The organism is Bradyrhizobium sp. IC4060 (genome assembly GCF_020193715.1).
Taxonomy (GTDB): domain Bacteria; phylum Pseudomonadota; class Alphaproteobacteria; order Rhizobiales; family Xanthobacteraceae; genus Bradyrhizobium; species Bradyrhizobium yuanmingense.
This window is the reverse complement of record NZ_JADYVJ010000005.1, coordinates 56,707-114,377: the sequence shown is the minus strand read 5'-3', so window position 1 is coordinate 114,377 and position 57,671 is coordinate 56,707. Positions and strand designations below refer to the sequence as shown.

Genomic DNA, 57,671 nt, shown 5'->3' with positions numbered 1-57,671 from the left:
GCCGAGATCGTCATCACCTTGATGGATTTTGTCGAGGAGGATCTGAGCCGCAAGCTGCCGCCGAGCGAGCGCATCAATCACACGCTGCTTGCGATCAATTACGGCGCCATTCTGGTGCTGTTGATACCCGTGCTAATCGCCTGGGCGATGCAGCCCGTCAGCGTGATCGTCGTCTATCAGGGCCTGCTCAGCATCGCCGCGACCGCCTGCGCATTTGGCGCGGCACTGTGCGGCCTCAGGGATTTCGCGGCGGTGCGGCGGCTCGGTCGCATGAAGAGCGTGCCCGCAGCCGGGCTTGTCGAGAAGCTACCCGGCCGCAAGACCGTGCTAGTCACTGGCGCCACCGGCTTCATCGGCAGCCGGCTTGCGGCAGGCCTTAGCGGGGCAGGGCATCACGTCATCGCGCTGATCCGCAATCCCGCGAAAGCCGAGATGCTGCCGCCGCCGGTGACGCTGATCACCAGCCTCGACCAGCTCGCCGCGGACACGCCAATCGACGCCATCGTCAATCTCGCGGGTGAGCCGATCGGCAACGGCCTCTGGACCGAAGCGAAGCGTGCGAAGATCATCGGCTCACGCATCGACACGACCACCGAGGCCGTCAAGCTGATCGCGCGGCTCGCGCGCAAGCCAGAGGTGCTGATCAGCGGCTCGGCGATCGGCTGGTACGGCCTTTGGGCCGACCAGGTGCTGACGGAATCGGCAAAGTCGCATGCCTGCTTCAGCCACGAGCTGTGCGCGGCCTGGGAGACAGCGGCGCGGCCGGCGGAGGAGCTCGGCGTGCGCGTGGTGTATTTGCGCATCGGCCTCGTGCTCGGTACGGAAGGCGGCTTCGTCACGCGCATGCTGACGCCATTCGAGTTCGGCCTCGGCGGCCCGCTCGGCACCGGGCGGCAGTGGATGTCCTGGATCGAGCGCGACGATTTGATCCGCCTGATCGCCTATGTGATGGCGACGCCGGATCTGTCGGGTCCCGTCAACGCCACGGCGCCGATCCCCGTCACCAACGCGAAATTCACCGAAGAGCTCGGCCGCCGCCTGCACCGGCCCGTCGTGTTCCGCATTCCCGGCCGCCTGCTGCGCCGGATCGGCGGCGGCTTTGCCGACGAGCTTCTGCTCGGCGGCCAGCGCGTGCTGCCGAACAAGGCGCTGAGCCGCGGCTTCGTGTTCCGCCACGAGACGCTGCGCAGCGCGTTCGAGGCGATCCTGTGAGGTGATGATATGTCTTGCGAGAGCTGCTCTCGGGTGAGACGAGGCTGGTTCGGCGGATGCCTGACGGCAACGGCTGTTATTGAATTGTTTTTTCTCTTCGTGGTGGCATTGGTCGGCGTCAGGCGCTTCGCCGCCCTGTCCGTGTGGGACTTCGTCCTTGCGATCTTGATTGGCGTGCCAGCGATCCTGTTCTTCGTTTGCGTGCTCAGTGGCATACCTTCAGCCGCCATAATCTGGTTGAGCGAGCGTTTCTGCATCCGATCATTGCTATTCTTTGGTCTTGCCGGCGGGCTGGTCGGCGCCGTGAGCCAAACCGTACTGTTCCGCGGGTTCGACGGATCGAGCTGGCTCTTTGTCGTAGCCGGATGCTTCGCTGGAGTGGCTTACTGGCAAATCGCGGGACGATACGCAGGCGAGGAGCGCCTGCGGTCTCCGCACTAGGCCGCCGTCACACTTCGAAACGTCGCCGTCAGCGTGCGCAACGCTGCCAGCTTGGCGGGATCGCTGACCTTCGAATGCAGCATTACCTTCGAGCTGCCGAGCTTCGGCAGCTTGTGCGCAGGACCGATGTCCATCAGCCCGGGCGGCGCGATACGCCGCGCCAGCGGCGCGATCGCAAGCCCCGCTAGCGCGGCCGCGACCACCGCGGTGACGCCGCCGCCGACGAAGCGCTCGCGCCAGGAGATGCCGGCCTTGTCGAGCGCGCGCACGGCGACGGCGCGGACGCCACAGGGCGGGGCGAGCGTTGCGAGCGGCAACGGCTCCCCTTTCGGCAGGGTGAAGCGGCGTGCGGCGAACCAGCCGAACTCGTCCTCGGCCAATTTTTCGCCGCCGCGGCGGCTGCCTTCCTGGCGCACGATCACCGCATCGAGCTCGCCCGCATCGTAGGCATCCTGCATCTCGCGCGAGAAGCCGATGGTGACGGCGAGGGTGAGGTTGGACGACATGGCGTGCAGGCGCTCAAGTAGCGGCACCAATTCGGGGCCAGCGGCGTGATCGGAGATGCCGAGCGAGAGCGACTGCGCGGCCGGCGCGTCGCCCGACAGCGCGAGATCGTGTGCCGTCATCAACGCGCGGGCGCGATCGAGGAACGCGGCGCCATCGGCGGTAAGGCGGACTGCGCGCGGCGAGCGCTCGACGAGGCGCTTGTCCAGCAATGTCTCCAGCCGCTGCAGCTTGAGACTGACGGCGGCCTGCGTCGTGCCGAGCGCTTCGGCGGCGCGGGTGAAGCTCTGAAGGTCGGCGACCAGAAGGAAGGCCTGGACGGTGGCGATGTCGAGTGTGGGGTTCATTATAAATCATTATCACTGATATCAGGATAGATAAGATACCAAAATGACAGCGACAGGTCTAGTTTCTCCTCCAACGCCGCGCAACTTGCGCAGCTTATCGAGGAGAACGACAATGCCCCTGATCACCGTATCTTACACCACGTCCCGCCAGTCCCCCTCGCTGAAGGCCGATATCGCGAGCGCGGTATCCGAGCTCACAGCAAGTATCCTGCACAAGGATCCCAAGGTGACCGCGATCATCGTGAAGTCGGTCGAGGCAGGCGACTGGTTCGCTGGCGGCAAGTCGCTCGCCGAGCAGAAGCTCGCGAGCTACTGGATCGACATCCACGTCACCGAGGGCACTAACACCAAGGACGAGAAGGCAACCTATCTCGCCGCCATGTTCAAGCGCATGGCCGAGATCCTGGGCCCGCTGCATCCCGAGACCTACCTGCATGTCGACGAGGTCAAGGGCGACGCCTACGGCTTCGGCGGCCTGACCCAGGAGCGACGCTACATCGCAGGCAAGCTCGAGGTTTCGCTGCAGGCGGCGTGATGCGAGAGGCCGCGGGTGAGCCATCTCACCCGCGGCCTGCAGCCATCAGCTCGCCGCGCGGAATTGCACTTCGGCTTTGTTGATGAAGCATGTTTTGTCGAACAGCGTCAGGCCCAGCGGGTTGGGCAGGCGGACATCGCTGAGATCGGGGCAGGGCTTCGCTGCGGGATCATAGGATCGATCGATCTGCGAGATGAAGACGACGATCAGCCCCGTGTCGCGCGCGAACGACCTCAGCGCCCGCACCTGCACCGTCAGGTCGGGGTTTTCCCGCCTCTGATCGAGCAGTTGCAGATAGTCGATCACGACGAAGGTGCCGCGCGGCGCCGCTTCCATCTGCTTGACGATGTAATCGGCGCTGATTGCGTCCGAGCAATCCACCTCGAACAGCTTGTCGAACTGTGTGGGCTCCACGCCGATCGCACGGAGGCGGTCCAACACATCTCGCTCGGTGTACTCCAGTGAGAAGAATGCGGCGCGATGGCCGGACTTCATGGCTTCGACGGCAAGTTCGAGGCTCATCAACGTCTTGCCCTGGCCGGGACGGGCCCCGACCAGCACCAAATCGCCCGGCCGGAACTGCGCGAACAGTTTGCTCGCCGGCGTCAGTGCGGCTGCTTTCGCCGCGAGCATGCTCCAGGCGGAAAAGCCCTCCGTCGCAGCGATGCGGTCAAGCGCGTCGTGGAGCGGAATGCCGGCCTCGCGGGACAGGCGCCTGGCCTTGCGCTTCAGATGGTAGATGGGCGCAGACAGTTTCATCGTCAAAACCTCCCATTGCGAGCATGGATCGCAACCCCTCCTTATGCCTGGCGCTCGAACAGGCGGCCGATGATCAACTCGCCCGGCATGAGGTCTGCTTTCCCGGCGGAGGGAGGAGGCGTGGGCGGCACCGAAATGAAGCGTAGCTGATTCCGCGACGGGCGGAGAGCGGCGCGGTCGGCTCAACAAAAAAAGTATTAGACTGCCGCTTCCGGCAGCAGCGCGCGGGTCGGTCCGAACAGCTCTTCGAACGCCTGCCTGAGCGCGATGTCGACGTCGGCCATGGTCACGAGCTGGCCGAGATCGACCAGCGAGGTGACGCCGTAACGGGGGTCGACGACGCCGCAGGGCACGATGCCGGCGAAATGCGACAGCTCCGGCTCGACATTAATGGCGATGCCGTGAAACGAGACCCAGCGCTTCAGGCGGACGCCGATCGCCGCGATCTTGTCTTCGTGTCCAGGTCCCTTGTCGGGCCGCCTGACCCAGACGCCGACCCGGTCCTCGCGCCGTTCGCCGCGGACGTTGAAGGCGGCGAGCGTCTTCAGGATCAGCTCTTCCAGGCTCGCGACATAGGCCCGCACGTCCGGCCGGCGGCGCTTGAGGTCGAGCATGACGTAGGCCACGCGCTGGCCGGGTCCGTGATAGGTGAGCTGCCCGCCGCGCCCCGTCGCGAAGGTCGGGAATCGGGAATCGAGCAGATCGCTTTCCTTGCCCGAGGTGCCGGAGGTGTAGAGCGGGGGATGTTCCAGCAGCCAGACCAGTTCAGGGGCCTCGCCCGCGGCGATCGCCGCGACACGCGCCTCCATGGCGGCCACGGCCTCCAGATAGGGCACCGGGGCATCCGAAATCCGCCATTCGACGACTTCGCCGCCTGCGGCGGAAAACGACGTCAAATCGAGGTCTTGGCGGTGGCTTTCAGGGGAATTAACCATTGGCTAACCATAACGTGGTGATCATCTCTGGAGCAAATGAAGAGTCCCAAGTCCCAAGTCTCAAGTTGCGGCGGTCCTGACAGTGCCCACTCTCGACAAAGTCACCGTGGATCTCATGGTCGTCCTCGGGACGACCACGATGCCGATCCATCAAGTATTACGTCTTTCCCGCGGCGCCATCATCGAGCTGGACGCAACTGAGGCCGACGAAGTCAAGGTGCTCGCCAATAATCTGCCGGTCGCCTCCGGCGTTGTGCTGGTCGACCGCAACAGAATCGCGGTCGAGGTCAAGCAGATGCTGCCGCGCTCGCCGGGGACGCGGTAGGCCCCCGGTCACACGGGACCGGGCAAGCGGTAGCGGCCTGGGTATCCTATAAGGCCGATCTCCTGGGGAAGGGCGGCGTTTTTCCTGCCAAGCTTGTGGAATTCAGGGCTTTTGCAGGCTTGTATCCCCCTGATGGATTTGTTAGATCGGCGCCGCTGATCCGGCCGCCCGAACGACCTCAGGCCGGCATCTCCTAGCGCTCGTGGCGGAACTGGTAGACGCGCTGCCTTGAGGTGGCAGTGGGTAACACCGTGGGGGTTCGAGTCCCTCCGAGCGCACCACAATTTGCAAATCGCTGGCGGGTTGCCCACCGTGGCGGTGAATACGAGTGTGCAAGAGCCGTCGAAAGTGAACGCAAGCTCACTGTGTGGCTTGCTCGTTGCCCTCAAGATTTCACCCCCCATCCTAAGTAATGATGAGTTTCAGCGGAGAGCCGGCCGCAATGATCCCACGCCTGTCGGGCACGTTGCGGACGATTGGGGGCGGGGTAATCCGGGAAAATGCCTGGCATGCTCAGTTGCCGACGCTGCTGTTGAGCTCGCCAAACAAGCGGCGGATCGCGTCCACGTTCTTCGTCATCGAGTAGAGGTTGCACACGTTCAGGTCTCGGGAGGTGTCTGGCGAGGACGGTTGTCAGTTGCGGGTTTGGCATGCGCCAGCTCGCGGGTCGGTCAGACATACCCAGCCAGAACATAATGGGAACGAAAGAGGCGATACGGTCGCTCGTTATCGTTCTCCTCGCCCGTTGGGCATCGATGAAGCGGTCCTACACTAACGGGGATCCAGAAGAGCGCTTGCAATTCCATGCTGGCCTTCAACTCCAGGGAGCATAGTCGTCACAATTGCCCCTGAACTGCGGATGCCTTGCGTGCGATGTCTCATGCTCGGCGGCCTCGGGCGCGCGATGCCGACGATGATCGTCGTCTCTGTCCCGAGCGCCGTGCTTCCGCCCTTCTTACTCTCTCGCGGAGCCGCCTCAATTGGGCCAGCAGGCTGACGAGCTCGATTCTTGTGTCACGCAGAACAGCCAGGCTGGAAATCCCACTACTCACTACAACACCCCCAAACAGGCCTTTGCCGAATTCGTGACGGAAGCTCGGATTTGTGGCGACGTGCCAACAACGTCTAAGCGATGGCCACCGGGGGCGTCGGTTCGTTTTACGACAATGCGCGAAAATATTCTAAATGGTTGCAATGCATTGCAACAGCAACGCGCTATCGGAAGGGGAATATCAACACACTCTCCGAAGCGCGCGCGTCATTTGCATCAGCACGTTGGCGCTGTACGAGCTACCTCTACTGTTCTGACGATCGGCTCCTCGACCCAGGCCTCGCGGGCAAACCAGTTGTGATTGGCCCGACAGTCCGGACAAAGAGTATTGCCGAAAAACACGATGCTTCGCAGGAAAGTCTCACGATCGGATTTGATGCCGGTCGGAATCGCGCGGCCGGATTGCGGACACTTGACCATGATCATGCCCATACGAGCCTCCCTGAAACACGTATTTGTCGAGAAAAAGGGCCGGCCGGCTGGAGTGCGCTCTCGTCGGTGCGGGTGACTTGGGGGGCATCGCACCTGGGGTCGTTGTTCGAGCAAAAGGGCAGCTTGCTCGTGACGACGCTTCTCCAACCGACCGGATTCCTGCTTGGCGAATTCTTGGGATAGCTGCGGGCTTTCGCCGCAACTCTGAATAATGTCCGACCTCAACCGAACGCTTCTGGGAGGCGCCTAATAACCGTCATGTCGAAATACCCGCGACTTCGTGTCGAACGTTCCCCCTGCGACAAAACCATCAATTTCCTCTCGACGGACAGATCAGCCAACCGCATCACTGGTGTCACTCCCCTCGGTGCAGTCAATTAACTATTCTCTTTTTTATTATTTGTGCAATTAAAACTCGCCTTGTCGGTCTGATTTACGACTCTCGGCTGATTTATTTTTTTGCGCGGCGCGATGCATTACCGAAAAACGTCAGTCCCTTTTCTCGTAGGCTTCTGCAGGCCACCATTCTCAAGTCGGTTCGGCACGTGGTTGCGCTTTGTCACGGTATTGAATGCTCGCCCGAGGTTCAAATATGAAACAAATTTTGATTATAAGCAAAATCTGCAAATCTCGTTGGTTAATTGCTGCCGATCACGTAAGGTACACTCGTCCAGGTTTCTTCGGCTGGAGGAGACAATGTGGGAATTAATTCTTAACGAGTGCAACCTCACCTCGGAGACGCTGCAGCTGGCTCAGATGCGCGCAGAATTGGTCAGCATTGGCGAGAAGGAACGCATTCTAAGAGAACGGAGTGCCGATCGCGAAGCTTATCGGTACCTATTGGATGCTCATCGGTCGATCGCCAGGCCGAGCCTCATGGGAGAGCAGGGGTTGAACATTTCTCCTCAAGACGGGGGCAAGGACGGTCAGCTCGCGGCATGACCAGCCGGATTGACATGTCCAAACGAGCCGGACCGGTGGCGTGTGTTCGGGTGAACGAAATCGCAGGCGCCGCAGACCGGGCTAGATTGAGTCTCGCAGGTGGCGGCGGGTCCGCTTGTCCGGTGCCGCGACAACATCGCATCCCGGAGGCTGTCGCCGCCTCGCCGGTACAGGCGAGGCAGAATGGTTCACATTGGTGGAAGCCGTGCTGGAAAGATCGTCGGCAGAGATAGTATTGAGACCGGCTCCGGATGCAGTATTCGCGCTGGTGGATGGTCGACCAATGATCTTCAGCGAAGCGGGGCAGAAGATTTTTGAACTCGACCGAGTAGGGGCATTCATCTGGTGCAAGTTAGGGGAAGGCTCCTCGCTTGGAGACATTTATCGGGGGCTTGCGGCGCAAGGCATTGACGAGCACACGGCACGCCAGTTCACGCGACGGGTCGTAGATGTCTGGGTCGATCGAGCGTTGCTCGAAGTCGATTGGCGAATGCCGACCGATTGCGCCTTCTCAGCTCATCTGGGTCGCCACAGAATAGACATCCGGGCTGCAAATCCGGACCTCTTGAGGCGGCTGCTGTCGCCATTCAGTGTGTCGGACCAGAGTGCCGGCGCCGACGGCGACATCGCGATCGAGGCAATGATGCTGGATGAACAAGTGTTCTTGCGCGCAGAAGATTCCAGCATTTCCAGATGCGAAGTCGATGCACTAGCCCCTACGATCAAAGCTCACGTCACCGAGCGGCTTATTCGAAACATTCGCTGGGTGTTCTCCCTTCATGCCGCTTCTCTCGTGAACGACGGCATGGGCCTGTTGTTATGCGGCCATCCGGGAGCAGGAAAGTCTACCCTCACATTGCAGCTGGTGGACGCCGGATTTCGGTACGCTGGCGATGACGTCGCGCTGGTTGGCGGTGACGGAACGATCTGCGGAGTCCCGTTTGCGCTCACCCTCAAGGAAGGATCGTGGGACTTGCTCTCGCGACTACATGGCGACCGCTACGATGCGACGCATTGCCGCTCCGACGGCGTTCGGGTGCGGTACGTACCCATTCCTGATGCGCAGAACGAAAGCTTCTCCGCAGGCTGGATCATCTTCTTGAACCGGGTCGCGAGCGGTCCGACCGAACTAACCGAAATAGATCGTTTGGATTCAATGAGGCGGCTCATCGAGCACGCATTCGCCAGCGATGGTAGACTGTCGCAGACTGGCTTTCTTGCTTTAAGGCGGATTGTCGCGGGTGCGCAATCGCTTCAACTCACCTACTGCGAGGCCGGAGAGGCTCGGCGCCTGCTTGTGGATCTGTGCAATGGCAAGGCATAGCAGCGCGGTCAGGAGCCTCTGCGATTGCTTGCGAGGCGTGCCGCCCGTCGACGTAGAGTGGACGTCCGTAATCGGGCTCGCAAATCAGACCCTGACGACGCCGGCGCTCATCGACTTTGTCGACAAATTCGCGTCGGTGCTGCCGGAGGACGTCTGCGCCTATATTCGCCATATCCACCGCCGAAACGGGCTGCGCAATAACCGCCTCGTCGCTCAACTCGAAGAGGCCGTCGTTGCGCTGAACGGTCATGGCATTACGCCGGTCCTACTCAAGGGGGCTTCGACACTGGCGACCACGCCCGAGGCGCGAAGAGGTGTTCGGATAATGTCCGATCTGGATATCATGGTCATGCCGGACGAGGCCAGAACGGCTGTCGCCGCGCTATCTGGAATTGGTTACGATATCCATTACCAGACCCCTCCCGAAAGCCATAGATGGTATGCCGATCTGAATCGCCCCCAGGATGTCGGGTCCATCGACCTGCAGCAGGCAGCTCCAGGTCCTGCGTACCTCTACCAGAACTTCGGGCATGCGCTGAACCATTGTATTCCTGCGCCGCTCGGACGGGCACGCGTATATATCCCCACGCCAACCTTCCAAGCGCTGATGTTGATCATCCATGACCAGTTTCAAGACTATGGTTATTGGCTCGGCGACCTCGACCTGCGGCACCTTGTTGAATTGCGCGACCTAAGCCATTCAGCCGAGCCTGTCGATTGGGAGAAGCTTGCCTCTCGTGTCTCGGGCGACTTGATGAAGAACGCGGTTGAAACCCAGCTGATCGCCGTTGCCGAGCTACTTGGCGTCGATATTCCACACGCGTTGCGCTCCCGACTGATTCCTCGCCTGCAGTTCATGCGTCAGTTGATGCAAGCACGCTTTCCGGCTACGCGCGTGCCTCTCCTGGCGATGAGCCTTCTGGACTTCAGAAACTACCGCAGAGAGGCAACTATCGTCTCGACAAAAACAGGGGCGAACCGAGGGGGATTGTGGACTGTGCCAAGAGCTAGCACCTTACGACTTCTTTTGAACGCGACGACCGCAGCTCGTGCGGGCAAGGTCTAAGGCCAGCGAACGTCATCGCTTTCGCGATTGAGGCGTCGGTTGGCCAAGCGGGTTTTCGATCCGCCGCCTGTTCGAGGTGGAATTCGCCGCTCGGGACGCACGGTGGAAATTCCCAGCTCAATGCGGTGTGTCCGACTTTCGCGCATCTAGGAATGCTCTCGACCACCAGCATTCCGTTCGGACGATTCACCGTTCTCGGGGATCTTGAACTCCTCGAGCGTGTGGCCCGATTGCAGGGCGGCAACGAGCCAGCGGGGCTGCTTACCACGTCCGGACCAAGTCTCTGTTGGCTGAAGCGGATTGAAGTATTTCGGCACGACCTTCGGGTATTTGCGACGAGGCGGCTGGCCTGTTCCCGCCTCAGTCGCCCCGCTTTCAGCTCCGCCGAGTTGATCCGGCTGGTTGAGCTGCGCAAGACGCTTTTCTAGCTCTCGCTTTTCGGCGGTGATCTTTTCGGCGAGAATCTTTGTCAGCTCCTCGTGAAGGAGCCAAAGTTCCTCAAAATCCATGGCTTCGAGATCTTGCCTTCGCATTAGCATTTCTCGACACCGTTCGACTGACCCGTCGTCATCCAGCCATTCTTCGTCCGAGTGACAAATGAATGTTTGACCAAATCAGTGCTCAAATTGACCATGCAATAAATCTATTATATATTATTTAATAATTAATGCGACGATTATTTTATTAATTGATCTTGGTGGCAAAGAATCTTGCGAAGATGCGTAGAGGAGGCATGGTTTGATCGAGTATCCTCTTGAACGTCTTCAGGATTCAGTCGGCCGGTTTGCGGCTCCGTCGACCGTGTTGTCCGATATCCGGGCCCTGAGCTTCCAAATCGAGCTCAGACGGCGCGCGCTGAAGGATATTGGGATTATTAGCTGCCGTTTGCGTCTCTGGGGAGGCCGCAAGGCGGTAGGCCAGCCGAGGCTTAACAAAAGCAGTCCGGCGCGTCAGCATCTAATGCTGCGGCGTGGCAGGTCCCTGACGGGATCGGCTCATATGCCATCTCTGATGGGGCTTGAGCAGTTCCCGCGCGGTGATTAAGCAAATAGATGTGCGCATCTCCTGTCCGCGGTTAAATTGTGCGGATCGCTCATTTTCCCGGCTTGATTATTAACGTGGACCCAGTTATCTGGAGCGCCAGTTCCAGTTCGGTTCCAAACATTCTTCTGGGATAATCGGGCTCTCTGTCTTGATTAATATATCGACAGAGGCAATATTGGGTTGGGCGCAACTACACGGTGAGATCATGGCGGCTAAGAAACTTGAGTTAGAAGCGATGTCCCTTGACGATCTCTGGTCGCTTCATGAGGAAATCAGCGGGATCCTGTCTGACCGGATCAAGGCGGAAAAGAACGAGCTGGAAAAGCGCTTAGCGGCACTTGGGGGCGGGATGGCTGTTTTGGCGGATTCGAGCCCGGCAGGCGCGTCTTCGACCGGCAAGCCGAGACGCAAATATCCTCGGGTGCTGCCGAAATATCGGAATCCGCAGACGGCCGAGACCTGGTCGGGACGTGGTAAGCGGCCGCGCTGGTTGGTTGCCGCAATGAAGTCTGGCCGGAGAATTGAAGAGTTTCGCATTGGCGAAGCAAGTCCGAAGCTTCGCCAGCGCGCGTGACTAATCGGTAATTGGCAGGAGTGTAAGGGCCAATAAGAGGCGCTACTCGCATGATCTGTGCTCTAGTAGGCATTGCGCCCTCGCAAGACCTCTACCGGAGTTCGCAGGAGGATTGCGAGATCCAACCCAAGACTCCAGTTGTCGATGTACCAGAGATCATATTGGACACGTGTTTCGACCATGACTGCTGTGGGAGTGGCGCCCCGGCAGCCATGGACTTGAGCCCAGCCAGTCAATCCCGGCCTGACCCGGTGCCGAAGCGCGTAGTTTCGCACAAGCTTGTCAAATTCACTGTCGTGAGCCACGGCGTGAGGACGCGGGCCCACGAGCGACATGCTGCCATCGAGAACGTTTAGCAGTTGCGGCAATTCATCGAAGCTCATTCGGCGCAGCCATTTGCCGACGCGGGTAACGCGTCGATCGGCGCGGTTGGCCTGAAGGATTACGGGCCCGTCCTCGAGCACACGCATGGTCCGGAATTTACGGATCAAGAAGATTCGGCCGTTAAAGCCACAGCGTTGCTGCCGAAAGAATACAGGACCCGGGGAATCTAACTTGATCGCCACCGCGGTGAGCGCAAGCAGCGGGGCGAGCATCACCAATGCGAGGCCCGCACCGATAACGTCAATCGTCCGCTTGATCGCGCACTCCAGCGGTGTGAGGGGGCCACGCTGGAGCTCTACACAAACGGCGCTTCCAAGACTCCGCTTGGGGTGTCGAAGCAATTCGGATGTCGTGCCAACGGGCACGAATATAATCGGGAAGGGCAAAACGCGCAGATCGGCAACAAAGGCTCGCAGTTCGGGCCATCGCTCCGGTTCAGCTTCCACCACCACCTGATCAAGATGGCAAGTGCGGATGTAGTCGATGACGCGCGTCGTGAGCCGCCTTCGGCAGGCAGGACCGAAGCCTAACGGAGGCAAGCTGAACCGTTTCTTGACGAGATACCCGTGCATCGACAAGGTCTCGGACAATCCCACGTTCTTCGCCAATGGTTGATCGCTGATCAGAACAATGTTTGTAGTGGCGAACCTCCTGCCGCTCAGGGCCCTTCCGAGAAGCACCTTGACTCCCCACCGTTCGCCCAAAAGTAAGCTCAGGCCCAAGACGGCGAAGAGCAGGCCTGGGTGCTGAGAGGTCTCCGGGGGAATTGCGAAGCCGTACACCGCCAAGATGAAAAGTACTGAAGACATCCAAGCTAAACAGACCGCGCGCATCTGGTTTCGGAGGACGAGGAGCTCAACCGGCTGATAAAGGCCGTAGGTCTTCAGCAGGCAAACGAGACAAGCTGCGCTAACCAGCGCCAAGCCAAGGGCGTTGGCTAAGTTGGCCGCGGCTTGCCCATACTGAGCGTGGTAAAGCAATGTAGAGACGAGACTGGCAAACAGAATAGTCGCAACATCAGCACCGAGCACCACGTGCTCGACCGCGTCATAACGGAGGGGCCATTTGGGCTCGCGGAATACCGTCGGTTCGGGACTGAGGCGATCCGTAACCTCCCGATTGGGGAAATGTCGGTTCACGAAATTCATGTGCCGGGGGCTCTGCGATTTAATATTTAATTATTTATTAATTAATCGCGCTTATCAAGCAAAAACCCAGGTTCCGCAAATTTAATGGCGTGCGCCCCTTTGTCGCCGATCTGCGATCGTGGCGTGGGCTGAGGCGCGGCTCTTGAGGTCATCGAGAACCCCTTTGCGAACTCTGCGCGTGCACCTGGTCGAGGAACGTCGGATCGAGTTCCGAAATCAGGCCTTCGAAATAGATCTTACCATCAGCCGAGGCTGACCGGTACGCGGTCACAAGGGCTGGCTTGAGGGCAGGGCGATGCCTAACGACGAGGCTGACGTCCCGTTTGATCAATTCCCGCAGGTCGGGCTCCCGCACCATGACATCTGCGGCGAGTGCGACCGATACGCGCAACGGAAGCAGGTCCAAATCATTCGGCGCAGTATAGTATGACATTCTGAGCATCGCCGCCGTGTTGGGCTGGGGCGAACTGTGCTTCGACGTCGCCGCGAGCAAGAGCCAAATGTCGCCGCGGAGTGGCGAAGAGCGCAATGCACGGGCAAACTCGTCCGAAGTCATGGGAGGAGCTGTCCTTTGTTCGTCGGCCGCCAGAGCTGAATCCCGGTTGGATGTTGATTCCCCTCGGATCAACAAATCTTTGCGCGCTGCCGCAAGGGAAATCGTCTTCGACATCGCGCTCGGCCCTGCTGCTGCAGTCGACAGAACTGCCGGCAAAGACGATCTTGCACCGAGATACCGCTCAGGAAGGGCCATCCACGCTGCCTCCACGATCAGCACAATACCAAGTACCATCAGGCTAACGCGGGGCCAAATGGCGACTACCGTTGGGGTCAACGTTCGGCGAGGCGCAGGTGCTTGAACTGCAATTTGGTCAGACGTCGCTTTCGGCTCACAAGATATGGCGTCACGTCCTGCGTCGGAGAGGCTTTGACCGAACGCCAGCCCAAAAAGCGCAGCGACCAGAAGCGATGCTCCTAAACCCAGAATACCATGATCGGAAAACGCGAGTATCGTCACTGCAATCAATGCACCGGCGCCCAGCGCTGGGAAGACGTAATCGTAAGCACGCGACAGAGCACGTCTGATCAGCACAGAAGCGCAGAGCAAGGCAGCAACCACGACCGCGCAGAGAAAAGCCCACCCCATGTCTATAACGATCGTGGCGGCGGCGGTTGGTCTTTCCGGCGAGTCGCCAACTCCGGCGTCCTGATAAATCGGCAAAAGTACCGTCGAAGCACCCGCACCGGATCCTGCCGGCGCGACGTCCTGCAGCATCCGTTCTGTCGCGGCCTGACTGCTCATTGACAAGACGATCGTCAGATCGGTGTTCGTTCTGAAGGGAATGACCGTAGCCGTGGCAATGAAGACAATCGTGGCAGTCGCAAGGACGCCAGCGGTACCCCACAATCCCGGGAACCACCTGCGAACCGCGAACACCGAGAGCAAGATTTCTGAGCCGAGGAGGGCCGAGACGAGTGCAGTTGAGTTGCCCCGAATGAGCAGCGCCGCCATACAGACAATCAATGCGATGGTCGCGACGGACAACGCAGGGAGAGGGCCTAGCGCAATTGTTCCTGGCCGACTGCGTCGGAGTATTTGATCGACCGCACGAATTGCCGTTGCGCAGGAGAGCAACACACCGAGCACCGCGACGGTTGAGCCATCGGGCCCAGCCACACCGGTTATTTCCCTGCCGAACCACAAGGCGGTAACGATTGTGGCTATCGACAGCAGAATATGTAGCAGTCGCGCTGCGCGATGTCGGTCAAGCGCGATGACTGCTGCAGTGAGACCTGCAGCAAGCACGGCGCAATACTGCACGAGCGAGAACATGGTCGCCGTGGTGTCGACTGTGATTTTTTCGGCGAGGGGCTCGTTTAAGGTCGCCGATGCAGTAGCCCAAATGGGATTGCCGAGTTTGCCAATCGGCATCGGCACCGCCTGCAAAGCCATCCAGAGCGCCGGAGCCGCGAGTACAACGACGAGACTAGGACGGAGCAGTTTAGCAAGCCCGAGGGAGGAGGGAGGTAGAAAGATCGCGACCGTTAGCGCCGCTGTTGCGAGTACCACCGATATCAATACCCAGGCCTGCAGGCTTTCTGGCATTGCAAGCGCCGCGGCAATCGCCACCAACTCGGCCAATATGACAAGCCGGACCATCATGTGAACACCCGTGGTGTTGTGCGGTCACTCCGCTGGTCCCTCAGGCCAGCTAAAGGGGCAGGCCGCTATGAGCGAGCCTCAAGAGCCAGAAAGACCATAACGGATGTAATGGCTATCATGGTAATAGTAGCTCCGATGACCGTCATATCGAGCCATCGCCTTGGTATCGGTCTTGCTGAGAACTGCCCCAATCAGAGATTCGTGAACGTTTGGTGCCGTGTGCAGTGCGTGTTGCACGACATCAATCTTGGTCCGGCCCCATTCAACAACGAGAATGTAGCAGTCAATCAGGGATGAAGTGGCTCGAACATCCACCAACGGCGTCAAGGGCGGAAGGTCGACGATGATGTAGTCATACTCGGCTCGTAAACGGTCGAAGAGTTTGCTTATCGAGTCCGCGCAAAGAATTTCGCTGGTGTGGAGCAAAGGTCCGCGACGCACGGCGGGCAGAAATGCAAGATTGGTCGTCGGGTCCCTCCAGACAGCTTCGGCGAGCGACCGGCTACCGTTTGCTACTTCGATGATCCCGCAGGCCGCCTTGGGCGCGAAGATGCCGGTTAGTGACGGATTCCTGAGGTCGCAATCGACGATGATAGCTCTTTTGCCGGTGTGCCCGATCAACTGTGCGAGCGAGGCTGCAATCGTGGTCTTCCCCTCATTCGGTAACGCAGAGGTAATGCCGACGACCTGGGAAGAGATTTTCGCCGGGTTGTGGTCGATCGCTAGCTTGATGGAACGAATGGCCTCCGTATATCGAGATAGTGGCATCCCGACCACGGTCTGATGAATTGCGGTTGGAGACGAGGCTATCCGTCGCTGAACATCATCATCGGTCTTCTGAAGGCGGATTGGTGGTTTGGGAGATTTGCGGGCCGGCAACAACGGGACCAAAGATAGACAAGGCAACTCCAGTACGGTTTCCACCTGTGAAGAGGTCCGAAAGACGCGGTCCATGAGGTCTCTGAGGAGCGCCAAGCCGATGCCCAGCGCGAGACCGCCGAGAATGCCAAACGCCAGGATCAACCTTGCTTTCGGCTTGCTCTTGCTCGCCGGCGGCGAAGCCGGAAAAAGTACCCGCGTATCCGAGGTGGGAAACGTCTCCTGCTGTGTAGAGCCCATGTAGCGCTGAAGGAAGGTCTCGTACAAGCTATGCAGGCCCTTTGCCTTGCTTTCCAAGTCCTTGATGGTCAGCTCAGCAGAATTGACCGAACGGGATTGCGAAACGGCTTTGGATAATTGCTTTTCGATCTCTTCCTGGCGCTGTTTGGCCAGTTCGAATTCGCTTCGGCTGACCTCGGCAAGTCTCTTGACCTCGTCAAAAATGGAGACGCGGAACTCTCGCGCGCGGTTCCGGATATTGACGACTGCCAAGTGGTCACGACCGACCCTCGCGGCCAACTCGGCCTCCCGTCTCGTGAGCTCCAGATATTGCTGGCGTAGCCCGGTAATAATCTGGCTGTTAAGCGCATCCGTTCCAATAGCATCCAGATTGTCTATCGAGGACGGCTTTTTCGGGTCGACGGCAAGGAGAGTTTCATAACGAGCCAACTTGGCGGTGGCTTCAGATGTCTGAGCACGTGCGGCGGCCAATCGATTGTTGATCTCCGTGATCTGCTGCTCGTCGATGGGCTTTCCACCCAGAGAAACAATGTTGTTCTGAGCCTTGTAGACGTCGACGGCACGTTGCGCGGCGAGGGCTTGGTCCCCCAGATCACGTAGCCTCTCCTGCAGCCAACTGGTTGCCTTGCGATTGGCGTCGAATTTTGCATTGAGCTGGTCTGCAACATAAGTGTCGGCTATCGCATTCACGATCTCCGCGGCCCGAGCTGCGTTGCTCGAGCTGTAGCTGATCTCAATGACCCGGCTGTACCCGACACGTCCAGCGGAAAGCCGACTGAGAAATGCGTCTACGAGAGTGTCCGATGGTTCGCCATTCGTCTCGGGTGGCGCATCCTTCTTCGATCTAGTCGAGGGCCATGGCCAAATTCGTTGCCAGAGCGCCTGCAAAGAGAGGCCGGATGCACTAAAGTCCGGATCCTCGGCCAGTTTCAACTTGTCAATTACTGCAACCGCATTGGCCTTTGATCTCAGGAGCTGAAGCTGTGTCTCGATTTGACTGAGATCGAAGGCCGGCTCGGCGAGGAGTGATTGCTGCTGGACAAATTGAGGCCTGGGATTGGCCAAAAGGATCTGAACCTGCGCCGTATAGGTTGGGGAAGCCACACGGAGATAGAGCAAGCTGGCCGCAGTGGCGAGTACGGCGCTAACAAGGATTACGAGATACTGACGCCGTAGAAGCCCGATGCCGAAATTGATGACGTCGGTGATCCCTCCACCGTCCGCCTGGGCGGGTTGCGCCGGTCCGTTCACCGGCAGCCGCATTCTATCCGCATGTTGAAGATTGTTCTGAAGCATCACGTACCTGTCCGACGATTGGTCACATTGCGCCCGCCCGCCCGCAGGCGGCATTTAAAGCGATCTGCGAGATGGTATGAAATTATATACCTTATAAAAACCTGCTTGCCAAATTAAATAGACAATATATTAATCGAAGCGGAGATGAAAAATGCAGGTGTGGCGGCTTTGCTCAAAGGGGCGTTTGCTAATGCCCTGAGATTTCCGTGACTTGCAGGCTGATCTAACGGCTTTCGCCGAAATCGTGCGACGGTTTCGTGGTTGATTGTGAGCGTGAAGATTAATCTCGACGGGGATTATGGTCCGCCTCAACGAATTGAGAGCGGACAGAAGGGTACCCAATGTTGGAGCTGCGATCCTTGGCGATCCCTGATGTCAAAGTCATTCGCACAGATCGGTTTTCCGACGCCCGCGGTTACTTCTCTGAGACCTTCCAGCGATCAGCGTTTGCAGAGAAGGGAATTCTCCATGACTTTGTTCAAGACAATCAGTCCAGCTCGGATCAGATCGGCACGGTGCGCGGCCTGCACTTCCAGCGGCCGCCGTTCGCCCAGGCGAAGTTGATACGGGTGTTGAGCGGGGCGATTCTCGATATTGCAGTTGACCTCCGGCGTTCATCGCCCAGCTTCGGCAAGCACATCGCGATACAGCTGGATAGTGAAACCGGCGAGCAGGTGTTCATCCCGAAGGGGTTTGCGCACGGCTTCTGTACGCTGCAGCCCAAGACCGTCGTCTTATACAAAGTCGACCAGGTCTATGCCCCAAGTCATGACGGTGGCGTTTATTGGGCTGATCCAAGGTTAGCGATCGAGTGGCCCGTGACGTCCTCAGAAGCCCACGTGTCGCCAAAGGATCAGACTCTTCCTACGCTCAGCCAGCTCGGTTGCGTTTTCGACTAGTGGAGACGAGTAGAATGCGTATCTTGGTGACCGGCGGAGCGGGCTTTATCGGTTCTGCGGTCTGTCGCCGTTTGGTGCTACAGACCGGTGCCGCAGTGATCAACATAGACAAGTTGACGTATGCAGCCAATCTGGCTTCGCTCGCGAGCATCGAGAAGCTGGAGACTTATGCGTTCCTGCAATCCGACATCTGCCATCGCGCGGCCATGGATCTTGCGTTCGCTGACTATGAGCCTGACGCGATCATACATCTGGCCGCCGAAAGCCACGTCGACCGCTCCATCAACGGACCCGACGCCTTCGTCAATACCAATGTGGTTGGCACCTACACGCTCTTGGAGACGGCCAGAGCCTACTACGAACGTCTACCGGCTTCGAGGCGGAGGCACTTCCGATTCATCCATGTGTCGACAGACGAAGTCTACGGCTCGTTGGGACCAGATGATCTATTTCGCGAGGATACGCCCTACAGGCCGAGCTCGCCCTATTCGGCGAGCAAGGCCGCCGCGGACCACCTCGCACTCGCGTGGTTTCGGACCTACGGCCTGCCGGTGATGGTGTCGAACTGCTCGAACAATTACGGGCCGTATCAGTTTCCGGAAAAGCTCATCCCGCTGACGATTCTCAATGCGATCGACCGGAAGCCTCTGCCGGTCTATGGCGACGGAAGGAATATCCGCGACTGGCTTCACGTCGATGATCATGCCGCGGGCTTGATACGACTTTTGCACGAAGGAAGGCCCGGCGAGAAGTACAACTTCGGCGGAGATGCCCAGCGATCCAACCTGGAGGTCGTCACCCGGATCTGTGACGTTGTGGATCGCTTATCTCCGGGCGCGGGGTGCAGACGTTCTCTCATTACGTTCGTGCCGGATCGTCCCGGGCATGATGCCCGCTATGCAATAGACGCATCGAAAGCACATCGCGAGCTCGGCTGGAAACCGATCAGAACCTTCGAACACGGCCTGTTCGAAACCGTCGGATGGTATCTCAAGAACCGCGCCTGGTGGGAGCGTGCTCGTAGTGGGGTCTATGACGGCTCGCGTCTGGGTCTCCTGGCCGCCCAAAACTGAGGTGGAGATGACAGATCGACCAATCCTCTTTGCCGGACGGAATGGTCAGCTGGCAATGTGCCTTCGTGATCTTGCCACAACGCGCGGTTTGCCTGCGGTGGCTCTCGGGCGCCCAGAACTCGATCTAGAGAATCGGGAAGGTATCGACAAGCTCATTGCGTCGATCGGGCCGTCTGCGATCATCAACACGGCCGCCTATACGGCGGTAGATCAGGCCGAATCTGAAGCGGCGAGGGCCTTCAGCATCAATCGCGATGGCGCGGCCACGCTGGCGGATGTCGCGTGGCAAATGAACATTCCGCTCATCCATCTCTCGACCGACTATGTATTCGACGGTGCGAAACCCGAGGCGTACGACGAAAGCGACATTCCGGCGCCGTTGAACGTCTACGGCGCATCCAAGCTTGCCGGGGAGGCTGCTGTATTGGCAGCGCACCCGCTCGCGACCGTGATCAGATGCTCCTGGCTTTACAGTCCCTATGGCAGCAACTTCGTCCGAACGATGCTGCGGCTATGCGAGACGCAGCAGGTCGTGAGGGTTGTCAGCGACCAACATGGTAACCCGACTTACGCGTTCGACCTCGCGGAAGCCGTCCTTCGGATCGCTCAGCAATCACTAACCGACGATCGCAGGGCCACGGCCGGCATCTTTCATCTCGGTGGCCAAGGCGAGGCAAGCTGGTACGATTTTGCGCAGGCAATCTTTCACGAGTGTTCCCGTCGTGGAGCGCGGATTCGGGCGCTCGAGGCGATCACGACTGAGGAGTTTCCGACCGCTGCGCGTCGGCCTCGGAACTCGCGCCTGGACTCATCCAAGGCCGAACGCGTGTTCGGGATTCGCCTGGCGCCTTGGCGCCATTCACTCCAAGCTTGTCTGGACCAGCTGGTCGGAGGAGAAACCGATGCTGAAGGGAATCGTGCTGGCTGGCGGCAGCGGAACGCGCCTCTATCCGATCACACGAGTGGTCAGCAAGCAGTTGCTCCCGATCTATGACAAGCCCATGGTCTACTATCCCCTGTCGACGCTGATGTTGGCAGGGATCCGCGAAATTCTGATCATCACCACGCCTTCGGATCGGTCTCAGTTCGAGGGATTGCTAGGGGACGGCAGCCAATGGGGGATCAAGCTTAGCTATGCCGAACAAACCCGACCCGCTGGTCTGGCAGACGCGTTCATTGTCGGGGCCGATTTCATCGGAAGCGATCGCGTGGCGATGGTGCTTGGGGATAATATTTTCTTCGGCGATGGCCTGAGCGAGTTGCTTGCCAGGGCGGCAGGTCGCGCGGAAGGCGCAACCGTCTTTGCCTATCACGTGCGAGACCCAGAACGGTACGGCGTGGTCGCGTTTGATGAAGCGGACCGCCCCGTGTCGATCGAAGAGAAACCCAAACGGCCGGCTTCGAACTGGGCAATCACGGGGCTGTATTTTTTCGACAACCGCGTCGTCCGCTACGCTCGCCGTGTCGAGCCATCGGCGCGCGGCGAGCTCGAGATTACCGATCTTCAGATGCGTTACCTTTCGGCCAATGCGCTCCACGTTGAACGCATGGGGCGGGGATTTGCGTGGTTGGATACCGGCACGGTCGAATCTCTCATCGACGCAGGGACGTTCGTGCAGACCCTGGAGAAGCGGCAGGGAATGAAGATTGCGTGCCTCGAGGAGGTCGCGTTCAGACTTGGCTTTATTGATCGCGATCAACTTCTAGCGTTGGCTCAACCGTTGGAGAAGAGCGGCTACGGCAAATATCTGAGCGAAATCACGCGACTGCCGCAGTTTGCCTCGCGTTAGCACCACTCGGCCGATATCGAAGCCGGCTTAAATTATATGTATTGAATTGACCATGGTTTAAAATGTAATTAAAATATTAGGAGGCGATTATTCATTTAATCGGTATGCTCATGCTGATTCAAAAGGCGACCGCCTTCGGCCGGGGAACTCGGCACGTTTTTTGGGAGCAGGATATTCCAGCCCTTTGGCAGGAATCGCCGGTCGCGAGCGCTTTCACGGGTTTCGACGCACTTGGCCTCTGGGCTCCGCGGGTTGTTGATCGATCAGTAAGCGGATCATTCGCTCCAGTGAGAGACGCCGCGTTCTTCAAACAGGCGCATCGGGCCGACTCGGCGGGCTTGCGCGGCGTTTTGCCCGCTCTCTTCGCTGCACCTTCCCGGTCGCGATTGCCTGCGCTGCTATCTTCGACGTCTTTGACGAGCGGTCATAATGGCCTGACGCCAACGCTCTCATTTGTGGCGAGCGAAGCGGCGCGGAAATCACAATCGACTTCCACCCCAGGCGCCACTCACTGGGTGCATCCGATTGACGGAGCCTGGAATGTCGCAGCGAACTGGAGCGCCGGGCTCCCAGGCACCATCGACGCTGCGTTCCTCGATGCAGCCGGAACGTATGTCGTCACGAGCTCGGGCGGTGTTGATATTGGGAGTCTAATCCTCGATGCAGGTGCGACGCTTTCGTTGGATGCCGGCTCGCCATTTATCGTCGAACGCGATGTGCTGAACAATGGGACAGTCGAGGTTGGAGCGTTCCTCGGCAATCGCATTCCGACCGGGGAGTTCAGGGGTGACGTCAGCGGTACTGGATCTTTCGAGATTGCAGACAAGGCGATCTTGGAGATCGGAGGTTCGGTTTCCGGCCAGTTCTTGAATGGATCGTTCTCCGGCATAACGGTGTCGTTCGAAACGGGAACTGGCACGCTTGTCCTCGATCAGTCGGCCAACTTCCACGGCTTGATCGCGGGCTCGTCGCCGGGAGCGCCGCTTGCGCCAGGCAACCTCATCGACTTGAAGGATCTCCCCTTTACATCGTCGATGTCGGCGACCGTCCAATACGACAATAGCTCGAATATCAGCACGGTCGATTTCAGCAACGGTGCGGCCAATGTCTCCTTGCTGTTCTCGGGGATGGACTTGAATTGGAATTTTGAAAGCGATGGGCAGGGAGGCACCATTGTTTCCGATCCGCCCACGAATCCCATTGTACTGGAAAACCAGAAGCCAGGTACGCCGAAGAGTGTCTGGCAGATTCAGCCGGGCGAGAATTCAACTCTGACAGAAGGATTTGCGACAGCAATCAGCACCAATGTCGGAGGGACGGTCCAATTCAAGATCAACAACCTGACCGGCAACCCGAACTATCGCGTCGATGTCTACCGGCTCGGCTATTACGGCGGCGATGGTGCCAGGCTGGTTACGAGCCTGCAGCATCAGGCCGCAACGGCGGTCGTCCAACCCGATCCATTGCGCGATCCGTCGACCGGGCTCGTCGATGCCGGCAATTGGAGCGTGACCGATTCCTGGAGCGTACCGGCCGATGCGGTCTCGGGCGTCTACATAGCCAGCGTCGTCAACGGCACCGAGATTTTCCAGATCCCATTCATCATAAGGAACGACGCTTCGCACAGCGACATCGTCCTCCAGACAAGTGATCAGGACTGGCAAGCCTACAATGGCTGGGGAGGGGCCAACCTATATTTCGGGAATGGTCCGGGCGTCCGTGGATCAGCCTACGCGGTCAGTTACAATCGCCCCCTCATAACGCGTGACGGCGAGGGAACTTTTTCCGAGGGGGGAGACTCCCCGTTCACGGCTGAGTTTGCGGCCATTCAGTGGCTCGAGCAAAACGGGTACGACGTTTCTTACATTTCGGGAATCGATGCTGCGACAAACGGCTCGTTGTTGCTCAATCACAAAATCTTCATGGACGCGGGGCACGACGAGTATTGGACCGAAGCTCAGCGTGCCAACGTACAGGCCGCAGCGCATGCTGGCGTGAACCTTGCATTTCTCACAGGCAACGAGATCTATTGGAAAACAAGGTTGGCACCCAGCATCGATGGCAGCGGATCAGCCAATCGCACACTCATTAGCTACAAGGATACGCACGCAAATGCGTTGATTGATCCAACAGGACAGGCGACCGGCAATTTCTCTGACCCGCGGTTCGGTCCGCCTCTCCCCTCGAACGAGTTGACCGGTACATTGTTCGCGGTCAACGCATTCCGGTACGATACGATCACGATACCGTATCCAATGACCCAGTTGCGCTTCTGGCGCAATACGGCTGTCGCGCAAACGTCACCCGGGCAGACCGCCTCGCTCGTACCTGGCCTGTTAGGCGTTGAATGGGACACGGCGCCGGACAACGGATTTCGCCCAGCGGGGTTGATGAGTGTCTCATCTACCACATTGCAGGTGAATGGACAGCTTCTCCTCGATTATGGCAACACGTTCGCAAACGGCACGGCAACCCACAATCTCGTGCTGCATCGGGATCCCGTCAGTGGCGCACTGATATTCTCGGCCGGTTCGATCAACTGGCCGTGGGCGCTTGCAAGCGACCACGACGGACCTGCGACTCCGGTAGACCCTAATGTCCAGCAGGCGATGGTCAACCTTTTCGCTGATATGGGCGTTCAGCCGGCGACGCTGCAAGCAAACCTGACGGCCGCGATTCGGTCGACCGACACCACGGCGCCGACGTCTAGTATCGGCAATCTCTCGGCTGCCAGCGTTGTCGAGGGGCAATCGATCACGGTGACGGGGACGGCCAATGACGCGGGCGGAAAGATTGCCGGCGTCGAAATTTCCACAGATGGTGGAAACACCTGGCACCCAACCAACAGCAATGTCGGCGCGGCGACCGTGACCTGGTCATACACGTTCGTCACAGGGGCCAAAGGGACCTATAATCTCAAAACCAGGGCGGTCGACGACAGCCTGAACCTGGAAACATCCGGTGCGGGCGCAACCTACACGGTCACACCATCTTCCAACCTGACACTCTTCAGTAGTACCGATACGCCTGCGTTGCTCTCAGACAGCGACTCCGCCTCGGTTGAGCTCGGCGTCAGATTCGTCCCGGCCGTGTCGGGGAAGATCACCGGCATTCGCTTCTACAAAGGGCCTCAGAATACTGGCACCCACATCGGAGATCTCTGGACCGCAAACGGCACGCTGCTTGCGAGCGCCACCTTCACCAACGAAACCGCGAGCGGCTGGCAGCAGGTCAATTTCGCCACGCCTGTGAGCGTGAACGCTGGCACGACGTATGTTGCTTCCTACCACGCGAACACCGGTCACTATTCGTCGACCGACTTCTACTTCATCGGTTATGGAGGCGTTACGAAAGGTGCGCTCACCGCGCCGGGTAGCAGTCTCAACGGTGTCTATGCCTATGGCAGCGGCCCGACCTTCCCCGGCACCGTTTCCTCGACGAAAGCTCCGAATTATTGGGTAGACGTCGTTTTCGATGATTCAGGCGTGGCGTCGCCACAAGCTAATGGCGACAGTGGCTTCACGGTTACCCAGAATGGCTTGCTGAATATCGCGGCATCGACGTTGCTTGCGAACGACACCAACCCCTCCGGGCTGGCTTTCTCGCTTACCAGCGTCGGTAACCCGGTCAACGGAAGCGTAAGCTACAACTCGCAGAACCAGACGGTGACCTTTGCTCCTACCGATGGCTATGCCGGCGCGGCGAGTTTCACGTACACGATCACAGACACGAGCGGCCAAAGTGGTTCCGGCCAAGTGTCCCTCAAGGTCAACTATCCGGTCTCCTCGCAGAGCCTGTTCGGCACCAATGATGCGCCAAGCGTCCCCAATTCCGGGGATACCAGCCCCGTCGAAGTCGGAGTCAAGTTCACCGCATCGGTGAACGGGACGATAACCGGCCTGCGCTTCTACAAGGGATCGTTGAATACGGGTCCCCATATTGCGGATCTCTGGAGCTCGACCGGAACTCTGCTCGCAACTGCGACGTTCACGAACGAGACAGCCAGCGGCTGGCAGCAGGTCAACTTCTCCACGCCTGTGACGATTACGGCAGGCACCATTTATGTCGCATCCTACCACACCAACGGCAACTATTCTGGAACCCAGAACTATTTCACGACATCGCTTGCCAACGGGCAGCTAACGGCTCCGGCTGTCGGCAACGGAGTCTATGCCTACGGATCCGGAAGCACGTTCCCGACGAATACCTTCAAATCCTCGAACTACTGGGTCGACGTCGTCTTCAACGGCTCCTCCAGTCCCAACAATACGGCGCCAACTGCGGTCGCCGACACCGCTGAAGCCACCGAAAAGGGCGGCGTGAGCAACAGCGTCGGTGGCACGGCGGCGACTGGCAACGTGCTGACCAACGATACCGATCCCGACGCGGGCGATACCAAGACGGTCACCGCCGTCAGCTTCGGCTCGACCGGCGGCACACTCGGTTCAGCGCTGTCTGGAGCGCACGGCAGCCTTGTGCTCAATGCCTCCGGCGGCTTCACATATACGGTCAACGAGACCGATGCGGCCGTGCAGGCCTTGCGGCAGTCGACCGACACGCTCAGCGATATCTTCAATTACACGATGCGCGACGCCGCCGGCGCCACGGCATCGTCCACACTCACCGTCACAATCCATGGCGCCAACGACGCGCCGGTGCTGGCCGCCCAGACCGGCAATCAGACCGCAACGGTCGGTACGCCATTCTCGTTGACGCTGCCTGCGGGTACCTTCACCGACGTCGATTCCGGGGATTCGCTCGCCTACACGGCGACAGCCGCCGACGGCACGGCACTTCCCGCATGGCTGACCTTCAACGCCTCGACGCGGACCTTCAGCGGTACACCAACGTCCAGCAATGTTGGCACCCTCAGCATCAAGGCCTCGGCCACCGATCTCGGCGGCCTGTCAGCCAGCGAGACGTTTAATCTCACGGTGACGACAACGCCCTCAACCGTGAGCCTGTTCTCGAGCTCGGACACGCCGGCCATCCTGTCGGATTCCGATGCGTCGCAAGTCAATCTTGGCGTGAAATTTACGTCCTCCGTGGCCGGCACGATCACTGGCGTCAAGTACTACAAGAGTGCAAACGACCCCGGGACTCATACGGGCTCGTTGTGGAGCAGTACCGGCACGCTGCTGGCGAGTGCGACGTTCACCAACGAGGGCAGCAGTGGCTGGCAGACCGTCACATTCAGCAATCCCGTGTCCATCTCGGCTGGCACGACCTACGTGGCGAGCTTTCACAGCAATGGCCATTATGCGTCCACCACCAACTACTTTACCACCGCGCGCACCAGCGGTCCGCTCACGGCTCCTGCGAGCATCAACGGCGTCTACACCTACGGCACCGCTAACCTGTTTCCGACCAGCACGTACAACGCCAGCAACTACTGGGTCGACGTCGTCTTCAACGGCTCCTCCAGTCCCAACAATACGGCACCAACTGCGGTCGCCGACACCGGTGATGCCACCGAAAAGGGCGGCGTGAGCAACAGCGTCGGTGGCACGGCGGCGACTGGCAACGTGCTGACCAACGATGCCGATCCCGATGCGGGCGACACCAAGACGGTCACCGCCGTCAGCTTCGGCTCGACCGGCGGCACACTCGGTTCAGCGCTGTCTGGAGCGCACGGCAGCCTTGTGCTCAATGCCTCCGGCGGCTTCACATATACGGTCAACGAGACCGATGCGGCCGTGCAGGCCTTGCGGCAGTCGACCGACACGCTCAGCGATATCTTCAATTACACGATGCGCGACGCCGCCGGCGCCACGGCATCGTCCACACTCACCGTCACAATCCATGGCGCCAACGACGCGCCGGTGCTGGCCGCCCAGACCGGCAATCAGACCGCAACGGTCGGTACGCCATTCTCGTTGACGCTGCCTGCGGGTACCTTCACCGACGTCGATTCCGGGGATTCGCTCGCCTACACGGCGACAGCCGCCGACGGCACGGCACTTCCCGCATGGCTGACCTTCAACGCCTCGACGCGGACCTTCAGCGGTACACCAACGTCCAGCAATGTTGGCACCCTCAGCATCAAGGCCTCGGCCACCGATCTCGGCGGCCTGTCAGCCAGCGAGACGTTTAATCTCACGGTGACGACAACGCCCTCAACCGTGAGCCTGTTCTCGAGCTCGGACACGCCGGCCATCCTGTCGGATTCCGATGCGTCGCAAGTCAATCTTGGCGTGAAATTTACGTCCTCCGTGGCCGGCACGATCACTGGCGTCAAGTACTACAAGAGTGCAAACGACCCCGGGACTCATACGGGCTCGTTGTGGAGCAGTACCGGCACGCTGCTGGCGAGTGCGACGTTCACCAACGAGGGCAGCAGTGGCTGGCAGACCGTCACATTCAGCAATCCCGTGTCCATCTCGGCTGGCACGACCTATGTGGCGAGCTTTCACAGCAATGGTCATTATGCGTCCACCACCAACTACTTCACCACCGCGCGCACCAGCGGTCCACTCACGGCTCCTGCGAGCATCAACGGCGTCTACACCTACGGCGCCGGCAATCTGTTCCCGACCAGCACGTACAACGCCAGCAATTACTGGGTCGACGTCGTCTTCAACGGAACCAGCGGCAGCAACCAGCAACCGGTGGCTACGACTGACAGCGGCTTCCACGCCACTCAAGGCGTCCCTCTCACTATCGACGGGGCGGCACTGCTTGCCAACGATACCGATCCGAACGGAGACGCTCTGACGATCACTGGCGTGAGCGCTGCCGCTAATGGGACCGCCAGCTTCAACGCCCAGAACAATTCGGTGACGTTTACGTCAGCGAGCGGCTTTACCGGACCGACTTCTTTCGACTACTCCATCTCAGATGGCCGTGGCGGCACTGCAAGCGCCTCCGTCAACGTGACGGTGCATGCCCCATCGTCCAACGTCGTTAGCCTGTTCAGCTCCAATCCCACGCCGAGTGTTGTATCGGCCAACGATGGGCAGGCGATCGAGGTTGGTATGAAATTCCAGGCCTCCGCCCCAGGTGATATCATCGGGCTACGCTTCTACAAGGGACCGTCCAACACGGGTACGCACGTTGCCGATCTGTGGAGCAGTACCGGCGCGCTTCTGGCGACGGCCACGTTCACCAACGAAACGGCGAGTGGCTGGCAGCAGGTCAGCTTCAGCACTCCGGTGACGATCGCGGCGGGGACCACGTATATTGCGTCTTACCACAGTGCGGGGGGCTATTCTGCGGATCCAAACCTCTTCGCCAGCTCCCTCACGAGTGGACCGCTAACGGCTCCGTCGTCGTCGTCGAGCGGCGGCAACGGCGTTTACGCGTATGGGACCGATAGTTTGTTCCCGACGAGCAGTTTCAACGCGACGAGTTACGCCGTAGACGTCCTGTTCAGACCTCAGCTAGCAGCATAGGAGACGTAAGATGCACGCCGAACTTTATACCGATGGAATCGAAGAAATTACCGTCAGTGGAACCATCGTCCGCGTCGATCTGGTCAGTCTTTCACCGACAGAGCGTGACGCCAACAACGCTCCGAAGCGCGTATTTTCTCAGCGGCTGATCTTTTCGGTCGAATCTTTCGCTAACTCGGTCGACGTAATGCAGAAGGCGCTCCAGGGCCTGGTCGATGCGGGCGTCGTCCGGCGGAACCAGCCAGCTCAATCGCACAACGGTGCGTCGGGAGTACGTGATGCGCTGGCGCACAACACACGGTCTCTGAATGTCTCTTCGAACTTCCGCTGACATCGATGCCGCTGGCGGCGCGAAGGACCGGGTTGCGGACGCGCCCGCGCCCGGATTGTCGACCCAGACGGCATTGGAATGCCTGTCCAAGGTTTCCAGTCACCATGGCATAGATCTGCCGGTCGAACGCTTGAAGCATGCGTATGCGGTAGCCGGCCCGCTCTCGTTGAATCTCCTGCTGCGCATGGCGAAGGATGCAGGCCTGCGCGCGAGGAGCACGAAGCTGGATTGGGGCGCGCTGATTCATCTTGGAGAGGCCTATCCGGCGCTGGCGAGGCTCGCCAATGGCAACTGGATCGCCGTTCTTGGTGCGGGACGGCGAACTGATGGCACCGAGGTCGTCAGCATCTTCGACCCGCTCGCCGACCGCAAGCACGAGGTCTTGGTTGTCGAGCGCGATCGATTCTGTGCGCAGTGGGCCGGTGACACGATCCTGATCAAGCGCGAGCAGTTGACACAGGATGGCCGAGGGAGTTTCGGCCTCCGGTGGTTTGTGCCGGAACTGCTTCTTCAATGGCGGCTGTTCAGGGACGTCGCCATTGCCGCCATCCTGCTCTATGCGTTGGGCCTCGTCATCCCGATATTTTTCCAGCTCGTCATCGACAAGGTTTTGGTTCACGAAAGCTTCACCACTCTGTACGTACTCGCGGTAGGAGCGGCCGTAGCGCTCGTCTTTGACGCGATATTCGGCTTTCTGCGGCGCTACTTGTTGCTATATGCGACCAACAGGGTCGACATTCGCGTCGCTACGAAGACGTTCGGTCATCTCCTCGGGCTACCGGTTACGTTTTTCGAGCACATGGCCGCCGGAGTCCTGGTCAAGCACATGCAGCAGGCGGCGAGGATCCGTGAGTTTCTGACCGGGCGCTTGTTTCTGACGACCCTCGATGCGCTTTCGCTGTTCGTCTTCCTGCCGGTCCTTGCGCTTTATAGCGTCAAATTGACTTTGATGGTCCTGGCCTTCACCGCCGCGAGCGGCGCCGTCGTCGGCCTGCTCATGGGTCCATTTCGACGACGACTGTACGATCTATATCAAGCGGAAGGTGCGCGGCAGGCTCTCCTCGTCGAAACAGTTCACGGCATGCGCACCGTGAAATCGCTGGGGATGGAGCCAGTGCAGAGCAGGGTGTGGGATAGCCGCTGCGCGCAGTCCGTGACCATGCGATTCGGTGTCGAGAAGATCTCCGCAGGCGCCCAGGCGCTTACCGGATTTCTGGAGAAGATCATGACGCTCGGAATCATTTCCGTCGGGGCACTCGATGTCTTTGCCGGCGAAATGACAATCGGCGCGTTGGTCGCCTTCAATATGCTGGCCGGCAGGGTCTCCGGACCGCTGGTCCAGCTCGTGACCATGGTGCACGAATACCAGGAAGTGGCTCTTGCCGTGAAAATGCTCGGCGAGGTGATGAATCAGAGGCCTGAGCGCGACGGTCGGAAAGATGGGCTGCGGCCCGACCTTGCCGGCAAAATCGAGTTCGAAAGTGTCTCTTTTCGCTACGGATCCGAGGGATCGCCGGCGCTTGATGATGTCTCCTTTACCGTCGAGCCAGGATCGATCTTCGGGATCGTGGGACGGAGCGGCTCAGGCAAGACGACTCTCACCAGGCTGATTTCGGGCATGTATCCGGTGCAGCAGGGGCTGCTGCGCATCGACGGATATGACTCGAGGGAGCTCGACCTCGCGCATCTGCGCCGAAACCTTGGGATCGTCCTGCAAGACAATTTCCTGTTTCGCGGGACGATTCGCGACAATATCGCCTGCGTGAAACGTGATGCCACCTTTGCCGAGGTCGTCGCTGCAGCTCAGCTCGCAGGCGCCGACGAGTTCATCGAACGGTTGCCGCGTGGCTTCGACACCATGCTTGAGGAGGATGCATCGAACCTGTCCGGCGGGCAGAAGCAGCGGCTCGCGATTGCGAGAGCTCTGATCGTCAATCCAAGGATCTTGATTTTCGATGAAGCGACGAGTGCCCTCGATGCCGAAAGCGAAATGATCATCAGGCGCAATCTCCGCCGTTTGGCGGCAGGACGTACCGTTATCGTCGTCTCGCATCGGTTGTCGATGCTGACCGAAGCAAGCCAGATCCTGGTGATGGACCGCGGCCGAATCGTCGATATGGATCGCCACGACCACCTCCTGTCGAAATGCACTATCTACAGGCATTTGTGGAATCAACAGATGAAGCAGATTGCATGAGGGAGACTGGTCCATCACGCGCGGATGTGAATCCGAACGGTCTCGTTCCGGCCAGATCGGTCGAGCGCCGCCGCAAGCTATTCAGGCCAGTACCGAGGCGAGCGCCAGTCATCGCCGAGTTCCAGTCCGATGCGACCGAACTCGAGCAGCAAGCGCCACCGCGGCTCGCGCGCTTCATCCTTTACGGCGTACTTGCACTAATTGCTTTCGTGGTCATCTGGGCTTCCGTTTCGCAGGTGGAGATGATCGTCACGGCGCAGGGAAAACTTACCACGACGCGTCCCAACCTGGTCGTGCAGCCGTTGGAAACGTCGGTCATACGCGAGATCCACGTCAAGGCCGGTGATCGCGTCAACCGCGGCGACGTTCTGGCGACGCTCGATCCGACGTTTTCGCAGGCGGATTTCGACCAACTGCGCGGCAGAGTGGCTGGATTCGATGCGTCGATCGATCGTCTGAGCGCTGAATTGAACGGAATCGAGTATGCCGTCAAAGAGCTGACGAACGCGGATCAGATCCTGCAAGGCAAGCTGTTCTTGCAGAGGAGAGCCGCCTACGAGGCGCAGATTCAGAACTACGACGCACAGATCGCATCCGCGCAAGCCAATCTCAAGACGGCACAGAATGAAGAGGCGGTTCTCCTTCAACGGCTCGACACGATGCGTTCGATTGAAGCGATGCGGACCACGCTGATGGATAAGGAGGTCGGTTCGAGGCTGAACTTCCTGCTGTCTCGCGATGCTCGGCTCGAGGTCGAAAGCAATCTGGCGCGTGTTCGCGGCAGTATCGCCGATAGTACCCATCGGCTCGAAAAGGCCCGCGCTGATCAGAAAGTGTTCGCCGAGGAGTTTCGTCGCACCACCTATCAGGAACTGGTGGAGACGCTGCCGAAGCGCAATAGCGCGGCAGAGGAATTGAAGAAGGCCGAGCTTCGTCGACAGTTGATCATCCTGCAGGCGCCGGCAGATGCCGTGGTGCTGGATATCGCGAACCGGACAGTCGGCTCGGTGGTTCGCGAGGCCGAAACGTTGTTTGTTCTGGTTCCGCGCGACGTGCCGCTTCAGGCGGAGGTCAACGTCGAGGGGCGGGATATCGGTCAGGTGGCGCTCGGACAGTCGGTTCGGATCAAGTTCGAAGCGTTTCCCTTCCAGAAGTATGGAACTGCAACGGGAGAAGTCCGCGTCATCAGTCAGGATACGTTTTCCCCGGATACGAAGGCCGAAGGTGCGCGCCGCGCGCCAGCTCCCTATTACCGCGTACTGGTCGATTTGTCGGACACGCACCTTCGGCTGCCGGCTGAACGCATTCAACTGATTCCGGGTATGGCGGTGACGGCCGAACTGAAAGTCGGCAAGCGCACCGTGATCTCCTACTTCCTCTATCCATTGCTACGCGGACTGGATGAAAGCATCCGGGAGTACTAGGTAATTCAGCGTAGATGCCGGTTCAGGTAGATCAGTCCTCATCCGGAGAGGGCGCGCGCTCGCGAGAGTCGAACTACGCCCTTTGAGGCTTGGTGCTGCAGCCCGAACATGGCCGCCGGGCGCACACCCATCGTCTGGATGGATCTTTCCCGACCAGTAAAATCGCTCGCAGGAGGCGTGATCTCCAAACGCTCAATGTGTTGCTTGTCTGTCCACCTGCCGCCTGAGAGCACTAGGCCTTAGCAGATACTTCGTCCAACGTCCCTCAGCTGACTGCACTTCAGGGCCGAAGTATGCCTTCGGGGTGGCATTACAGGCGATTGTCGAAGAGTGCTGCGCGCGCTGTCGGGTGCGCGTGTCGGCACTTGCATCGAACTGACGGAGGAAGTCGCGGCGGTGGAGGGCAAGAGCGCCGCACGCTGTTTCATTCCATATCGTCAACCGCGGGGCCGAAAGCTTCAAAGTCGCGAACAAATACCGCGAGAAAATAGGGACGGATCTAAAATTTTAATTTATTTATCTTCTTGAAAATAACCGCCCGGACGGTATTATAGAATAATAATTAAATGCTGTTTCGATTGAATAATACATTGTTCTGCAGAGGGTTGCGGTGCGTGCGTGGATGTTTGCGATGGTCCTTCGATACTCAAGGTATGGCCGACACCGTCGATCTCGCGAGCGCGGTTGTGGGCTGGCCGGCGTTCGACATCTTCGCATGCGCAGTGGGCGTCGCCTCGTATGTAATTCCACCGCGAATGGCCGGACCGCATTTGTCAGGAGCCAAGTCGCGTGTGGTGGCGGTACGTCACCTTGTTCGCATGTCAAACGCATCTATGAAGGACTCGCGTTATGATTTTCGTAACAGTCGGAACGCAAGTGCAATTCGACCGTCTGATCCGAACGGTCGACGAATGGGCCGGTGCACGCGCAAGGAGCGATGTTTTCGCTCAGATCGGGCCATCAAACTATCCATTCAAGCACATCCGTACCGAGCGGTTCATTGACCCAAGTCGATTCAAAAGTTGCGTCGAGGCGGCAAGCGTGGTGATCGCTCATGCAGGCATGGGCTCCATTATCACCGCCCTCGAGCTCGGAAAACGAATTATCGTCATGCCACGCCGTGCGAGCCTGGGTGAACACCGAAACGATCATCAGATCGCAACGGCAAAACAGTTCGCCGCGCAAGGCCGTATTGAGGTCGCTTTCGAAGAACGGGAATTAACGGACAAATTGGATCAGTTGGACATCGTCAATCGATGCGAACGCCTCGGTGGTGAAGCATCGCCGCAGCTGATCATGGCAATTCGGAGTTTCATCGAAACGGGACATGTTCGTTCCGGACCTAACAGCGCTTCAGCTTAGGCGGTGGATATGAAAATACAATACGGCCGAGCCTCTTCTCCTGTCCAGTCGTGCCGTAACGATGACGGAGACCTCCGCCTAAGCCAGCAACGAAGATTGCCAAAAGCGCACCGCCCTGCTCGACGTCGCCATGGCAACCGTGAGCTGGAATGTCCTAGACACACTGCGCGTCTGTCCGTGTTCACTTGGCCGCGGAGGTCAGCGGTGTGGCCATCGCCAGGACTGTCGAACTAACCTAGCAAGTTGAAAACCTCACGCGAGTTTTGATCACTGGTGCAGTTATGTCGAACGATACAGTTGGCATTGGGGTTGTCGGATACGGCTATTGGGGACCGAACCTGGTCCGCAATTTCGCTGCTCATCCTTCGGTACGTCTAGTTGGTATAAGCGACCTTGATCCGGAGAAGCTCGCGACCAGCAAGCGTCTTTATCCGGGAGCGATAACGACGTCCTGTTACGACGAATTGTTCAAGAACCCGGCCATCGATGCCGTGGCCATCGCTACGCCGGTTCATACACATTATGAATTGGCGCTATCCGCGCTCAAGGCGGGAAAGCACGTTCTGGTTGAAAAGCCGCTGGCACAAAGTTCAGATCTGGCCCGACGCCTGATCGATGAGGCAGCTCGGCGCGGTCTAATACTGAGCGTGGATCACACTTTCGTCTATACGCCGGCCGTGCGGAAAATCCGCGAGCTCTTGCTTAAGAAGGAGCTCGGTGAAGTCTATTACTACGACAGCACGCGGGCCAGCCTTGGCCTGTTCCAGAGCGACGTCAACGTGATCTGGGACTTAGCGGTGCACGACATTTCGATTATCCACCATATCTTGGATGAGAGGCCTGTTGCAGTTTCGGCGACGGGATCGTGCCATGTGGCCGGCTCGCCGGAAAGCATGGCCCATATCACATTGTTCTTCGATAGCACATGCGTTGCCCATATCAGCGTCAACTGGCTCTCGCCAATCAAGGTCCGCCAGACGTTCATTGGAGGCAGCAAGAAGATGATCGTCTATGACGATCTTGAACCGACGGAAAAGATCAAGGTGTATGACAAGGGTATCACCGTGGACGGCCCCTCCGATCACGCCCATCAATTCCGGATCGGTTATCGGGCTGGAGATATGTGGGCGCCCCACGTCGCTCCTAAGGAAGCGCTGCAGGTCGAGGTCGAGCATTTCATCGCTTGTGTGCGCAATGGGACGCCACCGATCTCGAGTGGCATGTCCGGACTGCGGGTGATCGAGGTCCTGGAGGCTGCATCTCGGTCGATCGCCGAACACGGCAAGCCGGTCCTACTGAAACGGCAGGAGTACAGGAGTCCGGAACGTGCGACGGCGACGGTTTGAAGCATTGGCGGGCGACACGGTATCCGCGAACAGCGCGACGGTCTCGCGATGAATTCGGTAGAACGTTCCATCCTGTTTTCAGCGGCCGACCGCTATGGCAGCCTTATCCTGGTCTTCGTTGCCACCGCTATCCTCGCTCGTCTGCTTTCGCCGGCAGAATTCGGGGTCTATGCAGTCGTCACTGCCATCACGACGGTGATTGGCGCATCCTTTTTTGAGTTCGGGGGCGGAAACTATCTGATTCAGAAGCGTGAATTATCCACGGCGGACGTTCGCTCCGCGTTCACCATCACGCTCGGAATATCGGTAGCAATTGCGCTTCTGCTGTTCGTGCTTGCGGGCCCGCTCTCGGAGCTCTTTGCCCAGGACAGTCTCAGAAAGGGCATCCAGGTGGCGGCGCTGAATTTTGTTCTAGTCCCGTTTCACGGGACAACATCCGCTCTGCTCCGCCGCGACATGAAATTCGGCACGCTGGCCGTGTGCAACCTGGCAACCGGAGCGGCGACGGCCGTCGCATCGATCGTGCTTGCGATGGCGGGATTCAGCTACATGGCGCCAATCTGGGGCGGATTGGCGGGGAGCATTGTATTCACCGTGATGCTGCTTGCCAATCATCGGGACTGGGGCGTCTTGCGTCCATCGCTGCTCGGGCATCGCGAGGTAGTCAACTTCGGTCTTTACTCCAGCGCGGTCAGCGTCATCAATCTCGTCTACAATCTGGCGCCGCAGCTGCTGCTCGCCAAGATCCTGGATTTTGGATCTGTCGGTCTGTACACCCGGGCTACCAATCTGACACAAATGTTCGACCGGCTCGTCGCGCAGGCTCTAAATCCTGTCATTATGCCGGCGATTGTCGCACAACGCAGGGCAGGGGCGGATCTGAAGGCCGTCTATCTCGAGGCAGTTGAACTCCTTTCGGCTGTGCAGTGGCCGTTCTTGATTTTTGTCGCGCTCATGGCTCAGCCGATCGTTCTGATTTGGCTCGGGCAGACGTGGCTGGAAATAGTTCCCTTGGTCCGCATTCTCTGCATTGCAAATCTTGCGCTATTCGCGGCTTGCCTTACCTATCCCGTGTTCCTCGCTGTTGGAAGCGTACGCGACGCCTTGGTGTCTTCGCTCATCTCGCTACCACCTTCGCTTCTGGTCGTTCTGGGCGCATCGTTTTTCGGCGTAGAGGCTGTCGCAAGCGCGGCCCTCGCAACACTGCCGTTCCAGACCGCCGTGGTGATATATTTCCTCAAACGTCATCTGGCCTTCAGTTCAGGGGAGTTTTTCCGCGCCTCTCTGAAGAGCGGCCTGGTGACGTTCGCTATGGCCCCCGGTGTACTGGCTTGCGCCGCATTGATCGAAGCGGGCATGCTTACTTCCCTGACCGGCCTGATACTGTCGTTCCCCATTGCCGGCCTCGGCTGGTGGTGCGGATTGACAATGACCGGCCATCCGCTGCTGCATCAGCTTCGCCACGTTGCAGACGGGCTCTTCCGGAGTGCGCCGAGGCTGCGTCGATCACGTCCGGCATAATCTGGAGGACAACCATGCCTATAACGAAGGATGTGAAGCTAGGCCGTGACGTCAGGATATTTCATCCCGAGCTGGTGAACCTGTATGGTTGCACCGTTGGCGATGAGAGCAAGATTGGAGCCTTCGTCGAGATTCAGGCGGGGGCAAAGATAGGTGCGCGTTGTAAGATTTCGTCGCATACCTTCGTCTGCGAGGGCGTCACGATCGAAGACGAAGTTTTCATCGGCCACGGTGTGATGTTCACGAACGACAAATATCCGAAGGCGACAACCGCAAATGGTCGTCCTCAGCTGGCTTCGGACTGGACACTTCAGCGCACTCACGTCGGTAGGAGAGCATCCATCGGCTCGAATGCGACCATTCTATGCGGCGTGACGATCGGAGAGGGGGCCTCCGTAGGTGCGGGAGCGGTGGTGACAAAGGACATTCCCCCCGGCGCAGTCGTGGCCGGCGTGCCTGCTCGGATTCTGGCCGCCGCTGACGACGGGGTGCCAAGCGGTCGTAGCTCAGCAGAGCCGCTTCAGAAAGACTATCACCGGTAATATATATTCTGCTTGAATTTAACGCTTGATTAAATTTAATAGTGGGATTTAAATAGCTGATATAATGTCGATCAAATCAAGGCTTTGAATCTTGATACCCTTCCTGGACCTGAAAGCGCAATACAGCCAGATCAAGCCGGAAATCGACGCCGCAGTGGCGAGGGTCGTCAGTAGCGGGCACTTTGTGCTCGGACCCGAGGTCACAGCCTTCGAGGAACGCTTTGCAAACTATTGCAGGACCACCGCTTGCCGCGCGGTGAACAGTGGCACCTCGGCGCTTCACCTTGCCTTGCTGGCGGCCGGCGTCGGATCCGGTGACGAAGTCATCACGGTCTCCATGACGTTCGTCGCAACAACCGCAGCTATTCTCTACAGCGGCGCCAGGCCGGTATTTGTCGACGTTGACCCGGTAACATGGACGATGGATCCCAGCTTGATCGAAGCTGCGATCACACCGCGAACCAAGGCGATTCTGCCAGTTCACCTCCACGGGCTGATGGCCGACATGGATCCGATAATGGCCATAGCGCGTCGTCACGGGCTGGTCGTCATTGAGGACGCCGCGCAGGCGCACGGCGCGGAATATCGCGGACGTCGCGCAGGCTCGATCGGCGATCTGGGATGTTTCAGCTTTTATCCGGGCAAGAACCTCGGAGCGTTTGGCGAGGGTGGGGCGGTCGTCACCGACCGGCCTGAATTCGCACGCCGCGTGTCCCTGTTGCGGGATTGGGGGCAGGAGGCGAAGTACGACCACGTCATTGCCGGATACAACTATCGCATGGACGAAATCCAGAGCGCGGTACTGAATGTCAAGCTGGACTATATTGAGCATTGGACGGACGCACGTCGGTCGCTGGCTGAGCGATACAATGCGCTGCTTTCTGGTCTTCCATTCGCGCGTCCCCAGCCGCCCCAGTACGCCCGCCACGTGTATCACGTCTATGCGGTCAGATCGGAGCGCCGCGACGACGCGCTGAACCGATTGCGTGATGCCGGGATTGGCGCCGGGATTCACTATCCCGTCCCAGTGCATCTGCAGAGGGCATATGCAGAACTCGGCTATCGGGCCGGTGATCTCCCCGTCACTGAGATGCTCGCGAACGACTTCCTCTCTCTTCCCATCTATCCCGAGTTGCCGCCGGAACGGACGGCCGAGGTTGTCGGAATATTGAGGAGTGCGGCGCTGCGGCCTAGCGCAGACATCAGCACCCGGTCGGAGCATCCACAAAGCTTCATGACATGGTCCCACAACAGGAGAGCGTCTTGATCGATATCAAGGGTAAACGCGTTCTGGTCACCGGCGGGGCGGGATTTATCGGCTCCCACATCGTTGATCTGCTCTGCGACGAGGGCTGCATCGAGATTGTTGCCCTCGACAACATGATCAGAGGCCGGCCGGAAAATCTCCGGCGGGCGCTCGGGCGTGGGCCCGTAAGGCTGGTTCACGGCGACATTCGCGATCGCAAGCTGATGGAAGCGTTGGTCAAGGCTGCCGACATCGTCTTTCACCAGGCCGCGCTCCGCATCACTCATTGTGCGGCCGAACCGCGCCTGGCTAAGGAGGTCATGGTGGATGCCACCTACGACCTGCTGGAGCTGTGCATCAAGCACGATATTGAGAAGATCATCGCGGCCTCTTCGGCATCGGTATATGGCATGGCCGAGGAGTTTCCGACGACAGAGCGGCAGAATGCCTACAATAACCGAACCCTATATGGGGCCGCCAAGGCGTTTAACGAAGGGCTACTGCGGGCTTTCAACGATGCATGCGGCCTCGACTATGTGGCATTCCGGTATTTCAACGTCTATGGCAGCCGGATGGACATCCACGGACGGTACACCGAGGTCTTGATCCGCTGGATGGAGCGCCTGGAAGCCGGATTGCCTCCCGTTATCTTTGGCGACGGCCGTCAGACCATGGATTTCGTCCACGTCCGCGACGTCGCGCGTGCCAACATCCTTGCCGCCAGGGCAAAGATTACCGATGAGGTCTTTAACGTCGGGAGCGGCACTGAAACAAGCCTGACCGAGCTGGCTACGGTACTTGCGTCGGTGATGGGACACCGCGGCCTCACGCCTGAATTCGCGCCGGAGCGCTCGGTCAATCCAGTACCGCGACGGCTGGCCTCGACGGGTAAGGCAGAGCGTTTGCTGGGCTTCCGCACCACGGTTTCGCTGGAGCAAGGGCTCGCAGATCTCGTGAAATGGTGGCGATCCGAGCGCGAGCTCGCTTCGGAACATCAGCGGCAGGCGGCGGCATCGTGATTCCGATCGCAATGTCGCTACTTGCAGATCAAGAGACCGAAGCGGCGCGCCTGGCCGTTCTCTCTGCTTGGGCGTCGGAGCGTTCGAGGCCGAGGCGGAACGCGCGGCCCTGCCATCCGGCTAGGTTCGGTAGAGTCCGCAGACGGGGTGAGCACGGGTTCGCCCCTGTAGTCGGCTCGGTCGATGCCTGTGCGGCGCCCGCGCAAAGCCATCGCCTGTGAGGCTGAACCACCCCATGAGGCTGATCGAACCTGTGGCAGCCTCAGAGAGGTACGCAAATTTGATCGATCTCGACCGGACCATTCATGATTTCGATCGTCGTCCCAGCCCACAATGAGAGTTCTGTGATCGCACGGACGTTGAGGCAATGGGTTGGCAACCCAGCTTCGGACCAGATCCGTGTGGTCGTCGTCTGCAACGGGTGCTCAGACGACACTGCGAACGTCGCCCGGCGTTTCGGCCCAGCCGTCAATGTTATGGAATCGAACATCGCAAGGAAGACCCACGCACTGAACCTTGGCGATCAAATCGCGGACGTTTTTCCGCGGATTTATGTTGATGCCGATATTTTGATTACCGTTGATGCCATTCTGGCTTTGGCAAGCCGCCTCGACGAAGGTGGCGTTTTGGCGGTCGCGCCTACAGCCGACATCAATCTGGCAGGCTGTTCCTGGCTCGTCCGTAAATACTTCGGAATCCGGTCACGGCTGCCATCCTCGCGTGAGGGTATCGGCGGTTCTGGCGTGTATGCCTTATCTGAGGCGGGACGCAAGCGGTTCGGCCAATTTCCAGACATCACCGCTGATGACACCTTTGTTCGACTTCAGTTCAGACCAGAAGAGCGGGAGACACTGCCCCGCGTTAGGTCCACGGTATTCGCCCCACGCACTCTGCTGCAGCTTATCGCCGTCAGAACTCGTGCCTACAGGGGAACATTCGAGCTCGCCCGGCGCTTTCCTGAACTGCGCGTCAACAAAGGACCGGCGAATGGCCGGGCGCTCATTGCGCTGTTCAAGGAACCTCGCTTATGGGCCGGACTATTGATTTATTGTGGGGTCAACATTGCCGCTCGCTGTAAGGCTACCCTGGGTTCCCGACTTGGAGCTCATCGTTGGCAACGCGACGACACTTCCCGTGCGGTACTATCAGATTCAATCAAGTAAGAGTCTAATTCGGCTGGCCTGACAGGAAATCGGACGTGCCGCGCATATAATCGCTTGATTTTAAATGGCGGCATGTTAATTTAAATTAAAATATTAAATGCAGGCGCCGAGGACCCGATCCGTTCATGGGAGCTTGCGAGCTTGCAGCGTTCTAGGGAGGCCAGCCCATGCTTCTCAGCCCGGTTTTTCACCGCAAGACGTTGCTCAAGAACAACACGCCGCGGTCACCCGGCACTCGGCCGAAACTGCTGGCGGTCTCTTCGGGTGGGGGCCATTGGGTGCAGCTGTTGCGGATCAAACCCGCCTTCGAGCATTGCGAAGTCACGTTCGTCACCGTCCACGACTCCTATCAAGCCCAGGTGCCCGACCACAAATTCTACCTTGTCAATGATGCTAACCGGTGGACCAAAATCGCGCTGTTGAAGGCGGCGCGCAGAATGGCCTGGATCGTTTGGAATGAAAGGCCGGACATCGTCGTTTCGACGGGTGCCGCTCCGGGATATTTGGCACTACGGTTTGGACAAATGATGGGTGCGCGCACTATCTGGCTCGACAGCATCGCCAACATCGAGCAGCTTTCGATGTCGGGAGACCGTATTGGTCATTGCGCCGACCTCTGGCTGACGCAGTGGCCCCATCTGGCGCGACCTGAGGGACCTCATTACACAGGCGCGGTGCTATGAGTTTCCTGGCGGTCGGAATGCCGTCACAGCTGGACCAGCAGCTCCATGTCTTCGCGCATCGTGATTTCTCGTGAAGGCATTGCTTGCATGATTACCTCAAGCTTGAAAGTGGATGATAGTCATGCCTCCTCGAGGGGGACTGGATCGCAGTTGCCCGCGGGCGACCATCTGCGCTGACGCGGTGGTGTCGCGTGACGCTCGGCTACGCGACCGTAGTGTCGTGCGCATCGGCTGCAGGGAAGGCAGGTTGGCGCCTGAAGCTGCCCCCGACAGTGGCAGATATCTACATTAGATTGATTTATTGTCGTTGGGTTAATTGACTTAATATAATAATCTATGACAAATAAATCGCGACGCCGCATCGCGCTCCAGGAATAGGAATAGTCCTTGATGCCCTTGTCAGGTTTGAAAGCTCAAGATCGTCGCGCCAGTTCTGAGATCGATGTAGCGCCAAGTCCGGGCAGGGGTTGGTCTGGGCGGCTCGCCAGCAGGAGGGCGATAATCCCGTGATTCCGATCGCATTACCGTTGGTTGCTGAGGAGGAGGCCGACGCAGCTCGCGCAGCTGTACTCTCCGGCTGGGTCTCGCAGGGCCCACAGGTGGCAGCCTTCGAGCGCGATTTTGCGGCCCTGGTCGGTGCGCCTTATGCCTGCGCCGTTTCCAACTGCACAACCGCCCTGCATTTGGCGCTCGTCGCCCTGGAGATTGGGCCTGGCGACGAGGTCATCACGGCGAGCCACTCGTTTATCGCCACGGCCAATTGCATCCGGTATTGCGGCGCGACTCCGGTCTTTGTCGACATTGATCCCGGTACATACAATATCGACCCTAACCGGGTTGCCGAAGCGATCACTCGGCGCACACGCGCGGTGATCGCCGTCCACCAGATGGGTATGCCCTGCGATCTGACAGCCCTCGCCACGCTGGCCGATCGCCAGGGCATCATCTTGATCGAGGATGCGGCCTGCGCAGCCGGCAGCCAGATCCGAGTGGATGGCAGCTGGGAGCGCGTCGGCAAGCCGCATGGGCGGATCGCCTGCTTCTCCTTTCATCCCCGCAAGGTCATCACGACCGGCGAGGGTGGGATGCTCACCACCTCCGATGCGAAGCTCGACCATAAGTTCAGGCTGTTGCGCCAGCATGGCATGAGCGTTCCGGACATCGTGCGGCACGGCTCACAGCAGGTGATCTTCGAGGACTATCTGGTAGTCGGCTACAACTACCGCATGACCGATATACAGGCCGCGGTCGGACGCGAGCAGCTCGAGCGGCTGCCTGCACTGGTGTCTCGACGCCGCGCGATCGCGGCCCGCTATCGAGAAATGCTCGGCAATTTCGGAGGCCTGAGACTGCCGATCGAGCCCGAATGGGCGAGGTCCAACTGGCAGAGCTATTGCGTTGGGCTGCCGGACCGCGTCGACCAGCTCAAGATCATGCAAAGCCTGCTCGATCAGGGCATCGCGACTCGACGCGGCATTATGTGCTCGCACCGGGAAACGCCCTACACCAAGGACAAGCACCGCCACGATCTGCGGCACTCCGAGTTCGCGCAGGACAATTCGATTCTGTTGCCAATTTACGCGCAGATGAACGAGGAAGACCAGGAGCGGGTCGCCTGCGCGTTGCGAAGGGAGCTCCAAGCCTCTGCATTGTAATAGGCCGCGTTCCTCAAGGCCCAAGACGCTCTGTGCGTTCTTCATGGCGCGTCATCGAGCAAGTTACGGCTTAGGCTCATCAAGGTGCGGATCCACAATAGGCGAGTTATTCCAAATGCAAAAGCCGCTTGTTAGCTTTGTCGTCCCTTGCTACCGACTGGCTGCTTTCTTGCCAGAATGTGTCGACAGCATCCTCTCGCAGACCTTTGAGGATTTCGAAATCCTCATCATGGATGATTGCTCTCCGGACAACACGGAAGAAGTTGCCAGAACATTCACAGACAGTCGCGTTACCTATGTCAGGAACGAGCAGAACCTGGGAGCGCTCCGGAATTACAACAAGGGAATACTCTTAAGTCGAGGGAAGTACGTTTGGCTTATATCGGCTGATGATCGCTTGCGCCGACCGTACATACTGCAAAGATACGTCGAAACCCTGGAAAATCATCCGGAGGTCGGCCTCGCGTTCTGCCCCGGGGTTAGCCTGAGACGTGGAAAAGAAGGTGCAGTGATAGATTACTCGACCTATGGAGACGTCGATACGATCGTCAGGGGAGAGGAGATCATCAAGCACTCATTGAAAGTAAAAGGAAATGCGATTCTGGCTGCGTCGGTGCTTGTTCGACGTGACTGTTACGAGACACTGAGCCTCTATCCGGTCGACGTGGTATGGGCCGGAATTCCGGTCGATTTCATATGGGGCGGCGATTGGTACATGTGGCTATTGTTCTCCTTGCACTATCACGTGGCATACTTTGCAGAGCCGATGGTGTGTTACCGTGAACATGAACTCAGTATGACAAACGCCATCACTCAAGAGAAGATCGATATCTGCTGGCACTCCGAGTTGGCCGTCATCACGATGATATCGCAGGCTGCCAAGGAGAAAGGCGCCCTGACAGTATATAAGGCTTGCTTGGGTGCGCTCGCCAACTTCTATGCCAAACATTGTGCCTCAAAACCCTATTCGTGGATGGGGCAGACATCCTGGTCCACTATAGATCTTCAGCAGGTGGAAGCGACACTCGATCGCAGCCCTTATACTGAGCAGGAGAAGGCGTGGATCCGTTCACGCATTATGGTGGCGCTGGCTGAGATCTATTATTCAGAGGGCGATTCTGTATCAGCGAGATCATACTATTTGAAGGGATTGAAGCTGAAGCCTTTCATGCTGCCGGTGTTCTTGAAATTGATTGTTCTTTCATTCGGTGGTCCAGGCCGGCAGGTTCGCGAGTTGCTGCGAACCGCTCGAGAGCATTTGGTGCGAGGCTGATTGAAGGATCAGTTTCCGAGTTTAACCGACTCTTTTGCTGTAAGTTCGATGAAGAAGACCCTAGTGATCAGCGACAGGTTTCCTCTGCCTGAGAAGTTTGGCGCTGACATCAGAACCATGAATCTCGCACGATACTTTGCCGGCCTTGGGCCCGTCGATATTGCGTATCTCTCGGATTTGCCCTCCGGCCTGCGACAGATGGCAGGAGCGGGGGGACATCTCGAAAAGGAGGACGTATTCTCCGGGAAGTATTGTTTACAGAAGCTGGAGTACCCTAGAACCTTGCGGGGACGGTTCGGAATGTCGGTCCGTGGCTTTCCGTATCCCGTTAGAGAGTATAGCAAAGCCTCGATGGAGAAGTTGGTCGCGCTAATAGAGTTTGGCGGCTACGATTTTGTGCTGGTGCGATACCTCCGGAATACCGCCGGGCTTTTTGGATTGTCACAGACGGCGAAAATGAAGGTCATCGTTGATATTGATGACGTCCTGACTCTTTCACTCTATGATACGCTGTTTACCCCGACGAATAATGCCCTGAGGAAACTGTTCCGTGCCATCAACAAGGTGCTCCTGACTTACTATCAAACTCGTTGTGTGACCGCCTTTGGCGCCTGCTTGGTATGTTCCGAGAAGGATAAATTGGATCTGTGGGGTGAAAAGGCCTCTGAAAGTATCTTCGTTGTGCCAAACACGTTGGGGATGAGAGGTCCAGGAAAACTCCCCATGGGGAGCGGGTTCGCCGGCCGACACATTTTGCTGTTTATTGGTGCGCTTCACTATCAGCCTAATGTCAGCGGCTTGCTCTGGTTTTTGGAGAACGTGTATCCGCTCTACAGGAATGTGTACCCCGATGCCGTTCTTTTGGTTGTTGGACGTGACCCATTGCCAGAGGTGATCGAAGCTTGCGCTCGCTCAAAGGGAGTCGAGTTGCATCCCGATGTCCCTGATGTCGTCGAGTACTACAAGGACTGTAGAGCGGTTGTTGTGCCATTGCTCGAGGGTAGCGGGACGCGGTTAAAGGTTTTGGAGGCGGCACTCTTGGAGAGGCCCATTATCTCTACAAGGAAAGGTGTAGAAGGGCTGGATGTCGTCTCTGGCGTTCATTTTTTGGAGTTCAATGATGATCGTAGCTTCTGCGAGGCGTATAGGGCCTTAAGCAACGAAACGGTCTATGACGCTCTTGTGGCAAGCGCTGAAAGCATGGTTCTAGAAAGATATTCAAACAGCGCTCTTTCTGCTTCAATGAGCAAGGTGGTTGCATATATCGATTCAAGGAAGGCCAAAATGTCCTCGCCGAGGTCTCACACCCCCCGCAGGGCAACCTTCCGGTGAAGCTTTCAATTAGCTACGAATTCTCATCCGTCCAGAGCGCCACTGCCCAGGTGCGGGACCGGGAGGACCCCTGCAGTCCGCGCCGCATGTCGCAGGCTTGGCCGATCTCTTAGTCAATCGCTCTCATGCCCTTGCACTTCAAGCGTGACCCTCGGCTTGGACTTACGGTGATCCAGCCCTAGGCAGCGTTCAGCAGGAAAGCTACCTGGTCGCCCTGCTGTTCAATATTCAGCGTTGCCGCCCTCTTGGCAAACTCTCTCATTTCCCGCCGGCTGAACACATCATCTGGTCTGGATGATGCGAGCGGCTTGGAGCTCCTGTACATTTCGCTTCCCCAGAACTGAAATGCAGTCGAGTCGTCGATTGATTGCCTAACACGCAAACCACAGCGCTCCGCCAATGCACTCATTCCCTTGCGAGAGGGTATCACAACGTGGCGCGGCGCATCCAGTTGCACCCAGTTCGGGCCGTACTCTCTCCACGCATGCGAGGATGAAGTTGGGATGCGAACCAGAATGCGGCCACCGGGCGCAAGTAGCCTTCTTGCATTGCTAAGACTTTGGTCCGGCTCGGGCACGTGTTCTAACGAATGATTGAACATGATGAAGTCAAACTCGCCGGACATACTCTGAAGGTCCGATTTTTGAATCGTCACGGCACCTGCTGCTGGTTCGACAATGTAGGGATCGACTCCTGTAAGATTCTTGAACCCTGCCGCAGACATTCTGTAGAGAAGTTTCCCGGACCCGCAGCCTACGTCAAGCACCCGAGAACTGGGATTAATTCCGAAGCATCCGATGACCGCTACGATGGGGTCGTACCTCACAAAGGACGCCACGGCTCCCAATATGCTTTTGGTGCCAAGTGCGTGCGCGTCCCTGACGGCAGTAACACGCGAATTCCGCGAAGGTTTGGAGAATGAGTAATACCCATCGGGGTAAAGGCGACTCTCATCGGCTACGTCCGATAGGCGCTGGATCGTCCCACAATCACTACATTCCTGGTACTCAAACGGCTCTTTTGTGCCAAACATCATCTCAATAAAGACGTGGTGGCGATGTTCGCTGTCTGACAAGCAAGTTTTACAAATCATATCGAGTACCTAGCCACAACGGCGGATCGACTGCCGGCTCAGCGATCGGTGAGGCCGTAGAGGTGCAGTGTCCTCACTATGACGCGAAACTGACGAGCTTGCCGACGCCTTCGGCCTGATCGCTCTGTCCAACCCCTTGATCGGGCCGTCAATTTGCATGCCCCGCCTGTCGTTCTCGCCGGGTTGCGGCCCGCGGGCAATCAAGCGGAACTCCGTTGGCGCCCGGAGGTCGAAGCTTCTTGTATCTGCAATGAATATAATAAACAAACTGCCGGCTGTCCAAATTAAATAGGCAAAGATCGCATGTTTAATTCCGAGAGCTTCCTCTTAAAGTTCAACCGAAGCCGCGTCGCCCGGGATTAGGCTGCGCCGGCGTGGGCTTTGCCGGCCGCACCCCGTAAACGTTGAGCATGGTCGGGGCGCGAGGCCGGTATTTCAGTCGAAGCTCGATGTTATAATATAACCAAAACGCCTCCCTTATATTTAAATAGATGGCGATTGAAAATTAAACCAGATTTAATTATGTTGAGGCGCGGAGGAGCCTTCCGAGGGGCTCCGGGTCTGACAGGCGGGATGCCATGCGTCCTGATGCGACACGGAGTTTTATTCTTGAGTGCAGACAAAGCGGTGAGTAGGCGGAATTTCATGTGCTTGCGGACTGCGTCTCCGGCGGAACCCGAGAAAGCCATTCTTGGTTTGCGCGCTGAAGAATTGCAAAAAGTCTGGCCAGCGAACCGGGAGGTCGTGCAGATGGCGCCGGCGTGTCAGGCTCGACTGAGCAGGAGCATTTCGTGATGTCCAAGGCACATCCGCCCAAGGCTGGAGGAAGGGCTGAAGACCCCTTGGTCACGGTCGTGATGTGCGTGTACAACGCTGGTAAATATTTTCGTCCGTCGCTGTTGAGCATAATTAATCAGACATACAGGAACCTGGATATTCTCATTGTCGACGATGGTAGCTCGGACGGTTGCTTCAGCTCAGTTCAGGATTTGCTGGTAGATGAGCGTGTTCGCGTGATCCATCAAGCGAACTCAGGCAAGCCTGTTGCTATCAATCGAGCGCTCGATCGGATCCGCGGCGAGTTTTACGCAATTCAAGACGCGGATGACATCAGCTATCCAACTAGAATCGAAAAGCAGGTTCGTGCGCTGCTCAACAGCCCGCATTTGGCTGCCGTGTTCTGCGGCAACGAGCTCATAATCAACGAGAGATTCATGGCACCCGTGTTTTCGCCGAAAAGCGAGAGCGACTGCCAGTCCGAGATCAGGGCCTTTCAAATGCCGGCTCTCGATCCCACGGGAATGTTTCGAATGTCATTGGTTGGCGATATCCGGTTCGAGCCGTCGTTAATGGTTGCCGAGACCTGCGATTACATATGGAGAGTCGGGGAGGTGCATCCGATGATCGTATTGGGGGAGTGCCTTTATGCCTACCGCATTCTTCCCAATTCCCTCAGCCGACGGGCGCCAACCTGGCGGAAGCAGTTTGAGGTCGATGTCTTCAGGCGAGCATGCGAGCGGCGCGGTTTGCGGTTTGAGCAGGGTTGCGCGGATGCGATGTGCGGCTACAGAGGATCTAACAACAGTTTATTGGACAACAACATCGCCGCCCATTTCATCAAGAGCGTGCTGGATTGGCGTAGGTCGAACCGTCGGTTGTCGGCATTAAAGACGGGTTGGCAATGTGCGTGTTTGCACCCAGCGGATCCGCACTACTACAAAGCGCTGGTTTACGCCTTGATTTCACCCAGCGTAGCGAGCCGCCTGCGTCGTGACTTCCTGGCGACTCCCCTGGAGACGACGAAATGAAGCGCCTCGTAGGGAGGAACCGTCGCTTTGTGGGGCGCCTCGGCTTCGAGCGCGCTGCTTGTTTGCAGAACTTCTCAGATATTTGAGGTACTCGCGTTGACCCGCAAAAGCTTAGAATTGGAATCGGGTTCTCAGCTTACGTATCTGTATGGTCGGCAGCGGAGTCCAGTTGGTCGCGCGGCGGGGGCGCCACGTTGGGGGACGGAACTGTATCTGAAGCTATTGTTGGTCGCGATTGTCTTGCCCGAAGGGCTGTCTTTCTTCGTCGGCGATTTTCGCCTCTCGGTTGCTCGAGTTCTAATTTTCTGTTCCTTCATCGCCGCGCTACAGCAGCTTGGACAGCGTCTAGGCACGCGAACCGTCGTCTGCGTCCCATCGGATATCTTGGCCCCGCTTACGGGCGTTTGGATGATGTTGGCTGCCACAGTCACTGATGGTCCGGCGGGTTTTAAAGGGGCTGGAATCGAGGCGCTCGAATTTGTGGGCGCATACCTGACGTTCCGGTTTCTTCTCGGGCCGGTCGATAGTTCCGTTCGAATAGCACGGTTCTCCTGCAAGCTGATGATTGTGATCGTCGGCATAGCGCTCCTTGACCCGCTGAGTGATAAACTGTTCACCTATGAGTTCATCAAAGGTATTACCGGCTATGCGAAGCTCAGTTACGATGGACCATTAGCAATCAGGGCTGACACGTTCTATCGGGACGGTGTCGTTCGCGCCATGGGGCCGCTCGAGCATTCGATATTGTTCGGTGCTGTTTGCGTTTGGTTTGGTGTCGTGGCCTTCACTACGTTTAGGCACCAGGTACTCGGCTGGGGTGTGGCGGGCATCGCCCTCATCGGTGTGTGGTTTTCGCAGGCGCGCAGTCCATTGTTGGCCTATTTGATCGGATTTGCGCTGGCGAGTTTCTATGCCGCAAGCCCTCGCTTCGCTGCCCGATGGAAGTTGGTCGGGTTGTGTGTGACCGCGCTACTCCTTGTTGTTTTCACTTTCTCTGGCAGCCCGGTCGCAACCCTTGTGCGCCTCAGCGGAGTAAGCCCGGAGGCGGCATGGGCTCGCCAAGCGATTTGGGACACGGGAGGACCTGTGGTCCTCGGTTCGCCGATCTTCGGAATTGGTTTGAACGGCGACTGGAATTGGCAGTCGCATGGCGCGCTCGTGAGTTCGAGCGTGGATGCCTTTTGGCTTGCCACCGCAATGTCGTATGGAATTCCGGGAAGCGCATTGATCCTTTTGACAATTGCCAGCGCATGCTGGCTTGGCTCGATCGACAAATCGCCTCACCTTACTCCCGAAGAGAGACGGCTGTCAGTGGCGCTCGGAATTGTAATAGCGACGATCGCTTTTCTAGGGTTCATTGTGCACTTTTGGGGCATTTGTTGGATCCTCATCGCTGTGTTTACCGGGATGCGAGCGAACCTCGCGGAGACCGCCATACTGCGCGATAGAGCCGCACCAGCGGCGCAAACGAGGTGCAACCCGATTACCGGAGACATTTGAAGACGGTGGACCGCGAGGTCATTACGCTGGCAGGGATGCCGATCAGGATTTCTCGCTGCGCAGGACTAAAGCATGAAGGTTTCCATTATCATACGAACTTACAATCGTGCGTACATCATCGGAGAAGCGATCGAGAGTGCCTTGAATCAGACGTATGGGAATTTCGAGATAATCGTCGTTGATGATGGATCCAAAGACGGCACGGCCGCAGCGGTGAAAAAGTTTCGAAGCGACAAAGTGCGTTACATTCGGCATGATCGCAATCGCGGGGTCAGTGCGGCAGGCAACACGGGTATAAAGGCCGCCAACGGCGATATCATTGCTCATCTGGATTCGGATGACCTGTGGAAGCCGGAGATGCTCAGCAGTCTCGTCGATGTTTTGCGTCGTCATCGTCAGATTGGCGCGGTGTTCTGTGACGTTGAGGTCGACCGTGGCAGATCCACGTCGTCAATTGTCTCAAGCATGCGTGCATTTCCGAAACTGCTCGCATCGCGCTCGCGCTCTGATTTCGATGTCTTTCTCTTCAGCAGCCGTGAGATGTATCTGTGTTTGCTGGAAGAAGTGCCTATCAAGCCGACTGCGGTATTGATCCGGCGCACTGTTCTGGATGAGCTTAGAGGTTATAATGAATCATGGTGTTCGGGCGAGGACTGGGAACTGTACCTGAGAATCTCGAAGCATCATGGATTTGGATACGTCGATCGCAAGCTCGCAGTTATGCGGGTACTCGAGGATTCAACCCTATCGAAATTCCAGGAGGAGGATAAGTCGTCCTTGCTGCAGCTGGCAGTGAGCGAGAAGAAGGGGCTTCGGCGAGATCGCGAAGCACTCGAAGCGGCAAATCGTGCAATCGCTCGGCATTGCAAGGATCTGGGATGGATCTATCTGCACTCGGGAAGACGAATGAAATCGATCTCAACCTACGCTCGCGGATTTGCCGAAACGGGACACGTACCTCTCGTTATGAGAGCCGGCGTGGCTCTTATGCCTCTGTCGCTTACTGCGGGTTTGAAAAAGCTACTTCTATCCAGCGATCGCTCGCTCGCTCCATGAGAGATCTTTCCGGCGAAGTGGTCGATGGTCCCTGTGTGCGTGAATAGAATGACTCAAAACCACATCTCCGACAGGCCGGCGGCACGGCGGATTGCATTCGCCACGATCGGGGATGGGCGCCTGGTCAGGTTCTGGTCCGGTACCCCGTTTCACATGTCGAGATCGCTCGCAGGTGAAGGTCATGAGGTGGTCCATATCGGTCCGTTGAGCGCACCGATACTGCCTTTATACAAGACGTATTCCAGGCTTTGCCGTGCCTTTCGCAGGCGCGGCCGTTCCCCGTTGCATGCGGGGGCGGTCGTTGCACAGTATGCAGCGGACTCAGCGCGTAAAATCCGAGCGGTGTCGCCCGATATCGTCTTCGCGCCGGCCGGCTCTACCTTCGCATGGAGTGTGCCTAACGGCGTTCCGCTCGTCTATGCGTCCGACGCGACCTTTCGGCTCATTGAGAACTACCATCCTAACTATCGAAACTTGTCGCGAGGTGCTCGGGACATCGCTGAACGCGTGGAGCGGGACACGATCGCGCGCGCGGATCTGATCCTCTACCCGTCGGAATGGGCAGCCGAATCTGCCATCAGGGACTACGGTGCCGACCGTAGCCGGGTGCATGTCATTCCTTGGGGCGCCAACCTCGAAGAAGCGCCGGATCGTGCCTCCGTGCTAGGTTGCCGCAAGCCGGGTCCCTGCCGTCTCCTCTTCATCGGCGCCAACTGGGAGGAGAAGGGCGCTGACATCGCGGTCGGCGTCCTCGCTGAACTGAGGAAGAGGGGCATGGAGGCGGAGCTCGTGATCTGCGGATGTACTCCGCCGAAGTCAGTTGCTCAGGATGGCCTGACGATCATCCCTTATCTCGACAAGTGTGATCGCGAACAGCGCAACCGACTGGATCAACTCTATCGGGACGCGGATCTATTTCTGCTGCCGACCCGGGCGGATTGCTATGGAATTGTGTTCTGTGAAGCCGCGGCCTATGGAGTACCGAGCATTGCGCCGGCCACTGGCGGCGTCCCCTGCGCTGTCCGTAAGGGGGAGACGGGCTTGTTGTTGCCCCCGAACGCGACGAAGGCGGACTATGCGGCGGTCATCTTCGAGACCTTTGCTAACCAGGATCGGCTGGCACGCCTGAGACAATCGAGCCGCGCCGCCTTCGAAGCCCGATTGAACTGGCAGGCTTGGGCCCGGCGGGTTTCAGATCTGATAGAAACTCTATGATCGTCTTGAATTATCATGAGCTGGTGGAAGCCTCGCCTTCGAACGCGTGGTGCCTGACTCATGAGGCGTTCGAAGTGCATCTCGCACTTTGCGGGGAAGCGCTGGTCTCGCCCCAGAATTTTCTGGAGCATTGCTCCGATCCGACATCCCACGGCACCGGCGCGGTCCTGTTGACTTTCGACGATGGATTTATTTCGGACTATACGCATGTCTACGCCCGTTACATGACGACCGGTCGTATTCCGGGTTTCATGTCCTTTATCCCGGTAGACTTTGTAGGCTCGCCGGGACGTATGAGTTGGGACATGATCGAGGAGCTTGACAAGGGGGGTGTTGCGATCGGCTCACATGGCATGGCCCACGTCGATTTGACGACTGTGTCGGACGTAGAGCTCGAGCGCGAGCTCGGTGTGTCCAAGTCGATGCTCGAGGATCGCCTCGGTCGACAGGTAGCTCTCTTCGCCTTCCCATATGGACGGTTTTCCCGACGGGTCTGGGAGGCCGCACTGAGGGCTGGCTACACACACCTCTTTACAATCCAGCTTGGATATCATCGCGGCTTCGAATCTTTTTTGTACTCCCGCCTTTGTATGACGAACAACATGGATGCGGAGTACATGCGCCGCCACTTGCGCGATCCGGATGCGATGCGCGGCGTTTCCTGGAAAATCAGCACAAAGCTCGGGCTCTATCACCAACTCATGCGCTTGCGGTATCACTAGCGAATTTAGTATTTTGGCGGTTTCAGTGCTGTGCAAAGCCAGGACATTGCCCGTTGAGTCGTCTTGGCCTCGTCGATCACCTCGAATGCTCGTTTTGCCTCCCGCAACACTGCCAATGATCGCCGTGATGCGGTGTAGTTCGAGACGATGATGCAGCCTCCCGGTTTGAGTGATTGCGCGTAACGCTCGAGCGACCGAACGGGGTCGCGCAAATAGAAAAGAGACTCGTTGAAGACGATGACATCGAAACGGCCGTCGGGTTCGTACACGTCGCCGTCAGCCTGAGAAAAGTCAGTGCGATCGTCGTTGTACAGACGGAGCTTCTCGATTGCCACGTCAGAGATGTCCACTCCGACATAGCGTTCATATCCAAGCTGCTTGAAGCGCTCGAATAGCATGCCGTCTCCGCAGCCGATCTCGAGGTACTCGCCGCCACGTCTAAAAGCGTCCATGAAACCAATGAGTGTCCAGTAGCGAGCTACTTCGCGCTGCATGTAGGTCCAGAGGCCATCGCTGTACTCGGCGTCCCAGGTGGATTTCGCTTTTGGGCTGTCACCGAACCCCTGCGCAGTCTCCCACTCGCTAACGGCACGCCCCAGCGCGTCGCCAAAAGGCAGCCGGGCCAATCCGAAGGCATAGTACGCGGCGCGCACCCGGCGCCATGCGTGGTAGTGAAGTGCTGCGAGCATTCCCAACCTGCCAACGCGTATTCGACGTCAGATAGTTTAATACAGGTGAAGTTATCGACAGATCAAGAGTGTACGGCGGGCGAGAACTGCAGATTTCATAGTACCTGTGAGGTGAGCTTCGCCCGGTCAATTCGCCTGCGCATCTCGGACCTTTGTCCGTGAGCCGCCAAGGAACGATTCCCGCAAATGTCTTGCGCTCCTATCGTTCCGTGATGGGATCGAGAGTACCACGCCCCGCAGAATCACAGCACGTCCCAATAACTCGCCCCGCTGCCAACGCGCGGGCATCATCAGGTAGTGGCTGGACGCTGCCACATCGGGTCTTCCGTTGCCGCGGATCGGGTCTAAAGCATTGTTTCTAGCTGAAAGCCGGCCGGGAGTATTGTCCGCGAAGAAGGTAGTGCTTTTGGCAGAAGCTACACACTCCGAATATTCGGAGAAATGGTTTGGCTTGTGCAATGCAGAAATTAAATGCCTATTAACAGTTGACGGATGTATTTAACTGCGCCTATCATTATTCGTTTTTGCAATTTGTGACAAGAAAATCAAAGCCATGAGTAATGGTTTTGCGGAAGCGATAATTTCCCTTTCATTGCATGCATTGCCAGGGCGGTTGCGCCTAAGCGTTAAACCCGGAGCGCTCGGTTACCGGCCATCGCTGTCCGCTTGGCATGCTAGCCCCCGACCAATTTTCGCTTGAAGGGAGTTGTCATGCAGATCGGGCCGGCGCTTTCAGGTGTATTAGGTACCACGACGATTGAGGAGTTGCGGCGCCCGGGAGCGCAGGATGCGATCGTGATCGGCGGGGGAGCCGCCGGGGGATTGGCGGCGCTCTTACTCGCCGAGGCTGGCCTGCGCGTGCTTGTGCTTGAGGCCGGGTGGCAGAATTCGCCGCGAACGACTGGGATGCGCCGAGCTATAGCCAGGATGAGCCGTAGGCTCGCGGACCCTGCGACACTTCGGTTGCTCCCTCCTGCGGTTGTTCCCTTTGGCAAGATGGCCTTGAGAGGCCTCGGCATGTTGCGCCAGCCCATCCAATCTCGCTGCAGCATCTGGGGCCGAGCACCGGACTCGTTTGTAGATGATCATGACCTGCCTTACGTGACGCCACGGAGCCAACCTTTTGTCTGGATACGCGCGCGAACGCTCGGCGGACGCGTGGGCCTTCCAGGGCACGGCCGGCAATACTATCGGCTGAACTCCTCCGACCTTGCGCCGTGTGATGGATTGAGCGCGCCTTGGCCGCTAGAGCCGGGTGAGTTGGACCCCTGGTATTCGATGGTCGAGCGACGGCTAGCGCTTGCCGGTGCCATGGATGGCGTACCATGGCAGCCTGACAGTCACCTCTCGCGAGAACTTGAACCTTCACCGAATCAGTTCGCGCTGATGGCAGCGATCCGCGCACGGTGGCCTCACTCGCGGCCGATGCTCACGCGCTTTGCCGCACCGCTGGATGCCTTGGAAACTGCTGCTCTTACAGGGCGCCTTCGATGCCGTGAGGGCGCAGTCGTACGGCAAATCGATGTTGATCGATCAGGTCGCGTACGCGGCGTAGTCTGGTTCGATCAACAAAGTGGAACCGACGTACGTGCTTGCGCTCCGTTGGTCTTTCTGTGCGCGTCCTCGTTAGAGTCGACACGAATACTCTTGCTTTCGCGTTCATCCAAAGGGGGCCAAGGGCTCGGTGCAGGATCTGACGCGCTGGGGCGCTACTTGATGGACCATATTGTCGTAACTGGGTGGGGTGGAGGTGCGCCGCTGAAGCCCAGCCCAGTGCTCGAAGATGGGTGCGCGATTTACCTTCCACGCTTCGATGCGCGCGACGGGCCCGCGCCCCTCGGCGGGCGAGGTTTTGGCGTGCAGTTGTATCAATTTCCAGGAGGGCACGGGCGTTCCCATTTTACTGCGGTTAGCTTCGGTGAAATGCTTCCTCGTGCCGAAAACCGAGTAACGCTACATCCTACACGACGGGATATATGGGGAATCCCCGTATTGCATATCGACTGCCGCTATAGCGAAGCGGATTTGGCGCGTGCCCGCGATCAGGCAGCTGCCATACGCGAGATCGCCGCAACATCTGGCGTGACGTTGAGCCGCGTTAATGAACGGCCGGCTCCGCCTGGCTCCGCGATTCATGAATGCGGGACCGCCCGGATGGGTATCGACCCCGCGACCTCCGTGCTCGATCCAAATAACCAGTGCTGGGACGCACAGGGATTGTACGTTACGGATGGTGCCTGTTTCCCGTCCCAGGGCACGCAGAATCCCACGTTGACCATTCTCGCTCTGACCGCGCGCGCATGCCATCATGCGGTGAGCACCGTCGCCCAAACAAAGCGAGAAGCTGCATTCGGACTAGCCGGAGGCGCGTCATGACGGTGGCTGCTGCCGCGCCGTTTCGAGAAATCCTTCCGCGAAACATGCTCCCCCTAGGTTTTGGATCCGGCGCACTGTTGAGCAAGCGACGAACCCGCCGTGAGGCTCTTAAGTTGCTCGAAGCAGCTATGGATTGTGGGGTCACATATTTTGATACTGCGCGAATGTATGGCGCCGGTCGCGCAGAGGGCATTCTGGGAGAGTTGGCGGCGCGAAAGCGGGAGCGCCTGGTTCTGGCAAGCAAGGCGGGCATTGTCCCACAAAGTCATGCACTTCATGTCCGCGCAATGGGTCGTAGCATTCGTCTTCTGCACAATGTCGCGCCAAGCTCAAAGAATTACCTGCCTGTGCCGTCCAACTATCTGCCGCGTTTCGGAGCCTTTGGTCTCGTGGAGTTCCGAAAAAGTGTCGAGACTAGTCTCAAGGAATTGCGTACAGACTATCTCGATATTCTACTCCTGCACGAGTGCAGCGCTGCCGACGTAGGGGAAACGGACCTGATCCGTCTTCTCGATGATCTCAAGCGTGAAGGGAAGGTTCGCGCCATTGGCATAGCGACAGGCATAGAGGAGACGGTGTCCATCCTCCAAAGACATGCAGCGCTGTTCGACGTTGTGCAGATTCCAAATGCCATCTGGAATATGAACGTCAGGAAAGTTCCGGCAACTAACCGCCTCGTGATTACGCATTCGTCTCTTACCAGCCGATTTAAAATACTGCTTGATCGATTGTTGTCCGATGAGCGGATGGCGGCTGAATGGCGTTCGCTGACGCAGGTAGATCCACGTGATTCGACAGAACTGGCTCATCTACTGCTGGCCCATGCGCTGAATGCAAATCCAAACGGGATCGTCATCTTTTTCTCATCCAATCCGTCGAATGTTGTGGCAAACGTGAGATCTGTCAGCAGTCGAGCTATCGACGAGAAGCAGATCGCGGGTTTGAACGCATTATTGGCGAGAAAGCATGTTGCCGAATTTCTTGACGCGAGCTTTCGAGATCTGAGTTTCTGATCGGTGCAGACCGACGACGGTGGCTTGACTTTGCATCAGTCAGACGCGGCGGAGTATGGTCAGGTCGTCGGCAGGACCTGATCGAACATCTTGTTGCGACCCTGCCGGGGAAGCGGGTGACTGTGTGCTGGGCTCGGGGGACATCAACGATCAGGATAATCGGCGCGCGCTCGTAACTCTCGATCTGAATGGTGTGTCCGCAACGGTATTTGCTTTGCTTGGCGTTTTTGGATGGCGCTGGATGGGCCATTACCTGAATCGGGCAATATGGGTTCGGATTGTTCGCAGCGCGATGTGTGCTCAAATGCTCTTGCTCGACGCTCGCGCTCTTGATTGTCCGGACAAAAATTATG

At 58.3% G+C, this 57,671-nt stretch carries 43 protein-coding genes, 1 tRNA gene and 1 pseudogene (1 of these 45 running past the window's edge); 34 read left to right on the top strand and 11 right to left on the bottom strand.

Annotated features, from left to right (window positions below; all coding sequences use genetic code 11):
• Both I6F16_RS18745 and I6F16_RS18740 read left to right on the top strand, forming a co-directional pair.
• On the top strand, positions 1 to 1,212 hold the 3' portion of the coding sequence (locus I6F16_RS18745) for a TIGR01777 family oxidoreductase (RefSeq protein WP_225114295.1). Its footprint begins 225 nt before the window's first position; 1,212 of the gene's 1,437 nt are visible here — the last part of the coding sequence; the start codon falls outside the window, past its left edge; it ends in the stop codon at positions 1,210 to 1,212.
• A 33-nt stretch (positions 1,213 to 1,245) separates the two neighbouring features.
• A complete protein-coding gene (locus tag I6F16_RS18740) occupies positions 1,246 to 1,653 on the top strand; it encodes a hypothetical protein (protein WP_225114294.1) in 408 nt (135 codons plus the stop codon).
• On the opposite strand, the gene I6F16_RS18735 is transcribed toward I6F16_RS18740, so the two are convergent.
• Complete coding sequence (locus I6F16_RS18735) at positions 1,650 to 2,504, bottom strand: LysR substrate-binding domain-containing protein (RefSeq protein WP_225114293.1); 855 nt, start codon at positions 2,502 to 2,504, stop codon at positions 1,650 to 1,652. The two genes, I6F16_RS18740 and I6F16_RS18735, sit on opposite strands and share 4 nt — an antisense overlap.
• A gap of 112 nt (positions 2,505 to 2,616) precedes the next feature.
• Here I6F16_RS18735 and I6F16_RS18730 point away from each other — a divergent pair, with 112 nt between their 5' ends.
• Positions 2,617 to 3,039, top strand: coding sequence for a 4-oxalocrotonate tautomerase family protein (locus I6F16_RS18730; RefSeq protein ID WP_036029153.1), 423 nt, complete (start codon positions 2,617 to 2,619; stop codon positions 3,037 to 3,039).
• A 45-nt stretch (positions 3,040 to 3,084) separates the two neighbouring features.
• Here the strand turns inward: I6F16_RS18730 and I6F16_RS18725 are convergent, their stop codons facing one another.
• Positions 3,085 to 3,798: a DNA helicase gene (locus I6F16_RS18725; protein ID WP_225114292.1), complete on the bottom strand. Its 714-nt coding sequence runs from the start codon at positions 3,796 to 3,798 to the stop codon at positions 3,085 to 3,087.
• A gap of 197 nt (positions 3,799 to 3,995) precedes the next feature.
• Complete coding sequence (gene lipB, locus I6F16_RS18720) at positions 3,996 to 4,733, bottom strand: lipoyl(octanoyl) transferase LipB (RefSeq protein WP_225114291.1); 738 nt, start codon at positions 4,731 to 4,733, stop codon at positions 3,996 to 3,998.
• An 82-nt stretch (positions 4,734 to 4,815) separates the two neighbouring features.
• Here lipB and I6F16_RS18715 point away from each other — a divergent pair, with 82 nt between their 5' ends.
• Together I6F16_RS18715 and I6F16_RS18710 are read left to right on the top strand one after the other, a co-directional pair.
• Positions 4,816 to 5,058, top strand: a complete 243-nt coding sequence (locus I6F16_RS18715) for a FliM/FliN family flagellar motor switch protein (protein WP_018647371.1) — start codon at positions 4,816 to 4,818, stop codon at positions 5,056 to 5,058.
• 196 nt (positions 5,059 to 5,254) lie between these two features.
• A tRNA-Leu gene (locus I6F16_RS18710) sits at positions 5,255 to 5,339 on the top strand.
• Positions 5,340 to 5,536: 197 nt separating this feature from the next.
• Here the strand turns inward: I6F16_RS18710 and I6F16_RS18705 are convergent.
• A pseudogene (locus I6F16_RS18705) lies at positions 5,537 to 5,655 on the bottom strand (SOS response-associated peptidase); the annotation flags it as partial.
• A 670-nt stretch (positions 5,656 to 6,325) separates the two neighbouring features.
• Positions 6,326 to 6,541, bottom strand: a complete 216-nt coding sequence (locus tag I6F16_RS18700; RefSeq protein ID WP_074448160.1) for a hypothetical protein — start codon at positions 6,539 to 6,541, stop codon at positions 6,326 to 6,328.
• Between the two features lie 696 nt (positions 6,542 to 7,237).
• Between I6F16_RS18700 and I6F16_RS18695 the strand changes: the two genes are divergently transcribed.
• The 3 genes from I6F16_RS18695 (at position 7,238) to I6F16_RS18685 (ending at position 9,873) form a co-directional block, all read left to right on the top strand.
• Positions 7,238 to 7,483, top strand: a complete 246-nt coding sequence (locus I6F16_RS18695) for a hypothetical protein (protein ID WP_225114290.1) — start codon at positions 7,238 to 7,240, stop codon at positions 7,481 to 7,483.
• Positions 7,484 to 7,766: 283 nt separating this feature from the next.
• Positions 7,767 to 8,807 (top strand): serine/threonine protein kinase, encoded by a 1,041-nt coding sequence (locus tag I6F16_RS18690; RefSeq protein ID WP_225114289.1) that lies wholly within the window; start codon positions 7,767 to 7,769, stop codon positions 8,805 to 8,807.
• Positions 8,808 to 8,844: 37 nt separating this feature from the next.
• Positions 8,845 to 9,873: a nucleotidyltransferase family protein gene (locus tag I6F16_RS18685; protein ID WP_225114288.1), complete on the top strand. Its 1,029-nt coding sequence runs from the start codon at positions 8,845 to 8,847 to the stop codon at positions 9,871 to 9,873.
• 146 nt (positions 9,874 to 10,019) lie between these two features.
• Here I6F16_RS18685 and I6F16_RS18680 read toward each other — a convergent pair whose 3' ends face one another.
• Complete coding sequence (locus tag I6F16_RS18680) at positions 10,020 to 10,406, bottom strand: H-NS histone family protein (RefSeq protein ID WP_081493007.1); 387 nt, start codon at positions 10,404 to 10,406, stop codon at positions 10,020 to 10,022.
• A 716-nt stretch (positions 10,407 to 11,122) separates the two neighbouring features.
• Here I6F16_RS18680 and I6F16_RS18675 point away from each other — a divergent pair.
• A complete protein-coding gene (locus I6F16_RS18675; protein ID WP_036013596.1) occupies positions 11,123 to 11,491 on the top strand; it encodes an H-NS histone family protein in 369 nt (122 codons plus the stop codon).
• Between the two features lie 62 nt (positions 11,492 to 11,553).
• Here I6F16_RS18675 and I6F16_RS18670 read toward each other — a convergent pair whose 3' ends face one another.
• From I6F16_RS18670 to I6F16_RS18660, 3 genes are all read right to left on the bottom strand, one after another.
• On the bottom strand, positions 11,554 to 13,023 hold the full coding sequence (locus tag I6F16_RS18670) for an exopolysaccharide biosynthesis polyprenyl glycosylphosphotransferase (protein WP_225114287.1): 1,470 nt from the start codon (positions 13,021 to 13,023) through the stop codon (positions 11,554 to 11,556).
• A gap of 148 nt (positions 13,024 to 13,171) precedes the next feature.
• Complete coding sequence (locus I6F16_RS18665; protein WP_225114286.1) at positions 13,172 to 15,184, bottom strand: hypothetical protein; 2,013 nt, start codon at positions 15,182 to 15,184, stop codon at positions 13,172 to 13,174.
• Between the two features lie 78 nt (positions 15,185 to 15,262).
• Positions 15,263 to 17,599 (bottom strand): AAA family ATPase, encoded by a 2,337-nt coding sequence (locus I6F16_RS18660; protein WP_225173968.1) that lies wholly within the window; start codon positions 17,597 to 17,599, stop codon positions 15,263 to 15,265.
• Between the two features lie 341 nt (positions 17,600 to 17,940).
• Here I6F16_RS18660 and rfbC point away from each other — a divergent pair, with 341 nt between their 5' ends.
• The 19 genes from rfbC to I6F16_RS18565 all read left to right on the top strand — a co-directional run bounded on the left by rfbC (position 17,941) and on the right by I6F16_RS18565 (position 45,846).
• Positions 17,941 to 18,498, top strand: a complete 558-nt coding sequence (gene rfbC / locus I6F16_RS18655) for a dTDP-4-dehydrorhamnose 3,5-epimerase (protein WP_036029165.1) — start codon at positions 17,941 to 17,943, stop codon at positions 18,496 to 18,498.
• 14 nt (positions 18,499 to 18,512) lie between these two features.
• The gene (gene rfbB / locus I6F16_RS18650) at positions 18,513 to 19,571 is read left to right on the top strand and encodes a dTDP-glucose 4,6-dehydratase (protein WP_036029219.1); all 1,059 of its coding nucleotides are present in this window, start codon (positions 18,513 to 18,515) and stop codon (positions 19,569 to 19,571) included.
• A 7-nt stretch (positions 19,572 to 19,578) separates the two neighbouring features.
• Positions 19,579 to 20,565 carry a dTDP-4-dehydrorhamnose reductase gene (gene rfbD, locus I6F16_RS18645; RefSeq protein WP_225114284.1) on the top strand — a complete coding sequence of 329 codons (987 nt, stop codon included), beginning with the start codon at positions 19,579 to 19,581 and terminating at the stop codon, positions 20,563 to 20,565.
• Positions 20,474 to 21,361: a glucose-1-phosphate thymidylyltransferase RfbA gene (gene rfbA, locus I6F16_RS18640; RefSeq protein ID WP_225114283.1), complete on the top strand. Its 888-nt coding sequence runs from the start codon at positions 20,474 to 20,476 to the stop codon at positions 21,359 to 21,361. The genes rfbD and rfbA overlap by 92 nt, the downstream gene beginning before the upstream one ends.
• Positions 21,362 to 21,471: 110 nt before the next feature.
• Positions 21,472 to 28,752 carry a DUF4082 domain-containing protein gene (locus I6F16_RS18635; RefSeq protein ID WP_225114282.1) on the top strand — a complete coding sequence of 2,427 codons (7,281 nt, stop codon included), beginning with the start codon at positions 21,472 to 21,474 and terminating at the stop codon, positions 28,750 to 28,752.
• 10 nt (positions 28,753 to 28,762) lie between these two features.
• Positions 28,763 to 29,083 carry a hypothetical protein gene (locus I6F16_RS18630; RefSeq protein ID WP_057029412.1) on the top strand — a complete coding sequence of 107 codons (321 nt, stop codon included), beginning with the start codon at positions 28,763 to 28,765 and terminating at the stop codon, positions 29,081 to 29,083.
• On the top strand, positions 29,061 to 31,280 hold the full coding sequence (locus I6F16_RS18625) for a peptidase domain-containing ABC transporter (RefSeq protein WP_225114281.1): 2,220 nt from the start codon (positions 29,061 to 29,063) through the stop codon (positions 31,278 to 31,280). Before I6F16_RS18630 ends, I6F16_RS18625 begins: the two co-directional genes overlap by 23 nt.
• The gene (locus I6F16_RS18620; protein ID WP_074448161.1) at positions 31,277 to 32,704 is read left to right on the top strand and encodes an HlyD family type I secretion periplasmic adaptor subunit; all 1,428 of its coding nucleotides are present in this window, start codon (positions 31,277 to 31,279) and stop codon (positions 32,702 to 32,704) included. Before I6F16_RS18625 ends, I6F16_RS18620 begins: the two co-directional genes overlap by 4 nt.
• Positions 32,705 to 33,553: 849 nt before the next feature.
• Positions 33,554 to 34,066, top strand: coding sequence for a glycosyltransferase (locus I6F16_RS18615; RefSeq protein ID WP_036029170.1), 513 nt, complete (start codon positions 33,554 to 33,556; stop codon positions 34,064 to 34,066).
• Between the two features lie 281 nt (positions 34,067 to 34,347).
• Positions 34,348 to 35,412: a Gfo/Idh/MocA family oxidoreductase gene (locus tag I6F16_RS18610; RefSeq protein ID WP_036029172.1), complete on the top strand. Its 1,065-nt coding sequence runs from the start codon at positions 34,348 to 34,350 to the stop codon at positions 35,410 to 35,412.
• Positions 35,413 to 35,460: 48 nt separating this feature from the next.
• A complete protein-coding gene (locus tag I6F16_RS18605; protein WP_036029173.1) occupies positions 35,461 to 36,933 on the top strand; it encodes a lipopolysaccharide biosynthesis protein in 1,473 nt (490 codons plus the stop codon).
• A gap of 14 nt (positions 36,934 to 36,947) precedes the next feature.
• Positions 36,948 to 37,475: an acyltransferase gene (locus I6F16_RS18600; protein WP_036029176.1), complete on the top strand. Its 528-nt coding sequence runs from the start codon at positions 36,948 to 36,950 to the stop codon at positions 37,473 to 37,475.
• A 91-nt stretch (positions 37,476 to 37,566) separates the two neighbouring features.
• Positions 37,567 to 38,742: a DegT/DnrJ/EryC1/StrS family aminotransferase gene (locus I6F16_RS18595; protein WP_036029178.1), complete on the top strand. Its 1,176-nt coding sequence runs from the start codon at positions 37,567 to 37,569 to the stop codon at positions 38,740 to 38,742.
• A 5-nt stretch (positions 38,743 to 38,747) separates the two neighbouring features.
• Positions 38,748 to 39,740 (top strand): NAD-dependent epimerase/dehydratase family protein, encoded by a 993-nt coding sequence (locus tag I6F16_RS18590; RefSeq protein WP_036029234.1) that lies wholly within the window; start codon positions 38,748 to 38,750, stop codon positions 39,738 to 39,740.
• A gap of 305 nt (positions 39,741 to 40,045) precedes the next feature.
• Entirely contained in the window at positions 40,046 to 40,903 is an 858-nt protein-coding gene (locus tag I6F16_RS18585) for a glycosyltransferase (protein WP_225114280.1), read from the top strand.
• Positions 40,904 to 41,070: 167 nt separating this feature from the next.
• On the top strand, positions 41,071 to 41,586 hold the full coding sequence (locus I6F16_RS18580) for a UDP-N-acetylglucosamine--LPS N-acetylglucosamine transferase (protein ID WP_225114279.1): 516 nt from the start codon (positions 41,071 to 41,073) through the stop codon (positions 41,584 to 41,586).
• 506 nt (positions 41,587 to 42,092) lie between these two features.
• Complete coding sequence (locus tag I6F16_RS18575; protein ID WP_225114278.1) at positions 42,093 to 43,241, top strand: DegT/DnrJ/EryC1/StrS family aminotransferase; 1,149 nt, start codon at positions 42,093 to 42,095, stop codon at positions 43,239 to 43,241.
• A 115-nt stretch (positions 43,242 to 43,356) separates the two neighbouring features.
• The gene (locus I6F16_RS18570; RefSeq protein ID WP_225114277.1) at positions 43,357 to 44,514 is read left to right on the top strand and encodes a glycosyltransferase family A protein; all 1,158 of its coding nucleotides are present in this window, start codon (positions 43,357 to 43,359) and stop codon (positions 44,512 to 44,514) included.
• Positions 44,515 to 44,562: 48 nt separating this feature from the next.
• Complete coding sequence (locus I6F16_RS18565) at positions 44,563 to 45,846, top strand: glycosyltransferase (protein WP_225114276.1); 1,284 nt, start codon at positions 44,563 to 44,565, stop codon at positions 45,844 to 45,846.
• A gap of 178 nt (positions 45,847 to 46,024) precedes the next feature.
• On the opposite strand, the gene I6F16_RS38010 is transcribed toward I6F16_RS18565, so the two are convergent.
• Complete coding sequence (locus I6F16_RS38010; protein ID WP_225173967.1) at positions 46,025 to 46,879, bottom strand: class I SAM-dependent methyltransferase; 855 nt, start codon at positions 46,877 to 46,879, stop codon at positions 46,025 to 46,027.
• Positions 46,880 to 47,733: 854 nt separating this feature from the next.
• Here I6F16_RS38010 and I6F16_RS18555 point away from each other — a divergent pair.
• From I6F16_RS18555 to I6F16_RS18535, 5 genes are all read left to right on the top strand, one after another.
• Positions 47,734 to 48,747, top strand: coding sequence for a glycosyltransferase family A protein (locus I6F16_RS18555; RefSeq protein WP_225114274.1), 1,014 nt, complete (start codon positions 47,734 to 47,736; stop codon positions 48,745 to 48,747).
• A 225-nt stretch (positions 48,748 to 48,972) separates the two neighbouring features.
• Positions 48,973 to 50,247, top strand: a complete 1,275-nt coding sequence (locus I6F16_RS18550) for an O-antigen ligase family protein (protein WP_225139936.1) — start codon at positions 48,973 to 48,975, stop codon at positions 50,245 to 50,247.
• 72 nt (positions 50,248 to 50,319) lie between these two features.
• On the top strand, positions 50,320 to 51,303 hold the full coding sequence (locus I6F16_RS18545) for a glycosyltransferase (RefSeq protein WP_225114272.1): 984 nt from the start codon (positions 50,320 to 50,322) through the stop codon (positions 51,301 to 51,303).
• 24 nt (positions 51,304 to 51,327) lie between these two features.
• Positions 51,328 to 52,518 carry a glycosyltransferase family 4 protein gene (locus I6F16_RS18540; RefSeq protein ID WP_311735309.1) on the top strand — a complete coding sequence of 397 codons (1,191 nt, stop codon included), beginning with the start codon at positions 51,328 to 51,330 and terminating at the stop codon, positions 52,516 to 52,518.
• Positions 52,515 to 53,240, top strand: a complete 726-nt coding sequence (locus tag I6F16_RS18535) for a polysaccharide deacetylase family protein (protein WP_225114270.1) — start codon at positions 52,515 to 52,517, stop codon at positions 53,238 to 53,240. Before I6F16_RS18540 ends, I6F16_RS18535 begins: the two co-directional genes overlap by 4 nt.
• 5 nt (positions 53,241 to 53,245) lie before the next feature.
• Here I6F16_RS18535 and I6F16_RS18530 read toward each other — a convergent pair whose 3' ends face one another.
• Positions 53,246 to 53,929 (bottom strand): class I SAM-dependent methyltransferase, encoded by a 684-nt coding sequence (locus tag I6F16_RS18530; protein WP_057029397.1) that lies wholly within the window; start codon positions 53,927 to 53,929, stop codon positions 53,246 to 53,248.
• Between the two features lie 2,372 nt (positions 53,930 to 56,301).
• On the opposite strand from I6F16_RS18530, the gene I6F16_RS18520 reads away from it, so the two are divergent.
• Positions 56,302 to 57,318 carry an aldo/keto reductase gene (locus tag I6F16_RS18520; protein ID WP_225114268.1) on the top strand — a complete coding sequence of 339 codons (1,017 nt, stop codon included), beginning with the start codon at positions 56,302 to 56,304 and terminating at the stop codon, positions 57,316 to 57,318.
• Positions 57,319 to 57,671: the final 353 nt, after the last annotated feature.

Coding starts and splice junctions, on each gene's coding strand:
- I6F16_RS18570 (WP_225114277.1), top strand. CDS start 43,357: ATGCAAAAGCCGCTTGTTAGCTTTGTCGTCCCTTGCTACCGACTGGCT.
- rfbB (WP_036029219.1), top strand. CDS start 18,513: ATGCGTATCTTGGTGACCGGCGGAGCGGGCTTTATCGGTTCTGCGGTC.
- rfbD (WP_225114284.1), top strand. CDS start 19,579: ATGACAGATCGACCAATCCTCTTTGCCGGACGGAATGGTCAGCTGGCA.
- I6F16_RS18565 (WP_225114276.1), top strand. CDS start 44,563: ATGAAGAAGACCCTAGTGATCAGCGACAGGTTTCCTCTGCCTGAGAAG.
- lipB (WP_225114291.1), bottom strand. CDS start 4,733: ATGGTTAATTCCCCTGAAAGCCACCGCCAAGACCTCGATTTGACGTCG.
- I6F16_RS18635 (WP_225114282.1), top strand. CDS start 21,472: ATGCTGATTCAAAAGGCGACCGCCTTCGGCCGGGGAACTCGGCACGTT.
- I6F16_RS18665 (WP_225114286.1), bottom strand. CDS start 15,184: ATGATGGTCCGGCTTGTCATATTGGCCGAGTTGGTGGCGATTGCCGCG.
- I6F16_RS18730 (WP_036029153.1), top strand. CDS start 2,617: ATGCCCCTGATCACCGTATCTTACACCACGTCCCGCCAGTCCCCCTCG.
- I6F16_RS18680 (WP_081493007.1), bottom strand. CDS start 10,406: ATGCGAAGGCAAGATCTCGAAGCCATGGATTTTGAGGAACTTTGGCTC.
- rfbA (WP_225114283.1), top strand. CDS start 20,474: ATGCTGAAGGGAATCGTGCTGGCTGGCGGCAGCGGAACGCGCCTCTAT.
- I6F16_RS18675 (WP_036013596.1), top strand. CDS start 11,123: ATGGCGGCTAAGAAACTTGAGTTAGAAGCGATGTCCCTTGACGATCTC.
- I6F16_RS18610 (WP_036029172.1), top strand. CDS start 34,348: ATGTCGAACGATACAGTTGGCATTGGGGTTGTCGGATACGGCTATTGG.
- I6F16_RS18725 (WP_225114292.1), bottom strand. CDS start 3,798: ATGAAACTGTCTGCGCCCATCTACCATCTGAAGCGCAAGGCCAGGCGC.
- I6F16_RS18520 (WP_225114268.1), top strand. CDS start 56,302: ATGACGGTGGCTGCTGCCGCGCCGTTTCGAGAAATCCTTCCGCGAAAC.
- I6F16_RS18670 (WP_225114287.1), bottom strand. CDS start 13,023: ATGAATTTCGTGAACCGACATTTCCCCAATCGGGAGGTTACGGATCGC.
- I6F16_RS18625 (WP_225114281.1), top strand. CDS start 29,061: ATGTCTCTTCGAACTTCCGCTGACATCGATGCCGCTGGCGGCGCGAAG.
- I6F16_RS18630 (WP_057029412.1), top strand. CDS start 28,763: ATGCACGCCGAACTTTATACCGATGGAATCGAAGAAATTACCGTCAGT.
- I6F16_RS18555 (WP_225114274.1), top strand. CDS start 47,734: ATGTCCAAGGCACATCCGCCCAAGGCTGGAGGAAGGGCTGAAGACCCC.
- I6F16_RS18530 (WP_057029397.1), bottom strand. CDS start 53,929: ATGCTCGCAGCACTTCACTACCACGCATGGCGCCGGGTGCGCGCCGCG.
- I6F16_RS18690 (WP_225114289.1), top strand. CDS start 7,767: ATGATCTTCAGCGAAGCGGGGCAGAAGATTTTTGAACTCGACCGAGTA.
- I6F16_RS18580 (WP_225114279.1), top strand. CDS start 41,071: ATGCTTCTCAGCCCGGTTTTTCACCGCAAGACGTTGCTCAAGAACAAC.
- I6F16_RS18540 (WP_311735309.1), top strand. CDS start 51,328: ATGGTCCCTGTGTGCGTGAATAGAATGACTCAAAACCACATCTCCGAC.
- I6F16_RS18545 (WP_225114272.1), top strand. CDS start 50,320: ATGAAGGTTTCCATTATCATACGAACTTACAATCGTGCGTACATCATC.
- I6F16_RS18660 (WP_225173968.1), bottom strand. CDS start 17,599: ATGCTTCAGAACAATCTTCAACATGCGGATAGAATGCGGCTGCCGGTG.
- I6F16_RS18600 (WP_036029176.1), top strand. CDS start 36,948: ATGCCTATAACGAAGGATGTGAAGCTAGGCCGTGACGTCAGGATATTT.
- I6F16_RS18605 (WP_036029173.1), top strand. CDS start 35,461: ATGAATTCGGTAGAACGTTCCATCCTGTTTTCAGCGGCCGACCGCTAT.
- I6F16_RS18620 (WP_074448161.1), top strand. CDS start 31,277: ATGAGGGAGACTGGTCCATCACGCGCGGATGTGAATCCGAACGGTCTC.
- rfbC (WP_036029165.1), top strand. CDS start 17,941: ATGTTGGAGCTGCGATCCTTGGCGATCCCTGATGTCAAAGTCATTCGC.
- I6F16_RS18695 (WP_225114290.1), top strand. CDS start 7,238: ATGTGGGAATTAATTCTTAACGAGTGCAACCTCACCTCGGAGACGCTG.
- I6F16_RS18735 (WP_225114293.1), bottom strand. CDS start 2,504: ATGAACCCCACACTCGACATCGCCACCGTCCAGGCCTTCCTTCTGGTC.
- I6F16_RS18585 (WP_225114280.1), top strand. CDS start 40,046: ATGATTTCGATCGTCGTCCCAGCCCACAATGAGAGTTCTGTGATCGCA.
- I6F16_RS18615 (WP_036029170.1), top strand. CDS start 33,554: ATGATTTTCGTAACAGTCGGAACGCAAGTGCAATTCGACCGTCTGATC.
- I6F16_RS18535 (WP_225114270.1), top strand. CDS start 52,515: ATGATCGTCTTGAATTATCATGAGCTGGTGGAAGCCTCGCCTTCGAAC.
- I6F16_RS18700 (WP_074448160.1), bottom strand. CDS start 6,541: ATGGGCATGATCATGGTCAAGTGTCCGCAATCCGGCCGCGCGATTCCG.
- I6F16_RS38010 (WP_225173967.1), bottom strand. CDS start 46,879: ATGTTTGGCACAAAAGAGCCGTTTGAGTACCAGGAATGTAGTGATTGT.